The 57,671-nt window shown below is 33.2% G+C and carries 66 protein-coding genes, 1 tRNA gene and 2 other annotated features (1 of these 69 only partly in view); of the genes, 10 read left to right on the top strand and 57 right to left on the bottom strand.

Annotation, left to right across the window (positions count from 1 at the left end; translation table 11 throughout):
* Positions 1–279 precede the first annotated feature (279 nt).
* From CN601_RS27000 to CN601_RS18195, 5 genes are all read right to left on the bottom strand, one after another.
* Positions 280–435: a hypothetical protein gene (locus tag CN601_RS27000; protein WP_179865601.1), complete on the bottom strand. Its 156-nt coding sequence runs from the start codon at positions 433–435 to the stop codon at positions 280–282.
* 156 nt (positions 436–591) lie between these two features.
* Complete coding sequence (locus CN601_RS18210) at positions 592–1,050, bottom strand: hypothetical protein (protein WP_098171861.1); 459 nt, start codon at positions 1,048–1,050, stop codon at positions 592–594.
* Between the two features lie 2 nt (positions 1,051–1,052).
* Positions 1,053–1,553 carry a Panacea domain-containing protein gene (locus CN601_RS18205; protein WP_098171860.1) on the bottom strand — a complete coding sequence of 167 codons (501 nt, stop codon included), beginning with the start codon at positions 1,551–1,553 and terminating at the stop codon, positions 1,053–1,055.
* A gap of 297 nt (positions 1,554–1,850) precedes the next feature.
* Positions 1,851–1,923, bottom strand: a tRNA-Arg gene (locus tag CN601_RS18200).
* Between the two features lie 671 nt (positions 1,924–2,594).
* Complete coding sequence (locus CN601_RS18195; protein ID WP_098171859.1) at positions 2,595–4,034, bottom strand: 6-phospho-beta-glucosidase; 1,440 nt, start codon at positions 4,032–4,034, stop codon at positions 2,595–2,597.
* 372 nt (positions 4,035–4,406) lie between these two features.
* On the opposite strand from CN601_RS18195, the gene clpP reads away from it, so the two are divergent.
* On the top strand, positions 4,407–5,000 hold the full coding sequence (gene clpP, locus CN601_RS18190; RefSeq protein ID WP_025568718.1) for an ATP-dependent Clp endopeptidase proteolytic subunit ClpP: 594 nt from the start codon (positions 4,407–4,409) through the stop codon (positions 4,998–5,000).
* An 84-nt stretch (positions 5,001–5,084) separates the two neighbouring features.
* Here clpP and CN601_RS18185 read toward each other — a convergent pair whose 3' ends face one another.
* The 27 genes from CN601_RS18185 to CN601_RS18055 form a co-directional block, all read right to left on the bottom strand.
* Positions 5,085–5,342, bottom strand: coding sequence for an HPr family phosphocarrier protein (locus tag CN601_RS18185; RefSeq protein WP_025568719.1), 258 nt, complete (start codon positions 5,340–5,342; stop codon positions 5,085–5,087).
* Between the two features lie 20 nt (positions 5,343–5,362).
* Positions 5,363–6,313, bottom strand: a complete 951-nt coding sequence (gene whiA / locus CN601_RS18180) for a DNA-binding protein WhiA (RefSeq protein WP_098118712.1) — start codon at positions 6,311–6,313, stop codon at positions 5,363–5,365.
* Positions 6,314–6,351: 38 nt separating this feature from the next.
* Positions 6,352–7,320, bottom strand: coding sequence for a gluconeogenesis factor YvcK family protein (locus CN601_RS18175; protein WP_098118713.1), 969 nt, complete (start codon positions 7,318–7,320; stop codon positions 6,352–6,354).
* Entirely contained in the window at positions 7,320–8,204 is an 885-nt protein-coding gene (gene rapZ, locus CN601_RS18170; RefSeq protein WP_098118714.1) for an RNase adapter RapZ, read from the bottom strand. The genes CN601_RS18175 and rapZ overlap by 1 nt, the downstream gene beginning before the upstream one ends.
* A 28-nt stretch (positions 8,205–8,232) precedes the next feature.
* The gene (locus CN601_RS18165; protein WP_098118715.1) at positions 8,233–8,691 is read right to left on the bottom strand and encodes an NUDIX hydrolase; all 459 of its coding nucleotides are present in this window, start codon (positions 8,689–8,691) and stop codon (positions 8,233–8,235) included.
* 364 nt (positions 8,692–9,055) lie between these two features.
* Positions 9,056–10,003 (bottom strand): thioredoxin-disulfide reductase, encoded by a 948-nt coding sequence (trxB, locus tag CN601_RS18160; RefSeq protein WP_098118716.1) that lies wholly within the window; start codon positions 10,001–10,003, stop codon positions 9,056–9,058.
* Between the two features lie 183 nt (positions 10,004–10,186).
* Entirely contained in the window at positions 10,187–11,686 is a 1,500-nt protein-coding gene (locus tag CN601_RS18155) for a tetratricopeptide repeat protein (protein ID WP_098118717.1), read from the bottom strand.
* Positions 11,687–11,853: 167 nt separating this feature from the next.
* Entirely contained in the window at positions 11,854–12,351 is a 498-nt protein-coding gene (locus tag CN601_RS18150; RefSeq protein ID WP_098171858.1) for an acyltransferase, read from the bottom strand.
* Positions 12,348–12,995: a pyrophosphatase PpaX gene (ppaX, locus tag CN601_RS18145; RefSeq protein WP_098171857.1), complete on the bottom strand. Its 648-nt coding sequence runs from the start codon at positions 12,993–12,995 to the stop codon at positions 12,348–12,350. Before ppaX ends, CN601_RS18150 begins: the two co-directional genes overlap by 4 nt.
* 13 nt (positions 12,996–13,008) lie before the next feature.
* Complete coding sequence (locus CN601_RS18140) at positions 13,009–13,950, bottom strand: nucleoside recognition domain-containing protein (protein ID WP_098171856.1); 942 nt, start codon at positions 13,948–13,950, stop codon at positions 13,009–13,011.
* Positions 13,951–13,977: 27 nt separating this feature from the next.
* Positions 13,978–14,790, bottom strand: coding sequence for a prolipoprotein diacylglyceryl transferase (gene lgt, locus CN601_RS18135; protein WP_098171855.1), 813 nt, complete (start codon positions 14,788–14,790; stop codon positions 13,978–13,980).
* A gap of 21 nt (positions 14,791–14,811) precedes the next feature.
* Positions 14,812–15,753, bottom strand: a complete 942-nt coding sequence (gene hprK / locus CN601_RS18130; RefSeq protein WP_098118722.1) for an HPr(Ser) kinase/phosphatase — start codon at positions 15,751–15,753, stop codon at positions 14,812–14,814.
* Positions 15,754–16,115: 362 nt separating this feature from the next.
* Positions 16,116–16,490, bottom strand: a complete 375-nt coding sequence (locus CN601_RS18125; RefSeq protein WP_098118723.1) for a phage holin family protein — start codon at positions 16,488–16,490, stop codon at positions 16,116–16,118.
* Positions 16,491–16,685, bottom strand: coding sequence for a PspC domain-containing protein (locus CN601_RS18120; RefSeq protein WP_098118724.1), 195 nt, complete (start codon positions 16,683–16,685; stop codon positions 16,491–16,493).
* Between the two features lie 207 nt (positions 16,686–16,892).
* Entirely contained in the window at positions 16,893–19,751 is a 2,859-nt protein-coding gene (uvrA, locus tag CN601_RS18115) for an excinuclease ABC subunit UvrA (protein ID WP_098171884.1), read from the bottom strand.
* Positions 19,752–19,765: 14 nt separating this feature from the next.
* Positions 19,766–21,751: an excinuclease ABC subunit UvrB gene (gene uvrB / locus CN601_RS18110; protein WP_098171854.1), complete on the bottom strand. Its 1,986-nt coding sequence runs from the start codon at positions 21,749–21,751 to the stop codon at positions 19,766–19,768.
* A gap of 399 nt (positions 21,752–22,150) precedes the next feature.
* A complete protein-coding gene (locus tag CN601_RS18105) occupies positions 22,151–23,413 on the bottom strand; it encodes a hypothetical protein (RefSeq protein WP_098171853.1) in 1,263 nt (420 codons plus the stop codon).
* A gap of 13 nt (positions 23,414–23,426) precedes the next feature.
* The gene (locus tag CN601_RS18100; RefSeq protein ID WP_098118727.1) at positions 23,427–24,269 is read right to left on the bottom strand and encodes a hypothetical protein; all 843 of its coding nucleotides are present in this window, start codon (positions 24,267–24,269) and stop codon (positions 23,427–23,429) included.
* Complete coding sequence (locus CN601_RS18095) at positions 24,266–24,955, bottom strand: ABC transporter ATP-binding protein (RefSeq protein WP_098118728.1); 690 nt, start codon at positions 24,953–24,955, stop codon at positions 24,266–24,268. The genes CN601_RS18100 and CN601_RS18095 overlap by 4 nt, the downstream gene beginning before the upstream one ends.
* The gene (locus CN601_RS18090) at positions 24,956–25,348 is read right to left on the bottom strand and encodes a GntR family transcriptional regulator (protein WP_098171852.1); all 393 of its coding nucleotides are present in this window, start codon (positions 25,346–25,348) and stop codon (positions 24,956–24,958) included. It lies immediately after the preceding gene.
* A 212-nt stretch (positions 25,349–25,560) separates the two neighbouring features.
* Positions 25,561–25,764, bottom strand: a complete 204-nt coding sequence (locus CN601_RS18085) for a transcriptional regulator (protein ID WP_257131738.1) — start codon at positions 25,762–25,764, stop codon at positions 25,561–25,563.
* A 1-nt stretch (position 25,765) separates the two neighbouring features.
* Complete coding sequence (locus CN601_RS18080) at positions 25,766–26,062, bottom strand: DUF5345 family protein (RefSeq protein WP_098118730.1); 297 nt, start codon at positions 26,060–26,062, stop codon at positions 25,766–25,768.
* On the bottom strand, positions 26,055–26,594 hold the full coding sequence (gene sigY / locus CN601_RS18075; protein WP_098118731.1) for an RNA polymerase sigma factor SigY: 540 nt from the start codon (positions 26,592–26,594) through the stop codon (positions 26,055–26,057). The genes CN601_RS18080 and sigY overlap by 8 nt, the downstream gene beginning before the upstream one ends.
* Before the next feature lie 212 nt (positions 26,595–26,806).
* Positions 26,807–27,412: a flavin reductase family protein gene (locus CN601_RS18070; protein ID WP_098119109.1), complete on the bottom strand. Its 606-nt coding sequence runs from the start codon at positions 27,410–27,412 to the stop codon at positions 26,807–26,809.
* A gap of 16 nt (positions 27,413–27,428) precedes the next feature.
* Positions 27,429–28,034 carry an alpha/beta hydrolase gene (locus CN601_RS18065; RefSeq protein ID WP_098171851.1) on the bottom strand — a complete coding sequence of 202 codons (606 nt, stop codon included), beginning with the start codon at positions 28,032–28,034 and terminating at the stop codon, positions 27,429–27,431.
* Between the two features lie 2 nt (positions 28,035–28,036).
* Positions 28,037–28,978, bottom strand: coding sequence for a ring-cleaving dioxygenase (locus tag CN601_RS18060; RefSeq protein ID WP_098118733.1), 942 nt, complete (start codon positions 28,976–28,978; stop codon positions 28,037–28,039).
* Between the two features lie 20 nt (positions 28,979–28,998).
* Positions 28,999–29,439 carry a MarR family winged helix-turn-helix transcriptional regulator gene (locus CN601_RS18055; protein ID WP_098118734.1) on the bottom strand — a complete coding sequence of 147 codons (441 nt, stop codon included), beginning with the start codon at positions 29,437–29,439 and terminating at the stop codon, positions 28,999–29,001.
* Between the two features lie 230 nt (positions 29,440–29,669).
* On the opposite strand from CN601_RS18055, the gene CN601_RS18050 reads away from it, so the two are divergent.
* Complete coding sequence (locus tag CN601_RS18050) at positions 29,670–30,377, top strand: polysaccharide deacetylase family protein (RefSeq protein WP_098171850.1); 708 nt, start codon at positions 29,670–29,672, stop codon at positions 30,375–30,377.
* Positions 30,378–30,399: 22 nt separating this feature from the next.
* Here CN601_RS18050 and CN601_RS18045 read toward each other — a convergent pair whose 3' ends face one another.
* Positions 30,400–30,933, bottom strand: a complete 534-nt coding sequence (locus CN601_RS18045) for a VanZ family protein (protein ID WP_257131741.1) — start codon at positions 30,931–30,933, stop codon at positions 30,400–30,402.
* Between the two features lie 271 nt (positions 30,934–31,204).
* Here CN601_RS18045 and CN601_RS18040 point away from each other — a divergent pair, with 271 nt between their 5' ends.
* Positions 31,205–31,861 carry a glycosyltransferase gene (locus CN601_RS18040; RefSeq protein ID WP_098118737.1) on the top strand — a complete coding sequence of 219 codons (657 nt, stop codon included), beginning with the start codon at positions 31,205–31,207 and terminating at the stop codon, positions 31,859–31,861.
* 70 nt (positions 31,862–31,931) lie between these two features.
* Here CN601_RS18040 and CN601_RS18035 read toward each other — a convergent pair whose 3' ends face one another.
* From CN601_RS18035 to CN601_RS18025, 3 genes are all read right to left on the bottom strand, one after another.
* On the bottom strand, positions 31,932–32,720 hold the full coding sequence (locus CN601_RS18035; RefSeq protein WP_098171849.1) for an EcsC family protein: 789 nt from the start codon (positions 32,718–32,720) through the stop codon (positions 31,932–31,934).
* A gap of 202 nt (positions 32,721–32,922) precedes the next feature.
* Entirely contained in the window at positions 32,923–33,804 is an 882-nt protein-coding gene (gene sigJ / locus CN601_RS18030; RefSeq protein WP_098171848.1) for an RNA polymerase sigma factor SigJ, read from the bottom strand.
* Positions 33,805–33,824: 20 nt separating this feature from the next.
* Positions 33,825–35,126 carry an FAD-dependent oxidoreductase gene (locus CN601_RS18025; RefSeq protein WP_098171847.1) on the bottom strand — a complete coding sequence of 434 codons (1,302 nt, stop codon included), beginning with the start codon at positions 35,124–35,126 and terminating at the stop codon, positions 33,825–33,827.
* 240 nt (positions 35,127–35,366) lie between these two features.
* On the opposite strand from CN601_RS18025, the gene CN601_RS18020 reads away from it, so the two are divergent.
* From CN601_RS18020 to CN601_RS18010, 3 genes are read left to right on the top strand one after another with little or no spacing between them, the layout of a single operon-like run.
* The gene (locus tag CN601_RS18020) at positions 35,367–35,696 is read left to right on the top strand and encodes a PadR family transcriptional regulator (protein WP_098118741.1); all 330 of its coding nucleotides are present in this window, start codon (positions 35,367–35,369) and stop codon (positions 35,694–35,696) included.
* Entirely contained in the window at positions 35,693–36,097 is a 405-nt protein-coding gene (locus tag CN601_RS18015; protein ID WP_098118742.1) for a permease prefix domain 1-containing protein, read from the top strand. Before CN601_RS18020 ends, CN601_RS18015 begins: the two co-directional genes overlap by 4 nt.
* Positions 36,098–36,109: 12 nt before the next feature.
* On the top strand, positions 36,110–36,742 hold the full coding sequence (locus CN601_RS18010; RefSeq protein WP_098171846.1) for a hypothetical protein: 633 nt from the start codon (positions 36,110–36,112) through the stop codon (positions 36,740–36,742).
* Between the two features lie 118 nt (positions 36,743–36,860).
* On the opposite strand, the gene CN601_RS18005 is transcribed toward CN601_RS18010, so the two are convergent.
* The 6 genes from CN601_RS18005 to CN601_RS17980 all read right to left on the bottom strand — a co-directional run bounded on the left by CN601_RS18005 (position 36,861) and on the right by CN601_RS17980 (position 41,171).
* Complete coding sequence (locus CN601_RS18005; RefSeq protein WP_098171845.1) at positions 36,861–37,595, bottom strand: alpha/beta fold hydrolase; 735 nt, start codon at positions 37,593–37,595, stop codon at positions 36,861–36,863.
* A 193-nt stretch (positions 37,596–37,788) separates the two neighbouring features.
* Complete coding sequence (locus CN601_RS18000; protein ID WP_098171844.1) at positions 37,789–38,307, bottom strand: VanZ family protein; 519 nt, start codon at positions 38,305–38,307, stop codon at positions 37,789–37,791.
* Between the two features lie 220 nt (positions 38,308–38,527).
* Positions 38,528–39,166, bottom strand: coding sequence for an NAD(P)-dependent oxidoreductase (locus CN601_RS17995; protein WP_098118746.1), 639 nt, complete (start codon positions 39,164–39,166; stop codon positions 38,528–38,530).
* Positions 39,167–39,326: 160 nt separating this feature from the next.
* Positions 39,327–39,755, bottom strand: coding sequence for an Rrf2 family transcriptional regulator (locus CN601_RS17990; RefSeq protein WP_098171843.1), 429 nt, complete (start codon positions 39,753–39,755; stop codon positions 39,327–39,329).
* A gap of 314 nt (positions 39,756–40,069) precedes the next feature.
* Positions 40,070–40,684, bottom strand: a complete 615-nt coding sequence (locus CN601_RS17985) for a LysE family translocator (protein ID WP_098171842.1) — start codon at positions 40,682–40,684, stop codon at positions 40,070–40,072.
* A 25-nt stretch (positions 40,685–40,709) separates the two neighbouring features.
* Positions 40,710–41,171: an Lrp/AsnC family transcriptional regulator gene (locus tag CN601_RS17980; protein WP_257131737.1), complete on the bottom strand. Its 462-nt coding sequence runs from the start codon at positions 41,169–41,171 to the stop codon at positions 40,710–40,712.
* A 172-nt stretch (positions 41,172–41,343) separates the two neighbouring features.
* Between CN601_RS17980 and CN601_RS17975 the strand changes: the two genes are divergently transcribed.
* Entirely contained in the window at positions 41,344–41,763 is a 420-nt protein-coding gene (locus tag CN601_RS17975; protein WP_098171841.1) for a YmaF family protein, read from the top strand.
* 118 nt (positions 41,764–41,881) lie between these two features.
* Here the strand turns inward: CN601_RS17975 and CN601_RS17970 are convergent, their stop codons facing one another.
* From CN601_RS17970 to CN601_RS17920, 11 genes are all read right to left on the bottom strand, one after another.
* Positions 41,882–42,283 carry a VOC family protein gene (locus CN601_RS17970; RefSeq protein ID WP_098171840.1) on the bottom strand — a complete coding sequence of 134 codons (402 nt, stop codon included), beginning with the start codon at positions 42,281–42,283 and terminating at the stop codon, positions 41,882–41,884.
* Between the two features lie 18 nt (positions 42,284–42,301).
* The gene (locus CN601_RS17965) at positions 42,302–42,850 is read right to left on the bottom strand and encodes an NADPH-dependent FMN reductase (protein ID WP_098171839.1); all 549 of its coding nucleotides are present in this window, start codon (positions 42,848–42,850) and stop codon (positions 42,302–42,304) included.
* Positions 42,851–42,984: 134 nt separating this feature from the next.
* Positions 42,985–43,947 (bottom strand): 2-dehydropantoate 2-reductase, encoded by a 963-nt coding sequence (gene panE / locus CN601_RS17960; protein WP_098171838.1) that lies wholly within the window; start codon positions 43,945–43,947, stop codon positions 42,985–42,987.
* A 51-nt stretch (positions 43,948–43,998) separates the two neighbouring features.
* Positions 43,999–44,646 (bottom strand): response regulator transcription factor, encoded by a 648-nt coding sequence (locus tag CN601_RS17955; protein ID WP_098171837.1) that lies wholly within the window; start codon positions 44,644–44,646, stop codon positions 43,999–44,001.
* A gap of 13 nt (positions 44,647–44,659) precedes the next feature.
* Positions 44,660–45,778 (bottom strand): GAF domain-containing sensor histidine kinase, encoded by a 1,119-nt coding sequence (locus CN601_RS17950; protein WP_098171836.1) that lies wholly within the window; start codon positions 45,776–45,778, stop codon positions 44,660–44,662.
* A gap of 2 nt (positions 45,779–45,780) precedes the next feature.
* A complete protein-coding gene (locus tag CN601_RS17945; protein WP_098118756.1) occupies positions 45,781–46,224 on the bottom strand; it encodes an SRPBCC family protein in 444 nt (147 codons plus the stop codon).
* A gap of 26 nt (positions 46,225–46,250) precedes the next feature.
* The gene (locus CN601_RS17940; protein WP_216853925.1) at positions 46,251–46,796 is read right to left on the bottom strand and encodes a GNAT family N-acetyltransferase; all 546 of its coding nucleotides are present in this window, start codon (positions 46,794–46,796) and stop codon (positions 46,251–46,253) included.
* Between the two features lie 48 nt (positions 46,797–46,844).
* Positions 46,845–47,831 carry a GNAT family N-acetyltransferase gene (locus CN601_RS17935; RefSeq protein WP_098171835.1) on the bottom strand — a complete coding sequence of 329 codons (987 nt, stop codon included), beginning with the start codon at positions 47,829–47,831 and terminating at the stop codon, positions 46,845–46,847.
* A 177-nt stretch (positions 47,832–48,008) separates the two neighbouring features.
* Complete coding sequence (locus CN601_RS17930) at positions 48,009–48,377, bottom strand: VOC family protein (RefSeq protein ID WP_098171834.1); 369 nt, start codon at positions 48,375–48,377, stop codon at positions 48,009–48,011.
* 108 nt (positions 48,378–48,485) lie between these two features.
* Positions 48,486–50,222, bottom strand: a complete 1,737-nt coding sequence (locus CN601_RS17925; protein ID WP_098171833.1) for an aromatic amino acid hydroxylase — start codon at positions 50,220–50,222, stop codon at positions 48,486–48,488.
* A gap of 308 nt (positions 50,223–50,530) precedes the next feature.
* Positions 50,531–50,759: a binding site (T-box leader), on the bottom strand.
* 45 nt (positions 50,760–50,804) lie between these two features.
* Positions 50,805–51,034, bottom strand: a binding site (T-box leader).
* A 367-nt stretch (positions 51,035–51,401) separates the two neighbouring features.
* Positions 51,402–51,920, bottom strand: coding sequence for a GrpB family protein (locus CN601_RS17920; protein WP_098171832.1), 519 nt, complete (start codon positions 51,918–51,920; stop codon positions 51,402–51,404).
* Between the two features lie 149 nt (positions 51,921–52,069).
* Between CN601_RS17920 and CN601_RS17915 the strand changes: the two genes are divergently transcribed.
* A complete protein-coding gene (locus CN601_RS17915; RefSeq protein WP_098171831.1) occupies positions 52,070–52,636 on the top strand; it encodes a biotin transporter BioY in 567 nt (188 codons plus the stop codon).
* Between the two features lie 43 nt (positions 52,637–52,679).
* Here CN601_RS17915 and CN601_RS17910 read toward each other — a convergent pair whose 3' ends face one another.
* The 3 genes from CN601_RS17910 to CN601_RS17900 all read right to left on the bottom strand — a co-directional run bounded on the left by CN601_RS17910 (position 52,680) and on the right by CN601_RS17900 (position 55,069).
* The gene (locus CN601_RS17910; RefSeq protein WP_098171830.1) at positions 52,680–53,183 is read right to left on the bottom strand and encodes a VanZ family protein; all 504 of its coding nucleotides are present in this window, start codon (positions 53,181–53,183) and stop codon (positions 52,680–52,682) included.
* 121 nt (positions 53,184–53,304) lie between these two features.
* The gene (locus tag CN601_RS17905; protein WP_179865598.1) at positions 53,305–53,817 is read right to left on the bottom strand and encodes a GDYXXLXY domain-containing protein; all 513 of its coding nucleotides are present in this window, start codon (positions 53,815–53,817) and stop codon (positions 53,305–53,307) included.
* The gene (locus tag CN601_RS17900; protein WP_098171828.1) at positions 53,807–55,069 is read right to left on the bottom strand and encodes a DUF2157 domain-containing protein; all 1,263 of its coding nucleotides are present in this window, start codon (positions 55,067–55,069) and stop codon (positions 53,807–53,809) included. The genes CN601_RS17905 and CN601_RS17900 overlap by 11 nt, the downstream gene beginning before the upstream one ends.
* A 278-nt stretch (positions 55,070–55,347) precedes the next feature.
* Here CN601_RS17900 and CN601_RS17895 point away from each other — a divergent pair, with 278 nt between their 5' ends.
* Both CN601_RS17895 and CN601_RS17890 read left to right on the top strand, forming a co-directional pair.
* Complete coding sequence (locus CN601_RS17895; RefSeq protein WP_098171827.1) at positions 55,348–56,019, top strand: response regulator transcription factor; 672 nt, start codon at positions 55,348–55,350, stop codon at positions 56,017–56,019.
* A complete protein-coding gene (locus CN601_RS17890) occupies positions 56,016–57,035 on the top strand; it encodes a sensor histidine kinase (protein WP_098171826.1) in 1,020 nt (339 codons plus the stop codon). Before CN601_RS17895 ends, CN601_RS17890 begins: the two co-directional genes overlap by 4 nt.
* 91 nt (positions 57,036–57,126) lie before the next feature.
* Here the strand turns inward: CN601_RS17890 and CN601_RS17885 are convergent, their stop codons facing one another.
* Positions 57,127–57,671: the end of an FtsX-like permease family protein gene (locus CN601_RS17885; RefSeq protein WP_098171825.1), read on the bottom strand. 1,420 nt of this gene lie beyond the right edge of the window; only the last 545 of its 1,965 coding nucleotides appear in the window; the start codon falls outside the window, past its right edge; its stop codon occupies positions 57,127–57,129.

Here is a 57,671-nt window from a genome sequence, read left to right as displayed (position 1 = left end):
CTATTATACACAAAGAAATGAACAAAAAGAAAGACGCCTGCCGCAGCAGACGTCTTGATGCGTTTGAGGCGAGAGACCGGGCGGCCACATCCGCGCGTTTAGCTTGCGCATATCTCTCGTCTTACTCAAATTAGCTCATCGCAATAAGTAATATAACATATATTTTTGAAAAATGGTAGAGGAAAAAAATTCAAGCTATTTAAAACCCCATGCCAAATCTTTTAGAATCACGCGACACTATTATCCTTAGTATTGTTTTGGCTTTAAACATCCTCAATTTTATATACAGAATTTAATGATTTTTAGGTCGATACAGTATTTTTTCTTCTTAGTTGTTGAGTATAGTTTATATGTTTCTGTGAATTTTAGTTCTCTTTCCATTTCTTCTTTATTGAATTTTGCTAGTTCCTCAAAAAACCATGAATTTATATCCATTTTGAAGGCCTCCTTTTTCTTACTTTAAATATATGACAGTAAGGTAAGGGAACCCATTCTTCATTGGATGGAGTTTTGATACATCTTTAGTTGTAGGTTAGAAGGAGTAATCGAATAGGGGATTTTTCCTTAAAAAAAGGATTCTTTAAAAACTAATTAACCTTTATACAGACTGTGATTCATATCGATATACAGAACATAAAAGATTTTATCAACCATTTTACCAATAATTCTAGATGGTAGTGGGTTACAGTTTGGATATAATCTAATTACCATATACTTATGACTCGCCCTTTTTCTAAAACCTGATTGATCGAATGCTTCATTGTATTTGACGGTAGTTTTAATAGGAATAAACTCAAACCCTATACTTTTTGGTCGATTAGCTATTATTGTATATTCTTCATCCGATAAAGCATATATTCTATCCATTAATTGCGCTTTATGTACTAATGTAAACTTCTGATTTTTAAATGAATAGTTATTATTGCTAGTAATAAAAGAGAAATTAAACTTTAGATGAGTTGGTTTGAACTTTTCCAACTCTTCTTTTAATGTTCCATTTTCTTTTTGCTTTTTAAAATTCAATCCACCAATTTTTTGTTGTCTACTCAATTTTATTCACCTTCTAACACTTCATCCTCAAAGTACTTTTTGATGAATTCTTTTTCGATAACTTTATTTTCAGGTGTCAATGTCCAAGTAATTTGTTCATTTGTCATTTTACATAATTGCCATGTAGAATACTTCCCATAATAATTAAACACCGACTCTAACACATTTTTAGTTAATTCACTTTTTTGTACAAATTTAAATACAGAAATATCTTCATTTTTAGGTTTAAAAGGGATTCCAGTTTTATATTTCTGAAAAATTTCATAAACCCTAGGAACTACTGGACCTTCTTCATATGCAAATATTTCATCAGCAAATAATTCTTCACCTGCATATGCTAGGTGTGTTCCTTGCGCATAATAGAGTAACGATTGTAATTTGAATGGAGTCAGAAATTCACTATCATATTCTTTCATAAGTTCATTATTTTTCATTAAAAACCATTTCGCTACGCCTAAGGCAGAAATTGTCATTAGTCTCTCCTCTAATGTTATATATGCCATTTTTTCACTCCTTTTCCTTGATCACATTAACTTTATAGTTTCTCAAATATAGGATTTTAGATTTATCGAATGATTGGAACATTATGATAGACAAAAAGTATTATTTATACTTCTTCTTTATTTGTAAGTTTTTTTAGTTTGATTTTTTCATATTACTTGAAGTGTTTTTTTGATAAACATGATGGAGTTCAACGCGTGGTAAATTAATTTGTAGAGTACTAAATAGCAATCTTTGCATTTGGTTAGAAAGTTTATAGTTTTGAATTTGATTCTCAACTTGTTTTTATATTATTTAAGCGCGCTCGACAGGATTCGAACCTGCGACACACGGTACCGGAAACCGATGCTCTATCCACTGAGCTACGAACGCATATTATATAAAGGGTAAATAAGTATTTTGTATTGTCGCCCCAATCTCAGTAAGCTTATGCAAGGAGCAGCTCGATTGGTGCGCTGATGTTTCTCTTTGGAGCTTATTCGATCGTGCTCTATCCACTGAGCTACGAACGCATATTTATTAAAGGTAAAAGATGTATTTTGTAATTCCCGCCCCAATCTCAGAATGCTTATGCAAGTAGTGGCTCGATTGGTGCGCTGATGTTTCGCTACGAAGCTTATTCGGACGTGCTCTATCCACTGAGCTACGAACGCATATTTTATAAGGGTAGATAAGTATATTGTATTGGTCGCCCCAATCTCAGAAAGCTTAAGCAAGTAGCGGCTCGATTCGTTGTTCAGCAGAAACAAGTTCACTCTGGCCCCACCCTTGCCTCAGAATGTAATTGCAAGTAGTGGCTCGGCAAGTGCGCTTGAAGTAGATTCATGGATGCTTATTCAATCGTGCTTTATCCACTGAGCTACGAGCGTTTTATTTCTTATAAAGCTACATGATGTATTTTGTATTGGTTAGTCCTAGGTCAATTATATCTTTAGAAAGTTCTGACTGCAATGTTTTAGGTCTGTTTTCGGGTATGAAAATATTCTAAGAATATGAAAAGAAGAAGATGTGCTTTTGGTGCATCCTCTTCTTTGGTTACTATTTTATAGGTTTTCACCGTTTGTTTTGATAACTTGTTGGTACCAGTAAAAGCTTTTTTTCTTGAGTCTTTTTAATGTACCTTTTCCTTCGTTATCTTTGTCTACGTATATATATCCGTAGCGTTTTTTCATTTCACCGGTTCCTGCACTTACTAGATCGATTGGTCCCCAGCTTGTGTAGCCAATGATTTCGACGCCGTCTTGGATTGCTTCTGACATTTCTTTAAAGTGTGAGTTTAAATAGTCGATTCGGTAGTCGTCATTAATTGAATCGTTGTCTTCAATTATATCAATTGCTCCTAGGCCATTTTCCACAATAAATAATGGTTTTTGGTAACGATCGTACAATAGATTACATGTTATTCGTAATCCTTTAGGATCGATTTGCCATCCCCACTCTGAGGCTTTTAAATATGGATTTTTTATGGAGGCAAAGATATTTCCTTCAGTTAATTGACTTAATACTTCCGGATCAGTACTAGTGCAACGACTTGCATAATAACTGAAACCAATATAGTCCACCGTGTTATTTTTTAATAGCTCTTCATCATCTTTTTCCATTACTATATGTAAATCATTTTCTCTGAAATATCGTTTAGCATACCCTGGGTATTCCCCTCTTGATTGAACATCAATGAAAAAGTAGGATTCTCGGTCTTTATCGATTGAGTTCCATACATCGTTTGGATGACAAGTATAAGGATAGGTTGCACCTGCTGCTAGCATACAGCCCATTTGGCTATTTGGAATAATTTCATGACATGCTTTTACAGCTAAAGCACTAGCTACAAGTTGATGATGTGCCGCTTGGTAAAGAACTTGGTCTTTATCCTCACCTTCTTTAAGAATAATCCCTGCTCCAATAAAAGGTGCATGTAATAGCATGTTTATTTCATTAAATGTCATCCAATACTTAACTTTGTTTTTATATCTTTCAAAGATTGTTCTTGTATACTTCTCATAAAAGTTGATCATTTCTCTATTTTTCCAACTACCGTATTTCTCTACTAAATGGACTGGTACATCAAAATGGCAAGTCGTGACAACTGGTTCAATATTATATTTTAATAGCTCATCAAAAACATCATCATAGAATTGGAGACCCTCTGCATTTGGTAATTCTTCATCTCCGTTAGGAAAAATCCTTGCCCATGCAATTGATAACCTTAAACATTTAAATCCCATTTCCGCAAACAGTGCAATATCTTCTTTATAACGATGGTAAAAATCAATTGCTTCATGTGAAGGATAGTATACTCCCTCTTTTAATGTTAAAGAGTCTATATTCCCTAACATAAACGAAAATCGTTCTTTACCAGTCGGTAATAAATCTACAGTCGTTAACCCTTTACCACCTTTTAAGTAAGCACCCTCTGCTTGGTTTGCTGCAATTGCACCACCCCAAAGAAAATTTGTTGGAAATGCGGAATGTAACTTATTCAATTTGGCTCTCCTCCTCTAGTAACTTTGTCTACTTTAACTCGATCGTATTTTCTAAGAAGCATTCCTGAAGAAATTGAATTATACTTAAAAAAATCCTTTTAGAATCATTTCTATATCTAGTCCTACCTCTCCTGCTCTTCGTAGTTTATTAGAATTTATACTACTCAAAAGAAAAACTAAATAAAGTTACGTTTAATAATAGGAAAAGTCGTTAATGATGTTGAAGTATTAGATAATCAGTATGTTATAAAAGGTCAATTGTTTTTAGGTAAAAGAATACATAAATAAAGCATCTCTTTTATTTGACCTTTTCTGACCTTAAAGGTATTATTGTATTAATCAATCTTTTGTTTTAAACAAGGAGGAGAAAAAATGAATTTAATCCCTACAGTTATTGAACAAACAAGTCGTGGTGAGCGTGCGTATGATATTTACTCTCGTCTTTTAAAAGACCGCATCATCATGTTAGGTAGTGCAATCGATGATAACGTAGCTAACTCGATCGTGTCACAACTTTTATTTTTAGCAGCAGAAGATCCAGATAAGGATATTTCATTATACATTAATAGCCCAGGAGGAAGTATTACTGCTGGTATGGCTATTTATGATACGATGAATTTCATTAAGCCTCAAGTATCTACAATTTGTATTGGTATGGCAGCTTCAATGGGTGCTTTCTTATTATCTGCTGGTGAAAAAGGTAAGAGATATGCTCTTCCGAATGCAGAAGTTATGATTCACCAACCATTAGGTGGTGCTCAAGGTCAAGCTACTGAAATCGAAATTGCAGCTAAACGTATCCTGTTCTTACGCGATAAATTAAACAAAATTCTTGCTGATCGTACTGGTCAACCATTAGATACGATTGAGCGTGATACTGAGCGTGATAACTTTATGACTGCAGACCGTGCTTTAGAATACGGATTAATCGATAAAGTAATTTCTAATACTGCAGCTATTAAATAATAATTAAAAAACTAGTCGTGATTTTCCGGCTAGTTTTTTTGTATAAAAAAATTGGACATCCACCTAAGCGAATGTCCAATATCATTAAATTTCTTCTCCAATAAAGTCCATTACTGCTTCCATTGCTTCAACTTCATCGTCACCAGTAACAGTAATTACTATTTCTTCTCCATGTGGTACAGCAAGACTCATAACGCCCATAATACTTTTTACGTTCACTTGTTTACCTTTATATGCTAGTAATACTTCTGAACGAAATCTTGTAGCGACTTGAACAAATTGTGCCGCTGGACGAGCCTGTATTCCAGTTTCTAATAGTACTCTCCCTTTTTTCTCAATCATTTTTTTACCTCTTAACTTATTTATTTTATTTTTATTGGTTCCCCAGCTCTTAGCTTATCAGCAATTTCATCAATTTTACGTAAACGATGATTAATTCCGGATTTGCTAATTGCACCGCTAGAAACCATTTCTCCTAATTCTTTTAATGTTACATCCTCATACGCTACTCTAAGCTCAGCAATTTCACGGAGTTTTGGTGGTAATATATCTAAACCGACGGAGCTTTGGATATAACGAATATTTTCGATTTGTCTGAAGGCTGCGCTAATTGTTTTATTTAAGTTCGCAGTTTCACAATTTACTAGACGATTAACACTGTTTCTCATATCTCTTACAATACGGATATCTTCAAACCTTAATAAGGCTGAATGAGCACCAGCAATGTTTAAAAACTCAGTGATTTTTTCTGCTTCCTTTAAATAAGTGATATAGCCTTTTCGCCTCTCTAATGTCTTCGCATTTAACCCGAATTCATTCATTAGACGGCAAATTTCTTCTGTATGCTCTTTATAAAGCGAAAAAATTTCTAAGTGATATGAAGATGTTTCTGGATTATTCACTGAACCACCAGCTAGAAAAGCACCTCTTAAGTAGGAGCGTTTGCAACACTTCTTTTCAATTAGTTCTTTTGCTATTTCATTCGTAAAAGTAAACCCTTCGCCTGTTATATAAAGATCATTTAAAATATGCTTAGCTTCTTCTTTTATTCGAACAATATAGACATTGTTCTTTTTAAGACGCATTTTTTTACGAACGAGTAATTCAACGTCCACATCATAAACACGTTTAATTAATACATATATTCTTCTAGCAATAGCTGCATTTTCAGTAACTACATCTACAATAAATTGGCGATTTGCAAATGATAATGAACCGTTCATACGAATTAAAGAAGACAGTTCCGATTTTGAACAACAATCTTTAATTTCTATTGTTGTTAACTCTTTTTTCGTTTCTGATGCAAAGGACATTTGAATCACCCCCTCCTTCGAACACTAAATATTTTTCATTATTCTTTTATTTTAGTCGGGATAAGGTCACATAAAATTTCTGCTAACTTTACAGTATCATGCCTGATTACATTATCATCATATTTAACGATTGACTTATGAACGACTTCTAGTTTTAAAGCATTTAGCTCATCCAAATCCGGTTTTACTTGTTGAGCATGTTCTTCTTTATAAAGTTCTAAAATGTTCTTTGGCATTGTACCTTCATTTACGATAATTGTATCGATAAAGCTTGAGTCTAAGTGTTCATACAAAGCTTTTACGTGATCACTAGCCGTATAATACAATGTCTCACCAGCTTGAGTCATAACATTACATACATATACTTTTTTAGCTTTTGAGGCTACAACTGCCTTCCCAATTTTAGTAACTAATAGATTTGGTAGAATACTCGTGTATAAGCTACCTGGTCCAATTACAATTAAATCTGCTCGTTCTATTTCATCAATGGCTTCTTTTAAAGGTTCAACATTACTTGGAGCTAAAAATACTCTCTTAATTTTTTTACCTGAATACGGGATTTTAGATTCACCCGAAACAATTGTGCCATCTTCTAGTTCCGCTTTTAATACAACACTTTGGTTAGCAGCAGGAATAACTTTCCCTCTTACATTTAATACTCTTCTCATTTCAATGATTGCACGATAAAAATCGCCTGTAATGGCAGTCATTGCACTTAACATTAAATTCCCAAGTGAGTGTCCAGAAAGGTCTCCAGATGTAGCAAATCGATGTTGGAATAATTCTTCCAACATCGGTTCCACATCAGATAATGCGGCCAATACATTTCTTACATCACCAGGGGGTGGAATTTTTAATTCATCACGTAATCGTCCAGAACTTCCACCGTCATCTGCGACAGTTACAATTGCGGTAATATCAACGGGATGTTTTTTCAACCCACGAACTAAAACAGATAAACCCGTTCCGCCTCCAATTATTACTATTTTCGAACGTTGGCTAACCATTACTTATGGCTCCTTTTTTCAACATCTCGATGGCTAATATTCGTATCATATTGGTCCTTATAGTAGTTAGCTAAATACTCCGCTAGAGTAACAGAGCGATGCTGTCCACCTGTACATCCAATCGCAATTATTAACTGACGTTTACCTTCTCTTTTGTATTGGGGTAACATAAAACTAATTAAGTCAATTAATTTCAGCATGAACTCAGTTGTCTCATTAAATTTAAGTACATAAGAGGAGACCTCTTCATCTAAGCCTGTTAGTGGACGCATTGATTCAATATAAAATGGGTTTGGTAAAAAGCGTACATCAAAAACTAAATCCGCATCAATCGGTATGCCATACTTAAAACCGAATGACTGAATATTTACTGAAAAACCTTCTTGCTCATTTTCTCTAAACTGTTTTATTATTTTTTCTCTTAATGTTTTAGGTTTTAAATCTGAAGTATCATAAATTAATTGTGCACGTCCTTTTACTTCCGCTAAAAGTGTGCGTTCCATCTCAATTCCTTTTAACGGAGAACCAGTTGGAGAAAGTGGATGTGAACGACGCGTTTCTTTATAGCGAGTAACAAGAGCAGCATTCGTTGCATCTAAAAATAATATTTGAGGGATGATCGAAGGAGTAGACATTAATTGATCTAACGAATTCCCTAATTGATCAAAGAATTCTCTTCCTCGTAAATCCATTACAAGAGCAACTTTATCCGTTGTATTATGATCTGGGTCCTTTAATAGCTCTACAAATTTTGGAAGTAAAGCCGGAGGAAGATTGTCAACACAGAAATAACCGATATCTTCTAACGCTTGAACAACAACAGTCTTTCCAGCACCTGACATTCCAGTTATTATAACCATTTTCACATGTGATTTTGCAGGCATTTAATTCAACCCTTTCTATGAATTTAGGTTAACTAGGATTTAATCGATATCTTAATAATTCAAAATCTGGCGTATATACAAAGGTACCATGCAAGATTTCTGTACCCTGAAGTAAATAATCAATAATGTGATAATCACCTTCAGCCATAGGAAGTTTCTTCACTTCATCTATTGCATGCCAGCGAAGAATGCCTTCTTCACATTCATCTTGATTTTGACCATCATACTCGGTAGCCAAAAATGAGAACATCATCCACTCATTCACTACCTTAGCATCTTCTTCTATAATAATTGTAAAAACACCTTTTAATTTTGGGTTTTTTAAGTAAACACCTGTTTCTTCACGATATTCTCGTACAACTGCTTCTCTAATATTTTCACCTGGCTCCATCTTGCCGCCGGGTGCAACCCACCAGTTTCTTCTAGGTTTTTGTAGCAAGAGGATATTATTTTCATTTAACAAAACACAATGTGTAACTCTTTGCATTTTTTATACCTCACTTACAATTTCGACTTGCAGTTGGTTGAAACTGCCCAATCTATATTATACCGTTTAACCTGTCTAACAACAACTTGTTAGGAGCAGGAATTAGGGGCGGAAAAGCTCTAGAATTTGGAAATAATTTCAAGAATTGGATATAGTGTTGGGGAACTAAATTTACACAAAAAAAGGGAACATGGACAAGCGCATATCCATGTTCCTATATATATTAGGGGGCTCTCTGGTTATTAAATATATTACAGTATCTATGTTTCAGTAGAGTTACACCCTAATTACATGTAAGTTTCAGAATATTACAATTGTATACACAATTCAAATAAATTGGCAACAATGGTATTTTAATGGTAGATTACTTCGTTTTAGCTAACTCTTCCATTAATTCTTCAATATAATGTTGTACTGCTTGAGCAGCAATACTTCCGTCTCCTGTAGCTGTTACAACTTGACGTAATGTTTTTTCACGAACATCACCTGCAGCAAAGATTCCTGCTACTTTTGTTTCCATTACATCATTTGTTTCGATATATCCATTTTCATTCGTAATGCCTAAGCTTAAGAATGGTTTTGTTAATGGAAGCATTCCGATATAAATAAATACTCCATCTGTTTTAAATTCAGATTCTTCTCCATTTTGAGTATCAACAAGTGTTACGCTACTAACTTTACCGTCAGTTCCGTTAACCTCCTTGATTGTTGAATTCCAAACGAATGAAATTTTTTCATTTGCAAATGCACGGTCTTGAAGAATTTTTTGAGCACGTAATTGATCACGGCGGTGTACGATTGTAACTTTAGAAGCGTAGCGAGTTAAATATACGCCTTCTTCAACTGCTGAGTCTCCTCCACCAATGACAACTAATTCTTTATCTTTAAAGAATGCTCCATCACAAACAGCACAGTAAGATACACCGCGTCCGCCTAGTTCTTGTTCACCCGGAACGCCAATTTTCTTGTACTCTGCACCAGTAGTAATAATAACTGCACGTGTTTTATATTCTTTTTTACCAGCAACGATCGTTTTGTATTCTTTGCCGTCGATAATTTCTTTTATGTCTCCATAAGCGTATTCAGCACCAAATTTTTTCGCGTGGTCAAACATTTTATTTGATAAATCAGGACCTAAAATACTATCAAACCCTGGATAATTTTCAATTTCTTCAGTATTTGCCATTTGTCCACCAGGAATACCACGTTCCATCATTAATGTAGAAAGATTAGCACGAGATGTATATACAGCTGCAGTCATCCCTGCAGGACCAGCTCCAATGATTATAACATCATAAATTTTTTCTTCCATTTCTTAATCACTCCTTGTACTTTTATGGCTAATTGCCCTAGTTCATTTAACTACCACTATCCTAATACGCGACAACATAAAACAACAAATCATATGCTCATAATATAGAAAACTCGTTGATTGACGAGCCTTTATACTTAATCTCTTGTGAAATAAAGAAAGCTTGCTTAACACCATCTGGTATTAAAACAAGCTTCGAATGGCGCTGATGCCTTTATTTAATAAATAGGTAGAGATATTATAGTTTGCTGCAATTTTCTTTTGTGATACACGTTTTACTTCATTTTCAACAAGATAATGTGTAGCAGCTAATAAAACTTCTTCATTTACAGGTAACTCTTTATATTTTAAAGTAAGTTCACAAATCGAGAAAAACCATAACTGAAGATGATTACGAAGAATGATATATTCTTCTTCCCAAGTTGCTTGAACTTTTTTCGCTCCATTAATCGCAATATTTAAGGATGGATGAGGCTCTAAATAGCACATATTATTCAGAAGAACTTGTTCTAATTGCTCATCGATTCCAATATTTTCTAACGGTTCGATATCTTGAAGGATTGAACTAAACTTTTGTTCGTAATAATACTCCTTCATGAAATAGATTAATCCCCATCTTTCACTATTGGAATTAGAGTGTTTTGCTTGATACTCAGTTTCCGCCATTAACTGCTCGATTTCGTTCGATGAATGCTTTTTATCAGCCCATGGTGCTAATTCTTCATGCTCTTCAAACTCATTTGACATTTCTTGATTCCAAATGCGCTCGGCAATCGCAATTCGTCCTGAACGATAAGCTGCATCACATAACATATAATAAAATTGAATTTCACGATCAGGTCTTTCCATATAAAGTAAGTTAAATAATTTATATGCTTCTTCATACTTTTTGAATTGATAAAAAAGTACTCCAAGCTTATGACGGTGCTCTTCAGAGATCGGAACGATATTTGATAAGCCTTCAAGATAAACATGAGCAGCTTCTTGTTCATTTAAGATCCTTTTTAGCATCGTTAAATGAATTAACGCTGATAAATTGCCTGGATTTTGTTCTAAAACATACTCCAATACTCTTTCAGCTTCATCGTGATGTCCTAAATGAAGCTCTACTAAAGCTAAATTATTGTATGCTGGCCAAAATTCTTGATATTTATCAACAATGCTCAGTAAAGTGGATTTAGCTGATTTCCAATCATGATTTGCTAAATAGCTAGTAACTCTCTCTTGAAGTACTAGTAAATCATCATTAATACTTAAATCATCATCCTCTTCACTATGAATGATGTCTAAATAATCTTCTAGCTCTTCTAATTGTTCTTCATCTGTTCCAATTTCTAAATACTTTTGAGCATAAAGATTTGCTTTTTGAAATAACCCTAACTCAAAAAATGCAAATGCTAATAAATAATATACATCCTCATTAGTTGGATATTTATCTAAAATATATTCTAAAATAGTAATCGTAGTTTGATATTGATGTAATGATAAAAGCTTCCTAGAAATATCAACAAGAACAGTTTGATTTTCTTCATTTTCAGCAGCTTTTTTCAAGTAATAAATCGCTTGCTCAGTATCGTTACTATTATAAGCTTTCATACCCTTTTCGTAGAAATAATCTTTCGGTAACGAGAACGAAACGACATTATGAAATTGATTTGTTTGATTCCCCAAATTTTCTGACATTCGATCCTCCAGTTTTTCCAGCTTATCACAGTATATCACACAAAAAGAGGAAATAGTCGCCGTCCAAATTATAAGAATTTTAAACGAACGTACAATTTCCACATTATCTAAATAAAGTTGTCAAAGTATTATTCTAACCGAAAAAAAAAATAATGGAAACCACTTTTTTAAAGAGTTTCAGATTGTGACAAAGAAATAACAACCATAGGATTACCTCCAACAAAAGCACCAGCTGGAACATCTTTATTCACTAGTGTTGCGGCTGAAATTTTTGCGCCGTCGCCAATTGTGACACCAGGCAAGATCGTCGTATTTGCACCAACTAACACATTATTACCAATAATGACTTCCCCTAATCGGTATTCATTAATTAAATATTCATGCGCTAAGATTGTCGTATTATAGCCTATTATCGAATTTCTACCTACCGAGATTAACTCAGGGAACATTAAATCCGGTGTCACTTTAAATGCAAAGGATGTAAAATCTCCAACCTTCATTCCTATTAGATTCCTATACATCCAGTTTTTCAATCTAAAGAATGGGACGTATCGGGCTAATTCAATTACAAAAACATTTCGAAATGTTTTCCAAAACGAAACGGTCTTGTACAATTGCCAAAGTGAATTCTCACCCTCAATTGGATAGCGTTTCGTTTTTCTCAATGCTCTTCAATTCCCAGAATCGATAAGATATCACTCATCTTCTCAAGCATAAAATCAGGTTTATACGTTGCTAAAAATTCTTTCCCTTTTAATGACCAAGCAACACCCGCTGTTTCCGTTCCAGCATTTTTACCACCTTCAATATCATGGTAATTATCACCTACCATTAAACTCTCTTCAGGGATCGAATTAAGTTTTTTTAGAGCTAATTGAATTGGCTCTGGATGTGGCTTTGCATTTTGGACATCATCGATTGTAACAACTATGTCAAAAAATTGCTTTAACCGACCGAAGCTTAAGCCCATCTCAACTACATTTCTCGCTTTTGTAGTTACAATTCCAATTTTGTAGCCTAATCTGTGTAAAGTCTCAATCGTTTCATAAACTGTTTCATACTCTTCAACAAATTCATCATGCATTTCCATATTAAAACGGCGGTATTCAGAAATTAACTCATCAACTCTGCCTTCATCTACTGTAGAAAAAGACTCAGTTAACGTCGGACCCATAAAAGGAATAACGTGTTCACGTTTATATTGGTCAGGATAAAATTTATTTAAAGTATGCAAAAATGAAGCAATAATTAATTCATTTGTATTGATTAAAGTACCGTCTAAATCAAATAATATCGTATTTATTTTCATAGATATTTCCTTTCTATTTCACATCAACGTTTAAACTTGATTCAGTTTTCCTTCCTACTTTTCCTACTACTCTTGCAACTATACATGTAACAATTAGAGCGACTAAGAAACGAATTAAGAATAAATATAAAACTGGAATACCTAAAGGAATAAAGATAAGCGTATCTTCTACCACAGCATGACAAGCTACTAAAAATAAGAAAACGAGATATAAATCACGTTTCGAAACACCATCTTCTTTTACAGCTTGAATCATAACACCAGCTCCAAAAGCTAATCCAAAAAACAATCCCGCAGCTAAAGTAACTCCAGCTTTTGCTTCAACACCAATAAGTTTAGTAAAAGGCGATAATGCTTTAGTTATATAATTCATCCATCCAAAATCTTTTGCTATTTGAATCACTAGCATTAATGGAATAACTATTTTAACAAGGTTTAACACACCCATTAATGACGAAACGAATGCAGTATAAACTATTTCCCATCCTGATTGATTAGCCGCTTCTGCAACTTCAATGCCTTTATGAACAATTTCTGTTCCACCAGACCAAAGAAAATGGATACAAATAGCAGATAATATTGCAAATCCTATCCTTACTAAAACAACAAATGATGCTCTAACCCCTACAGCAGTTGCTACAGTCGTTTCAACAAATAGATTATGAGAAAAACTTAACATAACAGCAAGGATCAATGCTTCCTTAACAGTTAAATCCATAGGTAGCATAGCCCCAAGTGCAGCATATAAGTTTAAAACATTACCTAACACTAATACTAATGCTGCATCTCCCTTTAAACCAATAAAACTCATTAATGGTTCAAGCAAATTAACAAACCAGTCCATTAGTGCTGTTTCCTTAATAATCGTTAAAATGAAAGAAATAGGGAAAATGATTTTCCCTATTTTCCAAGAAGTTTGTAAACCAACTAGTAAGCCTCTCTTTAAAGTTTCCACCGTGTTCACCACTCCTGCTTTACAAACTTAAGCATCTAAATATCGTTCATTTGATAATCCTTTAGCTCTACGATAAACAAGAATGATAATTGAGAGGATAATTATGACTACTGATATAAACTGAGCCATTCTAATATTATGTGTTAACATTAAGCTGTCTGTTCTTAAACCTTCAATAAAGAAACGTCCAACTGAGTACCAAATTAAATAAGTTAAAAACATTTCTCCACGTCTTAAATTCACTCTTCTTAAAATAAGTAAGAAGATAATTCCTAGTAAGCTCCACAGTGATTCATATAAAAATGTTGGATGATAATATGTTCCATCAATATACATTTGATTAATAATCCATGTAGGTAAATGAAGACTTTCTAAAAACGATCTAGTTACTGGTCCACCATGAGCCTCTTGGTTCATAAAATTTCCCCAGCGTCCTAACATTTGTCCTACTAAAATACTTGGTGCTGCAATATCTGCAAGCTTCCAAAATGAAATTCCTCTTTTCTTTGCAAAGAAATAACTAGCAATAAATGCACCAATTAAACCACCATGAATTGCTAATCCACCATGCCAAATTGCTGGAATTTCACTTACATGCTTAGAATAATAGTCTAACTCAAAGAGTACATAGTATATTCTAGCCCCTATAATTGCTGAAGGTAGAGCTACTAAAATTAAATCTAAGAATGTATCATCTGGTATACCGCGTCGTTTACTTTCACGAATTGCCAACCATAACCCTAAAACAACACCTAGTCCAATCAATACCCCATACCACTTTATTGAAAGTGGACCTAAATGTAAAAAAACTTTATTTAATGGCTGAATATTTGATTCCATTCCAATTTCCCCACTTTATCTTTAAATTAAATCACTTACGTTATTACCACCTTGAATTACCTTTTCCAAACGGTCCGCAAATTGCTGTGCCGCATTTACACCCATATTTTTCAAACGGAAATTCATAGCTGCTACTTCAATAATAACTGCTAAATTTCGTCCAGGACGAACCGGCAATGTAATCTTCGAAATACTTGTATCTAATATTTTTAGTTTTTCATCATCAAGACCAACTCGATCATAGACTTTTTGTGAGTCCCATGTCTCTAAGTCGATGTTTAGCGTAATACGTTTGTAATTTCTTACAGATCCTGCTCCAAAAAGAGTCATTACATTGATAATTCCTAATCCGCGAATTTCCAATAAATGCTCAATTAATTCGGGCGAAGAACCGATAAGCGTATCTTCATCAGTTTGACGAATCTCAACTGAATCATCCGCTACTAAACGATGGCCACGCTTTACTAGTTCAAGAGCAGTCTCACTTTTACCAACTCCACTTTTACCAGTGATTAATACCCCTACCCCATAAATATCAACTAGTACACCATGCAATGCTGTAGTTGGAGCAAGTTTTGCCTCTAAATAGCTCGTTAGTCTACTATACATCTTAGTCGTTTTACTATTTGATAGTAGTATAGGTACACCAGTTTCTTCACCTGCTTCAATTAGTTCCGCTGGTATCTCTAATCCTCGTGTAACAATTATACAAGGCGTATCGTCAGCACAAAGCTTTCTTAATCGATCATGCTTTTCTTCATCAGTTAAACTATGATAAAAAGTTAATTCCGTTTTCCCTAGTATTTGCACTCTATCCGATGGATAGTAAGTAAAAAAACCAGCAACCTCTATTCCAGGGCGAGATAAATCAGTAGTGTTAATCGATTTATTCAAACCCGCACTTCCACTAATAACCTCTAATTTAAAATACTCAACTAAATTCTTTGTACGTAATTTAGCCATACAAGCCTCCTAAGGATTAATAATTATGTACTATCTTTCATATTGTACCATTTTTAAACTTTGTGGGAAAATGTCGATAAGCTAATAACTGCACGCAAAAAATTAAAAATTATTAATTTAAAAATGAAACTGTGATCAGTGGGATTTAACAAATTACAAATCAGTTTTAGCATTATATCAACAAAAACCAGTCATTTATCAACGGAGTTCAAAATTTTTTCAAAATTATTCACATTTTGTTCGTCTTACCGTAATGAGAATTTTAGGATTTCTAACCGTATTTTTGTTCATATTTCTGACACATTTTAATAAATGCAAAAAAGAGACTCTCAAAAGTAATTGAACTTAAGAGACTCCCATTTTTAGCGTTGACTATTCTTATTTTTGTTTTTTGAGCCAAATATAAAGTATTGAATTAACATACTGAATGTACTAATTAAAATTGATGCAATAATAGCTGTTCCAAAACCATTTACCCTAAGTGCATCCCCTAGTAAATAATCAGTAATCTCTAGCGTAAAAGCATTAATTATAAATAGGAATAAGCCCATTGTAAAAATGGTCACTGGTAAAGTTATTAAAATTAAGACCGGACGAATGATTGTATTTAAGATTGATAATACTAACGCTGCAATTATAGCTGTTGCAACATTCTTCACATAAAAATCTGGTTGTAGAAATCCGGCTACTACAATAAAAACTAAGCTATTAATAGCTAGTGAAAATAACCATCTCATTTAAATCACGTCACCTTCTTTTGGAACAACAAATATCCAAATTAAATATACAAATAGAAGTGCTCCAAATCCTATAAAAAATAATATAACAAAAAGTAACCTTATTAATGTACTATCTAGATTAAAATACTTTCCTAATCCGCCACATACTCCTGCAAGCATAGAATCTTTTGAAGATCGATATAGTTTTTTCACGGGAAATCTCCTCTCTATCGATAAGTCCTCATTTTTATATTCACAAATTTTTCTATTTCATTATTTATTCTATGTTAAAACATTAAAGAAATGTGGACTACTTTTCAAGTAAAAGCAACTACTTAAAAAAACCTAACTAAAAACAAATACAAAGAAAAAGGAGTTTCCTCCCATTCTTTGTATCACGTTTTTACTTTAATTTTGTCTTCAGGATTCCATCAAAGCCATTCGTTTTTCCATTCTAGCTTTGTCACGTTCTAATACAACCTTTAAATACTTACCTGTATGAGACGCTTCGACTTTACATAATTGTTCAGGTGTTCCAGTTGCTACAATCGTTCCACCTTTGTCTCCGCCTTCTGGACCTAAATCAATAAGATAGTCTGCCGCTTTAATAACATCTAAATTATGTTCGATTACAAGCACAGTATCTCCATTATCTACTAGTCTTTGTAAAACAACTAATAATCGAGCGATATCATCAACATGAAGCCCAGTTGTAGGTTCATCTAATATATATAAAGTCTTTCCGTTTGTACGTTTATGAAGCTCAGAAGCTAGTTTTACACGCTGAGCTTCCCCACCTGATAAAGTCGTAGCAGGTTGACCTAATGTAATATATCCTAAACCTACATCAAATAACGTTTGAAGTTTACGTTTAATCTTTGGAATATTTTCAAAGAATGAAACTGCATCCTCAACAGTCATATTTAAAACTTCTGAGATTGATTTATCTTTATATTTAACTTCTAATGTTTCTCTATTATATCGTTTACCATGACAAATTTCACATGGTACATATACATCAGGTAAGAAATGCATTTCTATTTTAATTATCCCATCGCCACGACAAGCTTCACATCTACCGCCTTTAACGTTAAAGCTAAAGCGACCTTTTTTATAACCACGTACTTTCGACTCATTCGTAGCTGCGTACACATCACGAATATCATCAAATACGCCAGTATAAGTAGCAGGATTTGAACGTGGAGTACGACCAATTGGTGATTGATCAATATCAATAACCTTTTCTAATTGTTCAATCCCTTTAATCTCTTTATGCTCACCTGGACGCACTTTTGTACCATTTAACTTTTGAGCTAATGATTTATATAAAATTTCATTAATTAATGTACTTTTTCCTGAACCTGATACACCTGTTACAGCAACGAATGTACCTAATGGGAAAGAAGTCGATACATTTTTTAAATTGTTTTCTTTTGCTCCAACAATCTTTATTTGACGTCCGTCACCTTTTCTACGTTCAAGTGGAACTGGAATAAACTTCTCACCGGATAAATACTTTCCAGTTAACGAGTTTTTATCATGCATTACTTCACTTGGAGTACCTTGTGAAATGACCTGCCCACCGTGAATACCAGCTCCTGGTCCGATATCAATTAAGTAATCTGCTGCTAACATTGTATCTTCATCATGTTCAACAACTATTAATGTATTTCCGATATCTCTCATATTTAATAATGTTGAGATTAATCGATCATTATCACGTTGGTGTAGTCCGATTGACGGTTCATCTAAAATATATAATACGCCTGTTAATCTCGAACCAATTTGAGTTGCTAAACGAATTCGTTGAGCTTCTCCACCTGATAAAGTACCCGCCGCTCGGTTCAGTGTTAAATAATCTAAACCTACATTAACTAAAAAGCCGATACGCTCACTAATTTCTCGAAGAATTAGATTTGCTATTTGTTCCTGCTTTGGAGTCAATTCAAGTGTCCTAAAGAAGTCGAATCCTTCCTTAACTGACATTCGAGTTACTTCACCAACATGTAAACCACCGATAAATACTGCAAGAGCTTCTTGTCTTAAACGATGCCCTTTACAAGTTGGACAATTTTGTTGTGCCATGTATTTTTCCATTTGCTCACGAATAAAATCTGAAGATGTTTCCTTATAACGTCTTTCAACATTTGAAATAACACCTTCAAATTGAATCATCGCTTCACGCACATGACCTTGTTCATTATCATATTTAAAATAAATTTGTTCTCCATTACTACCATAAAGAATTTTATCTTGTTGATCTTTTGGGATGTCTTTAAATGGAATATCCATATTAATTCCATAATGGTTACATACACTTTCAAGCAACTGAGGATAATACATTGAGCTAATTGATTCCCAAGGTGCAATCGCATTCTCTCTAAGCGTCAATTCCTCATTTGGGATTACTAAGCTTAAATCAACTTCTAATTTCGTCCCTAATCCATCACATGAATGACAAGCACCAAATGGGCTATTAAACGAGAACATTCGTGGTTCTAACTCACCAATCGAGAACCCACAAATAGGACATGCATGATGCTCGCTAAAAAGAAGCTCTTCTTCACCAATAACATCTATAATTACTCGACCTTCACCTAGCTTTAATGCCGTCTCAAGCGAATCAGCTAAACGCGTAGCTACTCCATCTTTTACAACAATACGGTCAATTACAACTTCAATTGAATGCTTCTTATTTTTCTCTAATTCTATTTCATCAGATACATCGTATAGCTCACCATCAACTCGAACACGAACAAAACCTTGCTTTTTAATATCTTCAAACACTTTTACATGTGTACCTTTACGACCAGATATAACAGGAGCAAGTACTTGGATTTTCGTGCGTTCAGGATATTCCATTACACGGTCTACCATTTGTTCCACTGTTTGAGAAGTAATTTCGATGCCATGATTTGGACAAATTGGCGTACCAATTCGAGCATATAAAAGGCGTAAATAGTCGTAAATCTCTGTTACAGTACCAACTGTCGAACGAGGATTTCGGCTTGTAGTTTTCTGATCAATCGAAATCGCAGGTGATAATCCTTCAATTGAATCAACATCCGGCTTATCCATTTGCCCTAAAAATTGACGAGCATAGGCAGATAGTGATTCCACATATCTGCGTTGACCTTCAGCATAAATCGTATCAAATGCTAGAGAGGACTTACCTGATCCAGATAAACCAGTTACAACAACTAATTGATTACGAGGGATCGTTACATCGATATTTTTTAAGTTATGCGCTCTGGCCCCTTTAATAATAATTTCATTCATACTTTTCAAGTTCTTCACCTCTCAGACTTCAATTCTAATATTAAGTCACGAAGTTCTGTTGCTCGTTCAAAGTCAAGCGCCTTCGCTGCGTCTTTCATTTCCATTTCAATTGATTGGATAAATAGGTGACGCTCTTTTTTGTTCATTTTCTTATATTTAGCACTAATGTCATTTTCGTAAACTTCTTCATCCTCAGCAACAGCAGTAGCTCGAATCACATCACGTACTTGTTTTATAATCGTTTTAGGCGTAATGCCATGTTTTTGGTTATATTCTTCTTGAATCTCACGACGGCGCATTGTTTCATTAATAGCTATATTCATCGAGTTCGTCATTTTATCAGCATACATAATAACGTGACCATTTGAATTCCTTGCTGCTCGACCAATTGTTTGGATTAACGATCGTTCTGAACGTAAGAATCCCTCTTTATCTGCATCTAAAATAACGACTAAAGAAACCTCAGGAATATCAATCCCTTCACGTAAAAGGTTAATTCCAATCAATACATCATATTTCCCTAAACGTAGATCACGAATAATTTCAATTCGTTCAAGCGTTTTAATTTCAGAATGTAGGTAGTTAACTTTAATACCAATTTCTTTTAAATAATCTGTTAAGTCTTCAGACATTTTCTTCGTAAGAGTAGTAATTAGTACTCTCTCATTTTTAGCAATACGATTTCGTATTTCATCAATAAGATCATCGATTTGACCTTCAATCGGTCGTACATCAATCGTTGGATCTAACAGACCCGTTGGACGAATGATTTGCTCTACTTTTTCTGGGCACAATTCTAACTCGTATGGTCCAGGCGTAGCAGTGACATAAATTGTTTGTTGAACTTTTTCTTCAAACTCAGCAAATTTTAAAGGTCGATTATCCAATGCTGAAGGCAAACGGAATCCATGATCTACTAGTACTTGCTTTCTCGCTTGGTCTCCGTTAAACATTCCTCGAATTTGCGGAACTGTAACATGTGACTCATCAATAACCATTAAGAAATCTTCCGGAAAATAATCTAATAATGTATAAGGAGTTGAACCCGCTGGTCTAAGAGTCAGATGACGGGAATAGTTTTCAATACCTGAACAAAATCCCATCTCATTCATCATCTCAAGATCATATCTAGTACGTTGCTCCAGTCTTTGAGCTTCAAGTAATTTACCGTTTTCTCTCATAACCTTTAAACGTTCTTCCAGCTCAAGTTCAATATTTTTAATCGCAACTTTCATTTTTTCTTCACGTGTAACGAAGTGGGATGCAGGGAAAATTGCAACGTGGTCACGATCACCTAAAATCTCACCCGTTAATGCATCAACTTCTCTAATTCTCTCAATTTCATCACCAAAAAACTCCACACGAATACAGTGTTCATCACGTGAAGCTGGAAAAATTTCTACAACGTCTCCACGAACTCGGAATGTACCACGAGAGAAGTCAATATCATTACGTGCATACTGAATATCTACTAGTTTATGTAATAATTCGTCCCTACTAATTTCCATACCAATACGAAGAGAACAAACTAATTCACGATATTCTTCCGGAGAACCTAAACCGTAAATACAAGAAACACTCGCTACGATAATGACATCCTTACGTTCAAAAAGGGAGGAAGTCGCAGAGTGACGCAATTTATCAATCTCATCATTAATACTTGAATCTTTCTCAATATAAGTATCCGTTTGAGGTACATAAGCTTCTGGCTGAAAGTAATCATAGTAACTTACAAAATACTCAACTGCATTATTAGGAAAAAAATCTTTTAATTCACTATATAATTGTCCAGCTAATGTTTTATTGTGAGCAAATACTAATGTAGGTTTTCCTATTTCCTTAATTACATTTGAAATGGTAAACGTTTTTCCCGTACCCGTCGCACCTAATAAAACTTGATGCTCTTTACCATTTTTGACCCCATCTACAAGTTGCTTAATCGCATTTGGCTGGTCACCTTGAGGTGAATAATTAGAAACTACCTCGAAATTCTGCTCCATCTTCCCCGCCTCCATTTCCAAAACATACCTATCCTTCTATTTTACCACAAAATTTCAAAAATCAATCAAAAACAGAACAAACGTACTTTAAAATTTAATAGTTCTTTCATATTATCGATGTGCAAGTCCGAAATCAAGTAATGAAACTAGAACGTATATTCTTTAGAAATCAAATTGAACGATGAAAGTTGCTATCACAAAAATTGAACCTAGTGGTTTATCAACAAAAATCAAAGCTATATCAACAAATCTCAGTACTTTATCAACAAAAATAATGACTATATCAATAAAGTTCACAACTTTATCAACAAAAGACATAATTTGTTCGTATTACTTCATTCATGCTGTAAATAAGAAGAAGCTGTCTCATTACTTATGAGACAGCTCCTTATCCAAACACTATTTCGTTAAAAAATCATAAACTTGTAATTTTTTTAATGCTTTACTAGAATTATCTTTTACATTTTTGACATCAATTTTGCCTTCATAAATAATATGTCCGTTCGATAAATCAGCGATTAATAATTTTTTATTTATCTCTTTTTGATTTTCATCATTAGATGTAAATGCATATAATTTCCCATTAAAGATTTTATAATTAGAAGGGTCATTGCTCAATTTAGAAATTAATAATGCTTCACCTTCGACTTTCTTGTCGTTTAAATTATACTTTAAAATCGATAAACCTTTATCATCCTGATTTACAAAATAAAGGTTGCCATTATCAATTAATTCATTACTCTGCTTTACCTGTTCCTTTTGCTCTTTCGATAAATTTAAAGCTTCATTTTTACCAGTTTCTAAATTAAATAAAACAAGTTCGCTATTAATTTCTTCAGACGTTGTTTCACCATTCTCTTGGGTGATGTCCTTTAAATTTGCTTTTTTGTATATAGCGTATTTAGAAGGAACTGTTGGATCTGATTCTTGTATTATATTTTGAATTTCAGTATGAGTATGATTATTTGGGTCATTTGTGGATTTACTGATTACTGTTTGATTAACAATTTTCTTTTGATTTACATTAATTCTATAAACCACATTTTCATTTTGATCAACGTATGCTCCTGAATTTGTATTCTTATATGTTTTATTTTGAGAAGTAGTAACAACTATATCTTTTCCAATTAATTGCACGTCTTGTACAGAGATATAAGAGAAGTTTTCTTCTCCCGGAATATCAAGTTTAAATGTATAACGATCTTTACTTTGACGATCAAGACCATCTATATACAATTTAAAATGATTATTTTTATCTGTGTAAGCACCATCCAGTCTTCCACCTTTTACATTAGCATACCATGCAAAATCTTTATCAATATAAAATTGAGAAGAAGAAGAATCTTTTCCGCGCATGAAGTTTCTTTCTTCTTTTTGCAAATCACTTAATTTCTTTAAATCATAGTGGTCATTATTCAGATCACTAAGTATAGAATTACTATTATATTCGCTTCCAGCAGTAGTAATACTTAACCCTCTATTTCCGTCCTGGCCATATCCAGCGTTAATCATTAAATCTTTAACGTATTTTGAGTCTCCTTTTTCAGTCTTCAAGTAAAATTTAGGTAACTTACTTTCTGACATAGCTACTTTAGTAAAAAACGTACCAATACTAATTGTCGTTACAACAGCTATTATTGCCAAATTACGATATCGCTTCATTATGAACTCCTCCTTACACCGAAACTTTGTTTTTTAATAAATATTTACTAAATAAGATTGAAATTGTAATGATGATTGCAAAAAGACCTAATTCCATATAAATGACTTCGCTTGGATAAAATGAGAAATCATTTCCAATAATATAGTTTTGAATAATCGCTGGTGAAAATAATAAAACTGCAATCCCCATCGCATATAAAATTCCAAATAATATGCCTTTCCATCGATAACTACGTTCTAATAATATGAATGTGAATAGGGTAAACACTAGTCCCATTCCAACAAGATATCTAAAAATGAAATCTACAAGATTATTCGGTAAAACCATTACAAAAATATTAGGGCTCATAAACAGGTCAACAGTACTCATTTTCCCTAAAAGTTCAGTTGGAACTATACTTTGGAATACTTTTATTTCTATTGGTATAAGTATTAATTGAAATGCGAGTAAACTTAAAACCATAAGTAAGATCGTAGTTGCTTTAGCAAAGTAAATTGTCATTCTTGAAGTTGGTAGCATAAATAAGCGGTAAATAAATGTGTTTTTTCCGAAATAATCTCTATACCAAATAATAAACACATAAAACATCATTAACGCTATGCATATTAAGATTGGGCCAATAAATAATGGATGATTAACAACATGGTTAAAGTTTAGTAACCCACTTGAAGCGATAAACTCTTGGGTTGCTTTTACTGAGCTTGCGTAATTTGCTTCATTAGCTTGCTCCATATAGGCAGACTTTACGGCAAACAAACTTGCAAACTGTGAAATAGCTACTATAATTAATAACCCTATATATAATTTAACCAATCGATTCACTTCAAAATTCACTAGTTTTAAATATCGATTCATGAATGATACACCTCTCTCATTACGTCCATCACTGACTTACCTTCTTCTAATCGTAACTCTTCAGTATAAAACTCTTTAAGAATTTCCCCATTATCTAATAAAACGACCTTATCGATTAAGTGCTCAATATCACTAATTTCATGTGTTGTTATGATCACGCCTCGATCTTCAATTAAGTGACTCGTAAACACTTTTGCAATTTGCTCTCTACTAAACATATCGATTCCAGAAAAAGGCTCATCCATTAGAACATAATCTACATCTAACCCTAAACCGAATAGTAAATTGGCTTTTGCGGCATTACCTTTTGAAAGTTCACCTAGTTTTTCATCTTCTTTTAAACGGAAAAATCCAAGTAATTCTTTAGCACGTTCTTCGTTCCAATTTACATAAAAATCCTTCATAAACTGCATTGCTTCACCAACTGTAAAACTTGGAAGCATTGTAAGTGTATCTGGAATAAACGTGATATTCTCATACATCGAATGATTCATCTTCTTATCATCTATTAAAATTTCACCGCGATCAATTGGCGTGATTCCCATAATTGCTTTCATCGTTGTGGACTTCCCCACACCATTAATACCTATTAAACATGTTATTTCTCCTTTATTTGCAGTGAAGGAAATATCACGTAATACATTTTTTCGACCAAATTTTTTTGAAACATTTTTTACTTGAATCATTTAAGCCCCTCCTTTCTTTTCTTCTTTTATCTTTTGTTCATAGTTTTGCTTAACCATTGTAAGTAATTCTTCTACCGGGACATTAATTACTTTAATTGAATCTACGAATTCATTTACAGCTTCCATAATCAGTTCATTTCTTACACCATTTAACACTTGTATATCTGTCGTAATTTTACTAGGGAAATTTCGTTCAGTCGTAATCAATCCTTGTTCCTCCATTTCCTTGTATGCTTTTTGTACAGTATTTGGATTTATATTAAATTGAACAGCTAATTCTCTTCTTGATGGTATTTCTTGACCGGCTTCTAATAGTCTTTTTGCAATTTGCTGTTTAAAATGCCTAACAACCTGTAGATAAACTGGTTCACGGTTATTCACTATAAATTCCATCAATCCACCTCCTCGTTCTTAATACAATTTAAATAGTATGTGTGTGTACTACATAGTTCATACACATACTACATGACTACGTGTATTACTCAATTAATACACCTTATACGTGTACTATACACGTAATACACTAAAGATGTCAAACACAAAAATAAAAATACTAGACTTCATTGTACCGTTCCAATCAGTCTAGTATTTTTAAATACACTTTTTTAAATTAGTTTTTTTCGATCCTTTCTAACAACTAAAAAGTAAAAAAATATACTTGGCCAAGGAAATTGGATTATTCCTAATAAGCCCCATAACCACGCCGAACGATTTCTCTTTTTAGCTTTTGTAAAAAGCATGATACTTTGAGTTATTAAAACGATAAATACTAAAACTAAAATAATGATATTCCTCATTGTCCATTCCATACTAACTCCACTCACTTTCGATTTTCTTTTTATCTCGTTTAAAAATAATTGGTAGTGCAATAAATCCTAAACCTTGAAAAATAACGATACTTACTGGTACTTTTTGCGCTATGAGAAGTATACTTACAAACAAACTGCATGCCACACAAATGAACAGAACTAGTTCTTTTAAAAAAATGGTTTTCTTTTTTTCCTGATGCATTTGAAGTTTTTCTGTAATCGTACTGATTGATGGCTCATGAATATCCACTAATTCATCAAACTGTTTCAGTGCCGATACTATTTCTTCTTTATCCATTTTGCACTAACTCCTTTCGTAATTCCTTCATCCCATTATGGATTCTTGATTTAACCGTTCCTTCACGAATTCCCATCATATTTCCAATTTCTTCGTTTGTATACCCATAGTAATGTTTTAATAAAATAGCTGTTCGTACATCAGATTTAAGTTTTTCAAAGCCTTCCATAATATCACTCCACTCAAATCCTTTATAAGATAGCTGCCAATTTAAGGAACGTGATAATTCTTCTGCCTCATTTTTCTGCCAAAACCACTCACGCTTCTTCCTTCTTTGTTGATCTAAATAAAGTCTAGTAGCGATCGTCATTAACCATGTTGAAAATTTTGATTGACCGTTGTACTTCTTTATATTGTCATATCCTTTCAGCATCGTATCTTGCACTAAATCTTCTGCTGTTTGCTGATTTAACGTCATCTTTAATACGTATTTATATAAAAAGGAGTAATGGATTTGAAAGAGTTTAGCGAAGGCTTCTTGGTCACCTTGCTGAGCATGTTTTATTATTTCTTGTTCATCTAAATCAACCATTTCTTCCTCCTTTCTACCTTGCTTATACAATTTTTGTTTCATTTCATTTGTTATACGATTAGGTTCTGCAAATCGTTCATTTTTCTTTTATTTTTTTTCAAATTTAAAATAGCTTGTACAAAAAAAGACTGCCCTCATATGACAGTCTAGCTTGCTCCTTTACATAAAAAAAGAGCAAAGCACATTCGGCTTTACTCTTCACTCTTATAAACTTATACCGGACGTTCAATCGTAAACATTTCCCCAACTTTAGCATAATCATTTCCTGCTAAACGGCTGATTGCTTTTAAACCATTCGCATCAATACGTCCGTTTTCATAAATTTCATCTTCTATATGAAAATGAACGACTTTTCCAATAAGTAAATCACACGCTTCATTATCTTTACCTAACGGAATTGCTTGTTCTAAAACACATTCCATTCTAATTTTCGATTCTTTTACTCCTGGCACTGAAACCTTTACACTTGCAACTGGAGTAAGTCCCGCTAATTCGACCTCACTCTCTGTTGGTGGTAGTGCAGCTGCTGTTTTATTAATCGCTTCTACATTTGATTCATCAACTATATGAACGACGAATTCTTTTTTCTCGATCGCATTTCTAGCTGTATCCTTTTGTTTACCGTTTTGTCGTTGAACAGATACAGAAATCATCGGTGGATTAGATGTGACAATGTTGAAATAACTAAATGGTGCTCCGTTTAATACATTTTCATTTGATTCAGTTGTTACAAAAGCAATTGGTCTTGGGATAATCCCACCAATTAAGAATTTATAATTATCACGATCACTTAAATCTGCTGGAGAAAAAGACTTCATCATTTTTGGTTACCCCTTAAAAGTTATTTTTGTACCAATCAGTTGCTGCTTCAATTTCAGATCTTGTTAAGCTATGACCCATGTTTTCCCAATGAGTAACGACTTCTGCACCAGCACTATCTAACAACGATGCTAGTTCTTCTGTTTCTTGTGGCAAACAGATCGGATCGTTTTTACCTGCTCCAATAAAGACTGACACTTCTTTCATTTTAGGTAATTCTAAATCACGAATTGGTACCATTGGATGTAATAGCATAGCGCCTTTAAATACATTTTCATAATGGAACAGTAGACTACCAGCAATGTTAGCACCATTTGAATAACCAATCGCAATAATATTATTTAAATCAAATCCATGTTCTGAAGAAGCTGATTCAATAAAGTCCTTCAATTCTTTTGTACGGAAAACTAAATCTTCCATATCAAATACCCCTTCAGCTAATCTCTTGAAAAAACGAGGCATTCCATTTTCACTCACATTTCCTCTAACAGATAAAACTGAAGCTTCATCATCAATCATACCCGCAATAGGTAATAGATCATGTTCGTTCCCACCAGTACCATGCAGTAATAAAAATGTTGGCTTAGAAGGATTACTTCCTTTAATAAATACGTGTTTCATCATTATTCTCCTTTCACTTCTCTGATAATTATCGGTTGTAGATGATTTTCGATTGTTTCACGATTAGGTTCCTGCCATTTTGGAAGCATTAGCTGTTCTCCTAAATGGTCTTTTTCCTCATCAATCATAAATCCAGGTGGATCAGTTGCGATTTCAAATAGTAATCCACCATTTTCACGAAAATAGATTGCATTAAAGTAATTTCGATCTTTTATTTCAGTTACTCCATATTGATGGTCATGTATCTTATGCTGCCATTTTACATGTTCTTCATCGTTACTAGCTCTCCATGCAATATGATGGACAGTTCCTACTCCCATAGCTCCTCTTCCTACTGCTGCTAATTCGATATCAATAATATTTCCAATAGCTCCAGCAGCCTTAAAGCGTAAATAATTTCCATCTTGGCCTAAACTTTCTAATTCCATAACGTTTTCCAATAGCTCTGCTGTTTTATGAGGTGCACCAGAATATAAAACTGCTCCACCAAACCCTTTAATCGCTACATCCTTAGTAACTCCATTAAACTCCCAAGTATTTTCTGTACCCTCTTCTCTTTCAACTAATTCAAGCTGTAGGCCGTGAAAGTCTTCAAATTGTAGAAATGTTTCTCCAAATCGACTAACTTTATTTGTATTAATATTAAAAGAAGCTAAACGAGTTTCCCAAAAAGCCATCGAGTTAGCTGGGATTAAGAATGTTGTTTTCCCTACTTGACCACTTCCAACTTTTCCTCTGTATGCATTTGCCCAAGGGAAAAACGTTATAATAGTCCCTGGTTCAGCGCCCTCATTTCCAAAATAAAAGTGATACGTACCTGGATCATCAAAATTAATTGTTTTTTTCACAAAACGTAATCCTAAAATCCCCGCATAAAAGTCCATATTTTCCTGTGGGTCACCAACTATGGCTGTAATATGATGTATTCCTTTCATTTTTTCCATTAACTCTCCTCCATTTCACTTTATTTATTTAATTTCCTTAATAAGTTAAGTAATTGTAATTGTTCTTCTTCAGTCAATTTGCTGAATTGAACTTGTTGAAACTCCTCTTGTGTAGGAACAATTTCTTCATACATTTTTTGACCCAAATCTGTTAAAGAGAGGTATTTGTTTTTCCATTCTACTTCTCTTTTTATCCACTGGAGCTCTTCCATTTTCTTTAATAAATGCGTTACATTTCCTTTTGTAACAACTAATTTATCTGCTAATTCTTGCTGAGTAAGACGCTTATTTCTACCCACGTGAACAATGACATCAAATTGAGCAGTCGTCAGTCCCCATTTTTTCAATTGAGTATTTGATTCTCTAACATTTTTAAGATAAAAACGCGCTAATCGAAACCAAAGTAAAACTGCTAAATTTTTTGATTTACTTGTAGAAGATTCATTATGACTATTTAACATTTTTGCACCTCTTTGATCGATCTTGTTATCAGTTTAATACTAAACTGATAAATTAGCAAGTAAATGGTTTTGGCTAATTTTGTTTTCATAAATAAACTTTTAAGCGCTTTATTACACTATTTCTTTCAACATATATAAATTCCCTTTAATTTCCTTCTTTTATTCTTTTTATAATTTTTGATGATATAATTATGTTTAATTTTTACTAACTAGAAAGAAAGGTATAATATATGAAAAAACGACTACTAAAAATAATTGTAAGTATTGTCATTTTGTTTCTTGTCTTATACGGGTTGTATAAACTAATGAACGCAAGATCTTTTCAACTATTTGGGGGATTAACTAACGAGGTACATACAAACCAAAAAGTAGTGGCTCTTACATTTGATGACGGTCCAACTAAAAATGTTGATCAAATTCTACCTCTTCTAGACCAATATAATGCGAAAGCTACCTTTTTTCTAATCGGCAATGAAATTAAAAAGAATCCAGAGGAAGCTAAAAAAATCGTAGATGCAGGACAACAAGTTGGTAACCATACATACTCTCATAACAGAATGGTGCTAAAATCACCTTCCTACATTAAAAGCGAAATTGAAAAAACAGACAAATTAATCCGCAAAGCAGGCTATAAAGGTGAAATCGACTTCCGTCCTCCGAATGGAAAAAAACTATTTGGTTTACCGTATTACTTGCATAAGCATCATCGAGATACAATTACGTGGAATATAGAACCAGATACTTTTTACACGAATACCGAAGACAAATTGAATTATGTAAAGAAAAATATTAAACCAGGTTCAATTATTTTAATTCATCCGATGTATGATAAAACTGGTAAAGAATTGGCGACAATTAAAGGGATTTTAGATTTACTATCTAATGAAGGATATAAGTTTGTCACGGTGAATGAACTTCAGAAACTAAAAGACAAGTAGCATTTTGCAACTTGTCTTTTTTTTAACATTTATCCTCAACTAGGTCTGATTTAATATAAAAATTTGTTCTTACACAATAGATAAAGATTCCTAATGCTGTGCCAAGCGTATTTAAGATTAAATCATCGATATCACAAGATCTATAATTGTAACCTAAGAATAATCCAGCTATCCCTTGAGTTAATTCAATTACTAAGCTTAAAGAAAAACCAATTAAAATCGTTTTACGTTTCATAATCTTCGGAAAGAGAATCGGCCATGCTAATCCAAATGGAATAAATAATAAAATATTTCCACCAATTTGTTTTAGAGCAATTGTAAATGAGCCACTCCTTATAATATCTACTACTCCCTTAAAGGGAACAAAATTGTTTAAATCACCTAATCTGTCTTCAATCATGATTTGTATTAAATATTTTTGATAGGGAAATGGAAACAAAGTTAAATCAATGAGGAATGTAAAGTAGACTCCAAAGATTATCCAATATAAATATTTTTGTAAAGTAATATAACTCCTTAGGAATCTATAGCCAAAGTATAAAATAAAAAAAGACATAACAAAAATACTAGGATACAAATAATTTAACAAATCAACGCCCCTTTCATCTTCAAAGAAATTAATATCGTTGAAAGTTTTTTCCATTTTTAACCATTAGTTCATTTTAATATTATATTAAAATCACTATTTTTTATATATGAAAATAGTATTATTTTTGATGTTCTTCGATTTCCCAAACAAAAAGACATAAAAATTTATGAATATTACTAGAAAAAAAATCCAAAATAATATTGGTACATTTTGAATATTTCTCAAAGGAGACGTCTAGATGAAGAAACAATTACTGAAATTAACAACTGTTTTTTTATGTTTTGCATTATTTTTAGCTCCAATTAAAACAGGTGCTGAGGAGGTTGATACTCGAGTTCACGGAAAATGTGTAAGTAACTCGGCATGTAAATTCCAAGGTGATATGAGAAAGCTTTGGAACGATCACACAATTTGGACTAGCAAATATATTGTAAGTGCAGTTGCGGGCTTACCTGATAAAGATATCGTACTTGCTCGACTTTTAAGGAACCAACAAGATATTGGAAATGCAATTAAACCATATTATGGTGATGCCGCTGGGGATCAACTTGCTAAATTATTAACCGACCATATCGTATTAGCTGGTAAAATTGTTGATGCTGCCAAAGCAAATGATATGACAACATTAAAAACACTAAATGATCAATGGTTCAAAAATGCAGACGATATTGCTGCGTTTTTAAGCAAAGCAAATCCTAATTGGTCAAATCAAGCTTTAAAGAATTTACTATACGTACACTTAAAAATGGTAACAAATGAAGTAGTAACTAGAATAAAAATGGATTGGGCCGGAAATGTAAAAGCATTTGATGATGGTCTACACCACATAAACGTTTTAGCAGATGCATTATCTGCAGGGATAATTAAGCAATTCCCAAATAAGTTTAAAAATTAAACAAACGTTTGATTTATGAATTCAAAAAAAAGATGAATTTAGCTCTAAACTAAATTCATCTTTTTCTTGTTTATTCTACATGATTCAGTCTCTCAAGAATGCGTCTCTTCTTATATAACATTCTACCTGCTTCACCAACATCTTCAATTGCCTGCTTATTTACATATGCACCGAATATTAGGCCAGCAATTGGAATCATTTGGAACAGCTTTTTCCAACCCATATTGTCACGGTATGTATAGAATACTTCTCTCCAACCTTCTATTTGAGAAAATGCTTTTTTTCCTTCAATATTTGTTAACTCTTCTAATATCGCCTTTTTTCCAACTATATCCGCTGACGTAAACTGTAAACATTTTATAATAAAAACTCTCTCCGTTTGTTCATTTGGATCATAACCATAAGAAATTGCTATTTCTTGAAGTGTCTTTAGTGTAAGACCTAACAATATTGGAATATCTATAGCAATCGTAAACATTCCACCAAATCCTGTAGTCGCTCCTTGAACCTTTGCGAATTGTTTACGGCTAGAAATAAAAGCATTTGAAACCTGATCCATTTGTTCAAGACTAAGCTGATTTACCATCTCTACATCAGATATCTCTTGAATAGAAAGTTCCCTGCTCATCTTCGTAAGAGTTGCTGGAACACTAACTAAATATTGACCACCTGCATTAACATATTTTGATAGTTCATCCAAAATTAGACCAATTTTATCATGAACAAATTTCGGCGTTATTTTATCTAAAATCATAAAAGGAATTCTGCCAATTTTCTCCCAAAAAAATGCGCTTTTTTGATCCTTTTCCCATTTTTCAATTTCATTAAGCTGCCTTATTAAGTACTCTTTCGTTTCCATATGCACTCCTAACAATTATTCTTTAAACATATTCAATCATTAAACTATATTGCTTAACGTTAATAATACAAAAATCTAAATGAGAATGTCTAATGAGCTAGTATTTCTGACATACTCATTTACTTACTTATTTCCGCTTAACTTCTCTCTTGAAAAAAAACGAGGGTCCCCATAAACCTATGGGATTCCCTCTAATTGAACTTTAATCTAAAAATCTGATTTTATCCGGATTTCGAATCATATAAATTCTTCGATAACGGTCATCTTCTATTTCAAAACAAATTACAGTTGCTTCTTCTCCCTCAGCTTTTACCATTAAGCCAATTTGATTATTTACCAAAACACATTGAATTTCAGAAGGGGTAGTTATTTTCTTTCTTATTCCGGTCAGAAATGCAACCACATTTTTCTGTAGATTTATTGGACGTAGAGCAGCTTTCGTTTTACCACCAGCATCTGTAATTAGTATAATATCTTCGGTTAGAAGTGATATTAACATATCTAAATTACCAGTTTCCGCTGCTTCTATAAATCGTTTAGCAATGTCTAGTTCATGATTAAGATTTTGTTTTGTAGCTGCATCCTTTATTTGGATTTTACGTTGAAGTCTACTAAATATTTTCCGGCAATTTAATTCAGTTTTATTTAAAATGTTCGCTATTGTACGAAAATCAAAGTCAAAGGCTTCACGTAATACAAATACTGCTCTTTCGGTTGGATTTAACCGTTCTATTAATACTAAAAACGCATAGGTAATCGTTTCATCCAAAATCATCTTCTCGATTGGATCTCTATTTAGATCCTCAGGTAAGTTTTGAATGATTGGTTCTGGTAGCCACGGTCCAATGTAGACTTCCCTTTTATGTTTAGATGATTTTAATACGTCTAGGCAGCGATTGGTCATAATTTTGCATAAATAAGCTTTCATATTATTTGGCTCATCTTTTGCGGCGTGATTCAATTTTTGAACTGCGAGAAATGTATCCTGTACTAAATCCTCCGAATCCTCAATTGAACCAAGCATACTATAACCTATCGAAAATAGAAGTGGCTTATATTGAGAATATAGATCGTCTACCTCCATAAACTTTCTCACCCCTATTATTAAATTAGTTGAAAAGCAAGCTTTTCATTTATTAAATTTGCAGCGCTTTTTGCGCTAGTCAATGATGCATTCAATAGAAGTTCCATTTGACCAACCCAATCTCCTGCGACAAAAATGCCATCTACACCTACTTCTCTATTTAATAAACTGCTATTTAAGCTTTCCAATGGTTTTTTTATATCATTAGAAACAATTAACTTAGGAAGATATCGACGTGAAATGACATAATCTCTCCATCCAGGTTGAAGTAAATCAAGCAAGCCCTCTAGCTCTTCCTCATCTTTTGACGGATCTGTTTCGTTAACCGAGTTTAAATATTTCATTAGATGGACAACAACTTCTCCTTGTTCAGTCGTTAGGTTAGCAACTGTAGAATGATTCGAAAAATACCATGGCTGATCTATACCTAAAGCAAAATTGAGTTTTGGATTTGGTAAACCACGCATGACAAGATCTAAGCATGCAGCTTTTATCGGGATCATTTGACTACATTTCTGTAAAAATGAATCTGAGACTGGCTCATCAATTAGCTTAACTAAATCAACTGGATTAATCGTTGATAATAAACATTTAGTGGAAATACTAGTATCATTTCGTAGTTCGAGATTTATATTTGGATAAGTGCCATTAACTTTACATACTGATGAACTTTTTTGAATTGCAACACCATGTTGTTCTGCAGTTTTAACCAAGTCATTAACAATTGCTTGCCATCCCTCATTTATATACATTACTTTTGCGCTACGAAGTTGACCTATCGCCACTCCAGCACTTAAAAGTTCAGAGTTACAAGTAAAAGTAGATAAACGTATGAACGCTAATATTAAATTTTTCACGCGATTACTCGTTATATTATTATTCAAATACTCTTCTAAACTAATACAATTTAATTCATCTATATCCATTTTACGGATTTGTCGATAAAAGCGAATAAATTCCATTTTCTCTTTCCACTTTAAATGATTCCCCAAAAATAAATTGTATGCCTCAATCACTTTCATTTGCTCAAACTGATCTCCAAAAATAAATGAACCACTCAATTTTGGAATTTTGCCAGACAATTTAACTCCTACTTCATTTAAAATCTCAATACAGTTTGTATATAACGCATGTGCTCCAAGATTTAACTGAGCGTTCCCGACTTGATTAGAAATACCTCTACCACCTACTTTAGATCCTTTTTCCAAAATTAATACCTTTTTTCCAGTTTGAGCTAAATAAATCGCTGCAGTCAAACCAGCGATACCTCCACCTAATACAACAACATCCCATTTTTGACTATTATTTATTTGATTTAACATCCTATTTCAGCTCCCTTTCCATCGTTCATTAATTAAGACGAATGAAAAATAAAAAACGTGACATATAGTAGAGCAGAACAAAGAAAAATAAACTAAAAGCTTATTTTATTCTTCGGACGGGCTTTGTGCGCCATTTTGGAATAGTAATGATGATAAAAACATAAAATTACTTTGACAGATAGAGTAATTATTGTTAACATTACTCTATCAGATAGAATAATATAATTTAGAAGGTGAATTATGGTTAGAAGTGACATCATACGAGGGCATCTTGACTCAATCATATTAAAACTAATTTCTGAGAAGGATCGATATGGTTATGAAATATCTCAAGAAATTGGACTACGTACAGATAATCGGTTTCAAATTAAGGAAGCTACTTTATACGCAGTTTTTCAACGTTTAGAAAAAAAGGAACTAGTGGAAGCTTATTTTGGTGATATTACACACGGTGGAAAAAGAAAATATTACAAGATTACTACATTAGGTAAAGCATATTTAAGTGAACTAGTGAAAGAATGGCAGGAAGTCAAAGAAATTATCGATTTATTTATGGAGGAGATACGATGAGAAAAATTAGAAATCATATTGAAGAACTATTTAAAGATGTTCCAAAAACGGAACAGTCAGAAATAGTGAAACAAGAAATCATTCAAAATCTAGAAGAAAAAGTCATGTATTTAATGGAAAATGGCAAAGAAGAAGAAGATGCTATAAATAAAGCAATCGTTGAATTTGGAGACATTGACGAATTAAAGAAAGAACTTGGTGTAAAGAAACCAGATCGAAAAAAAGGTAACTTTGCAAAGCTAAATTTAGCCTATTCAATATGGGGAAGTGGCTTACTAATCGCTTTCTTCTTATTTATTAATTTTTACTACACACCAAAGACAATTTGGTTTGTCTACCCAACGTTTGGACTATTATGGTGGCCACTTTCTATGTACTTCTACTGGCAACGAAAAAAGTGAGGTGAATAAATAGTGAAAAATTATCTTGGTTTCGCAACAGCTGGATGCATTATGACTATGCTCTTTTTCATGATCGTAAATTTTGTTACATCACCTGGTACAGTTTGGTTCATTTACCCATGTTTTTTCATTTTATTTTGGCCCGTTAGCCTATATTTCATTGGGAAAAGATCGTTAAAACAATTCTCAGTTTTCGGCAGTATTGTACTTCTTGCATTTTTGCTAACAGAAAACTTAATTCATTCACCTGATTATCTTTGGTTTTTTTATTCCGCTTTGCCAATTATAAGTTGGCCTATCTTCTTGCATTTAGGTAAGAAAGCTAGAACATTATCGATCGCACTTATTGGTAGTATCATAACAATTGCTTATTATGGCTTATTAAATTTGATCGCATCTCCTGAATATCCGTGGGTGATTTATCCAGCATTTGCGATTATTTGGTGGCCGCTATCAGTTTATTATGCAAAACTCAAAGCGTTTGTCGCATTTTCTTTTACGGCTAGCATTTTTATTAGTATTTTCTTTATTATTGTAAATATCATTTCTACTCCTAATACAATTTGGGCAGTATATCCAATTTTTGCAGTCATTTGGTGGCCGCTGAGCATGTATTTTTATGGATATAAAAAGAAGCAAATATAGAGAATAATTGTACGTTTAGCTTAGTGGACTTCAAATTAGAAGTCCTTTTTATTTTTCCTTTATTGACCCAGGTACTCTAATGGTACACTTTCAAATAAATAATAAAGGATTAAGATCATCATTTCCTCTGAGCATCTAGCCATTTCGTTGTGACTTCAATTATTTTATCTTGTTGTTGTTTCGCTGTAATTGTAGCTTTTTTATCTCCTTTTTGTTTTCCATACATCCCAAATTGAGCATGGTTACCACCTAGCACCTCATACATAGTAGCATCCTGTGATAATAAATGTTTAGTTTCTTTAATTTTTGACATTGTAGATAAGCCATCATGTTCCGCATATAGCGATAGCATAGGTAAATTCGAATTAGAAAAGTCATTAGAATTCCCTGGATACGATCCTAGAAAGATGATCCCCTCTATCTTTTTCGGATTCTTATAGGCATAAGCAGCTGCAGAAGCTCCGCCAAGGGAGTGCCCACTAATATACCATTTCTTTATAGAAGAATAACTTTTCATTACTTGCTCAGCCTTATCCACATCAAAAATTGCAAAATTAAACTTAACACTTGGAATAATAACCGTATATCCATCATTTGCTAGTCCTTTTGCAAAATAACTGTAAGCTTCGGGCTCAACTTTAGCTCCAGGATATAAAATGATTCCAGTTTCTTTATTCACTTTAGGTTTAAAAACTTCCCAATGGTGTTTATTATCAGTATTCACATTGCCAACTAATGAATACAACTCCTTTGATGGACTATACGTCTGTTGAGACCAAATATAAAATCCTCCAAATGCAAGTAATAGTATCACAACAATACTAATAACGCTGTACTTTATTATTCTTTTCATCAAACTGCACCCACTTTAATTTAAGATTTCGAGATAATCGGTAATATGAAATTAAAATTTATATTCCAGATACCGAACTTTAAAGTAATTTTAGTTTGATTAATAAAATTCAAATTAATACATAGCAATTAAGAATGCCAAAATCATATATTGTGAAATTAAGCCACTCTACCGTACTACGGGCTACTATACACTACATAAAAAGGATCCTGTGCCTTTTAAATATAAAGATAATAAATAATAATGCAAAAGACGTTAACACCAATGCAAGTAAATTAATAAATTTATTTGTTCTATGCTTAAATATCTTAAATAAAAATTCATAGATTCCAATCCCGAATAAACCGCCAAGGGTATTGGCCAGTATATCAGTAATATCACTTATACCGATTGCTAAAACATACTGTATAACCTCAAATGCCAGAGTTAAACCAAAAAACGAAAGTAGTTTCTTCTTAAAAGACCAATTACTTTTCAACATACATATATAAATACCAAACGGCACAAAAATCCTTATATTGTTATACACCTCAGAAAAGACAGACCCATTAAGTGGAATCAAATTAATTACACGCACCCTAGTTATTTGATCAAAGGAAAACTGCAACTTAAATAGGACTAACCAATTAAGTGCTAATAAATAGATTATGAATAACACGAATGTCAATTTTTTATTTCCCAAAATTTCTCCCCCAGTTCTTGCTGTTATCATGTAGTTAGGTCATATTTTTTAAATAACTACTTTATTAATGTAGCAAACCTAACTTAAAGGATAGTGGAAACAAATTAAAGAAAGAGTGGGGTAAATCTTAAATTTTTCTTAAATTCACAGCGATGTCGTATTAGATAAGAGATCAACAATCTAAATTAACAGAGATTTTATATTTAATAATATAAAAAAGCGACTCTTCAAAAGAATCGCTTTTCAAAAATTATTCTGCTTCAGAAACTAACGTAAAACGTTCATTTAAATGCTGAGGATTTTCAATTTCATCCACTAATGCAATTGCATAGTCGGCATAGCTTACGTAACTATCACCTTTTTTATTTACAATAAAATTGTCTTTTCCTTTTTGATAAGTCCCAGTTCTTTTTCCGTTTGGATCGAAAAATGCTGCTGGACTAATAAACGTCCAATTTACATCCGTTGTTTTTTGTAAATCTTGAAGACCTTTTGTCATTTTTGATGCAGTTGCATAATATTCCTTTGGAAACTCAGGAGTGTCAACTAGCTGGATCTTTTGTTCTTCATCAACAAATAAACTTCCTGCACCACCAACAACTACTAATCTAGTTTCAGCATTTTTTAAAGCATTAATTAAAACATTTCCAGCTTCCAGATAAAGATGTTCTTGACCATTAGCTGCTTTAAATGCATTAACGACAACGTCAAATTGCTTTAAGTCTGCTGAATTTAAATCAAATAAATCCTTTTCTAAAACAGATATTGTTTTATTAGTTAGTTTAGAAGCATCTCTTACGATTGCTGTTACCTCGTGACCTCTTTCAACAGCTTCCTTCAAAATAAGACTTCCTGCTTTCCCTGTAGCTCCAATAATACCAATCTTCATCATTTTTTCCTCCTAAAGGTTTAATTATTTATTTGGATTAAAATCCAGATTCATTACTCACTCGTTGTAACATGAATAGTTACAACTATTTCAAAAAAATAAAACTTCTTATAGATGTAACTGTTTTAGTTACATCATTTATAAAAAAAATTGAATATTGTTATCCAATTTTTTTACTTAATACTGTAACCAATTCTTCCATTGTAACATCATCCAGTATTTTTTCCATTGCTTCTTGTGCGCGATTTAATATTAATTCTAGCACTGCCTGGATATTTGCACCGACTGGACAGTTCGGATTCGGTTTCTCATGAAATTGAAAAAGTTCACCTTCTTCAACTACTTCAACTGCTCGATAAACATCTAGAAGAGTTATCTCACTTAAAGACTTTTGAAGTGTAGCTCCACCTGTTCCTCGTCGAACTTGAATTAAGCCAGCATTCTTAAGTTTTCCCATCACTCTCCTTATTACGACTGGATTTGTATTCACACTTTCTGCAATCCATTCAGAAGTACAAAGTGTGCTATTTTCAATCGTAACAAGAGATAAAACATGGACAGCAACGGTAAAACGACTACTGATTTTCATAGGATTCAACCTCCGATGTAACCATTATAGTTACAACCATAAAAAAATGTCAACAATATTTATTTTACACAATCCGATTGGTGTTTATATTTTTATATAAAATAACCTTTATTACTCCTAAAAGATAAGCAATTTATAATACTTATTTTAAATAAATGGTATGTTTTATTTTTTTACTAAAATTAAAACATTAGATCGAAAACTGGGATTAATAAAACTATAAATAAAAGAAGCTATAAGTAGTTTATAGCTTCCTTTCCTATTTTAAGAGTAATTTTATGTTGAAATGGCTGCCAAGTTTGAGCTCATTAATATTACATTAGTCCATATAAAGCTATGCCACCAAAAATAATAATGATAATACCTGATAGACGATTAATTAGTGTTAAAGATTGATTATTAATTCGATTTCTAAATAATCCTACACCACTACTTAAAATGATCCACCATAAACTTGATCCACTAAAAACGCCTAATACTAAAATAATAGAAGTTCCAATATTACTAGCTGAATTCGAAATACCTAAACCCGCAAAAATGGCAATAAATGATAAAATTGTCATTGGGTTTGTTAGCGTTAAAAATAAAACCGATAGAAATGCATTTATCATATTTTTCTTTTGTGTATCAGATTGTGTATAGCTAGCTTTTGAAATAAGTGTTTTTACACCTAAATAACATAGAAAAAAACCACCAATTAATTGAATCCAAACATGCTGACCAATTAAAAAATTCATAATGACCGTTAAACCAAAGCCTGCGATAAGTCCATAAATACCATCTGCAGTTGCTGCCCCAAGTCCAGAAACTAAACCAACCATTCTTCCATGAGCCAGTGTTCTACGTATACATAGCACTCCAATTGGGCCTACAGGTGCAGCAATTGATAAGCCGATTAATAATCCTTTAATGTAAATTTCAAAATTCATATTAACCTCCTACTCAATCGAAAATTTATGCTTTTGCAAGGGTAGTCGAAAAGTTTCTTTCGTTGTATCCATTACAATTGTTGTTTTTGTTCTTACTTCTTACTACGCCTTTTAACCCTTTTATCTCATGACTAATTACTCGATCTAAGTCCTTCGTATTTCTACTTCTTATTTTTAGTAAATAATCATCTTCACCTGCAATATGGTGGCATTCCTGTACTTCCTCTAATTGATTAACAAGCTCTAAAAATGGTGCTCTATTTTCAGGTCGTTCAAGCGAGACAGCTACAAATGCTGTTAATTCGCTACCGACTTTTTCTGAATCGATTAATACACCAAATCCTTTGATTACACCTTGTTCAACTAATCGGTTTACACGCTCAGCAGTAGCTGGTGCTGATAAACCAACCTCACTAGCTAAATCCGCCCACTTCATTCTAGAATTATCCATTAAGTGATTAATTATCTTCAAATCATAAGTATCCATATATTAAAACCTTCTTTTTGTAAGTTTTATTTAATTTTACTTATTTTTTGAAAGTTAATCAATGTTTTTCAATAAATACCTTCTAATTTTCGACCTAAAAAAAACATATTTGTTTACTTGCACTAATAAGATGAAAAAGGTAGACAATCTTGATTGAAGGAGGCTCCATTTTATGAAAAGAGACCCGTTTGAATATCGGAGGAGAATAAGAGAAAGAGAATCTAATGAAGAAGCAGAAAAAGTGTCAAACGAAGAGGAAGAATTAAAACGGTCAGAAGAAAAACCTCAAACACATGTACATGAATTTGTAGCTAGCACTAAATTAGCAGAAGAAAATGACGATCGGCATAACCATCGATTTGCTGGAGTCACAAGTGAAGTCATTCCCAAAGGTCGACACAGCCATGTACACCGCATTGTAGTAAATACAGATTTTCTAGATCATCATCACGAGGTTATTATTGAAACTGGTCCTCCTATACCTGTAGGAAATGGTAAGCATGTTCACTTTGTTAAAGGCATGACAACGATTAATGATGATCATGAACATGATCTTGAATTTGCAACTTTAATAGATCGACCATTGGTTTAGTGCAACTTTAAAATTCAACTTATGTATAGTGCATATACATAACTTTTATTTAGAATAAATTATGGACCTTCTTAGAAGGTCCTTTCAGTATGCTTTCTATTTACAGGTAAATATGGACTCATGTATCCTTCAACCCGTCAGTATTCATTAACACAATCCTCCAACCGTCCGGGTCCTCAAATGTGATACTTTTGCCAAGCCAATAAGAATTCTCAGGTTCAACGTCGAAGTATCCCAAGTTATTTAATCGCGATTTAACTAGGTTAATTTCAGCTTGATCTGGCATATAAAATACTAAAAGATTATCCTTAGTTGGAGCAGGACATGGACTTCCATCAATGTGTTGAGTAAACTCTAGATGGTATTCAACATTCGGTAAACCAAACATGATTCCATCATAACCATCGTGATTTTGGAATCCTCCTACGCATTTTAGGCCAAGCCCTTCACCATAAAACTTGTTTATTTCAGCTAGCTGATCGGTAGGTCTTGCAATTCTAAATTGAACCCAGTTTCTCATTGTCATCACCTTTATCCTTTAATAGTTTGATGCTGCCCATTCTTCGTTTAGTTTTTTAGATAATTGTGTGTAAAGCTTCAATTCTTGAATTAATCCGTCTACTAAATAAGAAATATTTTCTCCCAATCCTGTCCCTTCTGAGACAAAATCCGATGGGTCGATGACAACTTGTTTCGATAATATATTTGCATATAAAGCTCTTAAAACGATTCTCATGTTATTAAGCGCATTAATTCCACCTTTTCCACCACCGGATACAGCCATTATTGAAACTGGTTTATCTTTAAAGTGCTTACTCCCTAAAAAGTCAAAGGCATTTTTTAATGCTCCACTCATTCCACCATGATATTCTGGTGTTGCAACGATTATTGCATCAGCATTTTCTAATTGTGATCTTAATTTTTGGATATTCACAATTTCATTTTGCTCTTCTTGTCCATTGTAAATAGGTAATACTAGTTCACTTAAATCAATTGTTTTTAAATTGTATTTTTTTGAAATAATTGAAGTTAATTTACCTGTACGTCCTTCCTTTCTTGGACTTCCATTTATCATTATAATATTCATATTTTCCACTCCTTAGATTTGTACTTTTAGTATAGTCAATGAATAAAGTGGATACTTCAGTCGTATGATAGAACTTTTCTACACGTTTAGTTGTATATATAAATAAAAAAAATCTACAACTAAAGTTGTAGATTTCAGACCGAGAGATGCTCGCTTATTGTATTGTCTTGTTTGAATCGATCTTGCTGCATTTTTTGATAAACTTTTATATTTTGATAAACTATCTCAAGCAATTTAGCATTTATATCCTTTTTCTTGGCAAGCTCTAATAAATACCCTTGCAAATGATCCCCCTCAACCTGGGAACCCTTTTCCATATCGCGCTGCAAAGAAGATTTCATATCATACCCAAGAGCATCAATTGATCGCATATGCTCATCGACAATATTTTCAGCTATCGGGGCACCGTAAGCAATCATAATATTAGTACATTCTTCAAATAATTCTCGGATAGTGGCTCTATCACCTTCACTTTCCCTTATCGGACCAATTGGGGCACGCATAAGAGATGTAACGCCAGACATTACCGTAATAAATAAATATTTATGCCACATATCACGCTCAATCTGTTTACTTTGGATGAAATCAGCTTTTGAACCATTAAATACTTCGGCAATTCTTCTTATACGGTCAGTTTCCTTTCCAAGAAATTCTCCAAATACAAGTCTAGCGGCTTTACTTGTTTGAACAACTTCACCAGCTTCATTTAGAGTTGTTTCAATAAAACATAAACCGCCAATCACCTGATCTTCACCGAAGGCCAGTTTTAATGGATTTAAATGAGCAATTCCGTTTAGAAGAGGTATGATAGCAGTCTGATTACCTACGAACGGTTTTACATCTTTAATTGCGTTTTCCAAATGATATGACTTAGTTGAAAAAAGAATGATATCAAAAATCTCGGCCGGATCCTCAGTAGTAATTAGATTTGGTTGAAATGAAAAATCGCTGTGTAAACTACGGATGATCAAACCGTTTTCCTCAAGCTGTTTTTTTCGATTAGCTCGTACTAAAAAAGTAACGTCTTCTCCTTTTTCTACTAAGCGTCCTCCGAAATAGCCGCCAACTCCTCCAGCTCCCAATACAAGAATTCGCATCAAAAACACCCTCTCTATCCAAATTTAAAACTCAAATGGTTGAACAATCGTTTATTTTGAAATTCCGTTTCGAATTGCATAAAGAGCTAGTTGCGTACGATCTTGAAGCTGCGTCTTAGCCAATATATTCGAAACGTGGGTTTTCACTGTTTTTTCAGTAATAAATAGTGATGCCGCAATTTCTTTATTACTCTTACCACTTGTAATCTCCTTCAAAACATCCATTTCTCGTTTAGTTAATTTATCTTGAAATGATTGTTCCTGTTTTGCTTCAGACTTACCAGTAAGCACAGAAACTAATTGCGTTGTCACCTTAGAGTGAAATTGTTTTTCCCCATCATAAATTTTTCGAATAGCCGAAACAAGCTCGTCTGGGTCACTATCCTTTAAATAATATCCAGCTGCACCGGCTTCAATAGCAGGTAAAATATGATCTTGATCATAAAAACTAGTTAAAATCATTACCTTTACAGCTAAGCCTTCATTGTGAATACGTGTTGTTGCTTCAATCCCATCTAGAACTGGCATCGCTAAATCCATGATTACAATATCTGGTTTTAACTCTTTTATTAAGTTTAATGCCTCTTCTCCGTTTGACGCTTCACCAATGACCTCAAGACCATCCTGTGTATTTAAAAAGAAAATTAGTCCTCTCCTAACTACATGATGATCATCAGCAATTAATATTTTAATAGACATAAAATTCTCCTTCTTAAAAAGGGATCCTCGTCGTAATTTTTGTTCCCTTGTTCAAATCACTTTCAACTAAGAACGATCCCTTTATCGATTCGACTCTTTCCTTCATGCTCTTCAATCCTAATGTTGGAATTTGTACATCCTTTGGGCAGATAAAACCTACACCTTCATCTCGAATCGTCATTTTTACTTTCTTTGTACTAATTGATAACTGTAAAAATACTGCATTTTGACCTGAATGTTTTCTACAATTATTAAAGGCTTCCTGACCGACACGCCATAATGTTTCTTCTATTTTAGATGGCAATATTGTTGTACCTTTTACATGACTGTTTACAGTCAATCCTAGCATTTCACCATAATTAATTAGCGCGCTAACGATTCCTTTTTCGATTCCTTGTGGCCTAAGTTGCCAAATTAGAGCTTTCATTTCTGCTTGTGCTTCTTGGGCAATTTGTTGGATCTGATTAAATGTATCTTTTAACTTAGTACTCTCCGAAACATTTGCACCAGCTTTTGCAGTTACATTAATAGAAAACAATAATTGGCTAACTGAGTCATGCAAGTCCTTCGCAAGTCGGTTTCTTTCTTGAATCAACTCAAATTCTTTTACCTGTTCAGTTAATTGAATTCGTTTAATTGCTGTTCCAATTTGCAGTGCGACTGCTCCTAGTAAATTCAACTCTTCTCGGTCAAAATTTAATTTATTAGAAGCCGCAACATTTAATAAGCCAAACGATTCTTCGCCTGCTTGTAGTGGTACGGTCGCATGATGTGTGACACCATTCGTTTCTCCCCAATTATGAATTAATGAATCCTCTAATCTTTTACATTCCATTATGTTAGATGCTTTATTAAGTCTGCCTGTATTATATTTATTTACACACCAACAATCGCCATTACACATTGGTTTAGCTTCTTCGTTCATAAGAGCTGGGGGTAACTCATGTGATGCAACTAATTCATAATCTCCATTATTATCTATTAAAAAAATCCACCCTGTATCTAGGCCCGTTACTTGAATTAATTTGGCTAAGGCGCAATTTAGGGTACTGTATAAATCAGTACCCTCATTTAATATTTCTGCTATTTCCTTTAATACTTGTAGCTCTAAAAGAAATGATTCTTTTTTCATGCTTATGCTAATTCCTTCATACGTCGATCAAGTTGTTCAAGCACCATTGGCCATGCTTGCTCATGCTGATCTCTCGATAGTTCATCTGAGAACCCTGCATGCGTTAACTTAACAACTGCTTCTCCACTCTCATTTGTAGAAAATTCCACTGTAACAACAGTTTCTGTTTTTGATCCTGAAGTAAACCATGTAATCTCAACAAGTTGATTGCGTTCAAGCTTTAAAAAACGACCATAATGAGGATGACGCTTATCTTCAAACTGTGTTTCAAAGAAAAATACAGAATTAACCTCTGCCTTCATAATGACCGAATCCGGCGCAGCAAACCAATCACCGAATCGTTCTGTCCACGCTTCATACAATACTTCTATCGAACTATCCATCACTCGCTCTACTGTTAAACTATATGGTTTACTCGATAAATCTGGATAACTAATAATGGTCATATTAATACCTCCAAAATATTTTAAAGTTATTCATTTTCGTTAATAATTGCAAGTACTTGATGGTCTTCCCATTTTCCATTTATTCGGACATTTTTCTTAGCAATACCCTCTTTATGGAAGCCTGACTTTTCCAGCACTCTAATTGAACCAATGTTATGCGGCATTACTCCCGCTTCGATGCGATGTAATTTTAATTCATTAAACGCATATTCAACAACCAACTTTACAGCTTCTGTTGTAAAGCCTTTTCCATTTTGATCCTCATCTAAAGAATAACCAACAAAACAACTTTGTAAATCTCCTCTTAAAACCTCTGCTAGCATCGTAAATCCTATGAAAGCATTCGTTTCATTTAAAAAGATTCCAAATCCATAATACACATCATTGTCACTTTTCTCTTTATAGGATTTAATACGATCGACTTGAGCTTCTAAAGTATAGAAACTTTCATCTTTTATATATGTAAATGGTTTAAAAAACTCTCTATTTCTAACTTCGTACGCCAAAAATTCCTCAGCATCAGAAACTTCTAATTGTCTTATATGTATATTATTACCAACTAACTTCATCATTTCCACTACTCCCCCTGTCATTACTGCTTTTTAGTGATTCCCACTAGTCTATATTCCTGTTGCCCACAATATTCTAGGGTCAATTTTACGAACTAACCGATACGCTATAGGTTTAAAACCATTTTTTGACCAAAATCTTGAGGATTCTAAGTTGGTTATTCTCCAATCAGTTTCGCAAAACTGATAGCCTTCCTTTTTAGCAAAAGTAAGTCCATGATCTAATAAGGCCGTGCTAACACCCTTACCACGGGAAGATTCGACCGTTGCTCCTACTACTAAACTAATACAAGATTCCGGCGTTAATAAATTCTCATCAGATGCTTCTGCCGATTCAAATACTTGAAAACCTACAATTTCATTTTGATAGAGTGCTAACCATAAAGTTGCAGTCTCATCATTAATTAACTCCGCATAACCCTCTTGGTAATCTTCTCTCTCTTCAATGAAACCTGGTGCAAATACTGGCGATTTCGCTTGGTGTTCCATAATGACAGTTGCCAATTCACGAATTCGTTTTTCATCTTCATTATTTGATACTCGAATTTGTACATCTGAAAAAACTCGATCCGTCGATACTGACAAATCACGTATAGCATGGACCTGTTCATAAGCAAACCCTAAATGAAGCCAAGCATCTAGTGCGGACTTATTTCCACTCGGTACCATTACGTAGTGATTAAAAGAGCCATTCTCAACCATTTTCCTAGCAAACTCTGCATATAATTCACGATATAATTCTGTACTTTCACTTTCCGCGATTGCCATACCTGCATACTTGACCCAAGTATGTCGCTCGCGATTTTTATCTGTATGGATTGATCCAATCATATAACCAACTAGCTTGGAATCATTTATTGCGGCGACGCCAAAGCTATTTTTTTCATTAAAAAGCACTTCAATAGCCTTTTTAGCAGTCTCAGTACCTTCGAATTTAGGTGACAATTCCGGGTTCATATTTCGGTCATACATATGACGGTTAGCCAAAAGACTAGCCGCTTCATCTAAATGTCTATTTTCAAACGCGATAAATTTCATCTCAAACCTCCCGAATAGTACATAAACTTTAACTAGTAATAGTGCGACTATTTTACTAATACTTTAATCTACATATAACTAGTTTCAATAAAAAGAGCATTACTTCCTGCTTATAGAAGATAATGCTCGCTTTCATCATGTTATTATTCAGAACAATCCTAATTTGGACTAAGTTTATTAATGAAATTCTAAAAACTCGACTTTATTTCCAAACGGATCATTAACGAAAAATCTAGTTCTACCTTCAATTGGTGGTTCTTCTTTAATTTCAAAGTTAAGTGTAATCAGTTGTTCTCTTAATGTCTCAATATTTGTAACAATTAATCCAGGATGTGCTTTTTTAGGCGGTACAAAGTCTTCTTGAATACTAATATGTATCTCTTGGTTTCCACAAATAAACCAACATCCACCTCTGCCCTTTAAATTTTTTGGCTTTGGCAATTCTTCCATGCCTAAAATGCCGCTATAAAATTTTCGAGCTTCTTCCTCGCCACCCTTTGGACAAACTAACTGAACATGGTCAATTCCTTTTATTTCAAATGCCATAAAAAACACCTCTCCTATTATAAAAGAATCTTTTTTATATCTTTAGATTACCAGAACTACCAAATAAGAAAAGCGTTACTTCTATTGAAGCAACGCTATTTTACTTATTTAAACTAATTTTAAACCATTTGTAATTAAATTCTTTAATGAATCCTCTATTCTTAATGCTTCTAATTCAGCTTTAAGTGGCTCCACAAGTTGAGCTAGTTTAGGATTAACTGTAGCAATTTCAAGTAATTCTAAACGTAATAACCAATCACTTTGGTGGTCGCGGTTAAGCTCACCATGAACAGCAATTAATTTAGAAATGCAGTCATCGCAGAAAGTATTCTTTTCTCTAATCACTCTAACTTCTTTATATAATTTTTCTAATTCAGTTAATGGTGCAGGTGTTTCCATTACGAATTCAATCTCTTTAATTGAATCACTGAAGTAAGATGTTGGGTCAGCCGCACCTGGGTATGCTGATACAACGCTTGAACCAACTCCCATATCAAATGTTCCCCACTCTTTTTTGAATAATTCTTTTCCTTCGTAAGTAACAGTGCAGTCTTCAAATGAAATTAATGCAATCTTTTCTTCATTCTTAATGATATTCACAACCCTACCGGAAGCGCTTACACCGCTTAAGAATTCTAAATCAACAAAGTTTCCTACAACAATACCTAAATTTTTAAGTGCTGCATCATCACATTCTTCTAACTTAATATCTCCTTTTAGAAGTCCGATTGGAGTACCAAATCCTTTAGCGTGGTAGTCTGTTCCGTGACCATCTAATTGTTTATTGTTAATTGATAGTGCTGTTGGACCAGTTGTATTAACGTAAATTGCTTCACCTTTTTCATCTTTTATGATCGCATGAACAATACCTGTTACACTTAATCCAGAATTAAATTCAAATGTAGCAACGCTTTTTGATTTATGAGCCTTATCTAAGCTTTCAGTACCACCAACGCGGAACGCCATAGTACTTGCTAATTCTTCTGCACCTTGCATTAGCTCATCAAAATCTTTACATACAAATAGTTGTGCTTGCATTTCAGTTATATTTTTCGGTTGTTCTGTAGCACCTTCAACAGAAAAAGGAAGTTTTTCTACTGCATCTGTAAAGCAATGTGTACTTTCACCTACTGATGATAATAAACCAGCACCATAAATTTTTGGATTATTTACTTCACCAATTAGACCATATTCAACTGTTCTCCAGAATACGCGTGAAATTTTTTCAGCTTCTGAAATTCCAACAATCGCTTTTTGTCTTTCTTCAACTAATTTTTGCGCAGCAGCTTTTTCTTCTGGAGTCGACTTTGGATCTTCCATTACAATCGTTAAACTTCGAACTGCTTCAAATAATTCTTGTTTTTCTTTCGTAGCAAATGCCTTTGCACCAATTGAGCCTATTTTTTGAACGTATTCTCTAAATACAGGATCAAATAAGATTGGCGCGTGTCCTGCAGCCTCATGAATAATATCTGGAGCAGGTGTATATTCTATATTCGTTATTTGTCTAATTTCAGTTGCGATTGGTAAAATACCATTAGCTAAAAGTTCAAAAAATGCTGCACCAGGAATTAATCCATTAACGATCCCTGCGCCCCAACCAATTTTTGATAAGCTCTCGTTCATTTCAGCTACATTTGGAATTTTTTCCGTTTCAATTCCAGACATCTTTAAGCCGTCTACAAATGCAGCATGTGCTTTATCTTTTAATGCATGATGATTTTGTCTCATAACATAACGCCATACCGCATGGTCAATCGGCGTGTATAGATCATAATTTTGCTCCGATAAGTATTGCTTCAAATGAGGTGGTATAATTTTTGTTTCAAAAGCTGCTTCTTTCATGTCATCAATTCCCCTTTTTTATAATTGTTTCACTTAAAAATCTATTACACTACTTTCTTAAAAATACCCGTTCTATCTATTCTTGCTAAAAGCTTTTTTGAGCATTTCTAAGCAAGTTTCCATCATTTATCCATTTCTACTTTTTCCAAGTTACTCCTTCTTTCTACAAAATCTTTTTTTATTCGGTAATTATAGTCATAATCAACCAAATACATCACCCCTTCCAATGGCTAGTGAGAAAGACGCGCTGCACTCACTCAGGCAATTAAAATATTTAAAAACATAAAAAAAATCCCTACTGTTTGCACAGTAGGGACGAACGGTTAATTCGCGGTACCACCCTAGTTATTAGCTGTATTAAATACATACTAATATCTTCATTTCATAACGGCTCTTCACCGTCTTCCCCTCACTATTCGTTTCGAAGAAGATGCTCGTGGATTGTAATTCGTGTCGTTTTTTGTACTGATTTGCACCAACCATCAGCTCTCTGTTACAGGGAAAACTTCACTACTAAATTCCATTCATTGCTTTTCGTTATTAAATTGTTCTTAAAAATAAAAAAGTCCCTACTGTTTGCACAGTAGGGACGAAATATTGTATTCGCGGTACCACCCTAAATTTATTAGTATTCAAAACGATACTAATATCTTCATTTCATAACGGCTCTTCACCGTCTTCCCCTCACTATTCGTTTCGAAGAAGATGCTCTAGGACTGTAATTCATGTGTTTTATGTACTGGTTTGCAGCTACCACCAGCTCTCTGTTACAGGGAAAACTCCACTACTAAATTTCCTATCATTGCTTTTCGTCATTCAATTAATACATACTTTATTCCTATTTCTCATAAATGTCAACACTTTTTACACTTATTTTTTCGAGCGATTTATTATTCAGATATAATTTTAATCTTAACCTCTAGAAAAATATAATCGTAATCATCTATTTTCCCTTCCAAACTTAACGAAAAAATTGAACTTCAATTATAATAAAAGCTTAATTCATCCAAATGATTTTTTACATAGAATTGCTAGATGGATCCTATAGATTCTAAAGCAAAATAATTTTAATAGAGACAAAGCTGTTTTCATCTTTATTGTTTATATTTCTTACAATCGAAACTCACACTTATTTTAATTAGTTACATCTTTTAAAGAAGTATTGAAAGCGATGTTATATTAGTAAAACTTACTCTTAGCACACGTAATAACTTCCCTAATGAACGGTTCTTTTTTCTTTGTATACGTTTGACGGTCAAATTGAAATTCCTTCGCGAGATTCTTTTTAAGATTCATATATTCTTCTGCAATTTTAGGATTTTCTCTTAAGTAATCTCTAAACAATAATTTTTCAATCCATTCATTACTTTTGAATTCACAAATATGTAAATGAACTGTCCCTTGTCCCCATTCTCCTTTTCTAAGGAATCTTCTATCTGTTAATTCAGGCTTGGGGACATATTCATAATCAACTGTGCTTAATGGTTTTATTAGTGCATCAACTTCATCTAATTGATCGATTCCAATCATAATATCTATGATTGGTTTTGCTCCTAAACCTTTTACTGACGTACTTCCAATATGTTCGATTTGAATTTGTTGACCTGATAATACAGATAAAACTTTCCTCTTTTCTTCTTCAAATTGCAATTCCCAATTAGGATCATAATTTTTTAATATCACATTTGGACTTGTCACTTCATCTCATCTTCCTCATTAAATTTTTATCAATTCTCTATCTTTCATTTTATTCATATTGACAATCTTTTTATATAAAATATAATTAATTTATAATATGTTAACCATGAAAATAAATAAGTTAACATAAAGAGAGGGAGATTTTAGTAATGCAACAAGAAAGATTAAAAATGCTTATTAATTCAGCTTTATTTGCAGCAATTATTGGTATTCTATCTCAAGTATCTATTCCTTTGCCTTTTTCTCCTGTTCCAATCACGGGACAAACATTAGCAATCGGCTTAGCGGCTACGATTTTAGGTAAAAAATACGGAACAATCTCGTTACTTCTTTATTTAGCGCTTGGCGCAATCGGAATTCCGGTTTTCGCAGGAGGTGCTGCGGGATTTGGGGTACTAGTCGGTTCAACTGGTGGTTATTTAATTGGATTTATTCCAACTATTTTTATCATCGCTTACTTTATTGAAAAAACAAAGTTCACAGTATTAAATGCAATGATTGCAAACACGATCGGAATGTTTGTTACATTAATTTTTGGTACTGTCTGGTTAAAAATAGCAGCTTCTCTAAGCTGGCACGACGCAATGGTTTTTGGTTTTTATCCATTCATTATTCTAGGATTAGTTAAAGCCTATGTTGCATCTGCACTAGGTGTTATGATCGGTAAACGTTTAGTAAAAGCAAATTTACTAAAACGTGATGAAATTTCAGCATAATATAGAAAAAGCTCATTCGTTGAAATGAGCTTTTTTTATATTCTTAATTCATTCCCATTGTATTATTACTACGTTTACCGATCAAATCGTAGATGAACTTTATCAATTTTAAAACGAAATAACCTAATATTCCACCGAGTGTATTTAAGATTAAATCATCAACATCAAAGCTACCTAGGGCAAATAACAATTGAAGTATTTCATAAGTTAAACTTAAAATGAACGTCGTTTTTAGAATTGACTTAAAGTTAAAATACTTCTTAAGGATTAAAGGAAGAATAAAACCAAAGGGCATAAAGCCGATAATGTTACCAGCCAAATTATTAATTCTAATATCTAAGTTGATATCTGCTAAAAACAAGTAAAAAATGATTGTTTTAAATGGAATAAGGTTATTAAAACTCCACCAATTCTCTCTAATTAAGCTAAAATCCAATTGACTTATTACTTGTGTAACCGGTGTATACTTGAAAAGAATATTTTGCGTCAAAATCATCAAATAGAAACAGAATAATAGAATTAAGATTGTCTTTATCAATTTATACATATGTTTAAATCTCCACACCATTTTTTTATTAAACATACCATAATTATCCAATTTTGAGTTGTTTTATTTTCGAACCTTTTTTGCCGTGTACTAAAAAACCACTCAATTAAATGAGTGGCTACTAATGTGGAAGATCAACAGATTTAACGATTGATCGATCTCCTTTTTGTTGGACTGTAACAATGAAATCACTTTCATTATTGAATTTATCCATTTGTCTCTCTGGAATATAAAAACGACTTAAATTATGGTTAAGGACTATTTTTTTGCCGTCCTCTCCATCATCATATGAATATTGAATGGTTGCTTTAATATATTTTGCATGTGTTGGGCGATGATCCGATGCATAGTTAAATACGTATATACTATTTTGATGATCCTCTTTAAAAACGATATAAGCTGCCTTCCCATCTTTCGGTTCTGATTTTCCCTGCCAATCTTTCATATTAATCGTATCGAAGCTGTATGTCAGGGATGCATAGTGACCTAATAATGGTTCTATCGGATCTAAACTTTTTGATTCGATTTTAAAAGTTTCAGCCGACTGTTTAAAGTACATAATATTTCCAATCAAAGTTAGTAATAGAACAAACTGGATAAGTGAAAGAAGAAGTAACTTTTTCTTATTTTGCATGTTCATCACCTCTTGCTTTTTTCGATTGAAGAAATACCAGATATAAAGCAATTGCAAGGATGATAAATACAATTGATTTGCTTATAAATGAAACAGCTAATCCCGTGTAAATGCCAATTACAAGAGCTGCAAATGTTATAAATCCTATAATGATACTGCCTCTTTCGTGACCTGAAACGCCATTAAATAAACGGATACATGAATAAGCAAATAAGATCAAAACTCCTACAATCATATTGGCTAATTTATCTTGAACACCTAAAATTGGTAATAAAAATATAAATAAGAAAATCCATAGCTGATTTTTCATAGCCACATTATTCTTCCACTTTTTGTATGCAGTGTAGATTGCTAGTATAAGGATTAACAGAATAATAGCATCAAATAATGGCACTGCTACCGGCTTCAAAAACCCATATGAAAATTCCTTTTGTAACTCATGAGCTACATCATACAATCCCCCAAATGTTGTAGTGAAATAGGTGAAGAACCATACAAAAATCGTAAATACTGGCAGGAGTACATAGTCAATTACTCCGCGTTCATTCAAATACCAAAGAATAAAAACGACTAGAATAATAGGTATAAAATATTGGCGATTTGAAATTGTCTGGAAAAACATAATGATGATATAACCTAGAAACGAATAATTAAAGCTTACACTCCAACGATTCTTCATGATTTTCAAGAAATATATTGAGCAAAGCAACAATGGAATTTGAAGTAGATAAACATGTACAGTATCTATTCCTGCACTATAGCTCAAGCTAAAAAATCCAATTCCTAAAAACAGATAATAAAACATATCGTGCTTTAGGACATAGTAATAAAGAAACGCAAGCATAGTCCACGTAATAAGAAATACTGGACTATCACTAGAAAATTGATACATTTGTACAATTAAAACAAATGCACATGCATACCCAATCGCATTAATAAAATTTAAACAATGTCCAAACAACTCTTTGCCTTTTTGATAACTTATAAATGCTACTGCATGGAAAACAAAAAGCGTTACAAAAATAATAACTAATCTCATAGTTTGACTATATTCATTCCAATTACTACCCACAAGTGCTAGAATCGCGAATGCTACAAGTAAAGCAATTAAAAATGGCACTATATTCCCTAAAAATGATTGCTTCTCAACCTTGCCTTGATGCCTTTCGTAGTCAAGTATTCGATTTAATGAATCATCATCTAGTAAATTGAGCTTGTGCCACTCCTTTAACTTTTGTTCTAATTTACTCATTAACTCCCCCCTTTAGTAGTAGCTCTTAAAGCCACTTCTTTTATTATTATAATTTATCAAGAAAGCATTAATTACCTTTATATTTTAAAAATTTGTCTCTTAATCTACACAATATTTTAATTAAACGTTTGTTTAATTCATTATTTCTTTTACTATGGCTTAAGAAATTGACTTTAATAATTAGCATCGTATTGTCCCCTCTTGGCTATTATGATAGTCTGTTGATAAATTCGATCAGTTTAATCACTTACCAAATAATTCAAAAAGGAGGTTTTTTATTGTTTAAAATCATGATTGTAGAAGATGATGAAAAAATTCGCAAAATCGTCTCCGAAACGTTGAAGAAGTGGCAATACGAGGTGATTGAAGTAACAAACTTTGAACAAGTCCTTTTAGAGTTTGAGAATACTCAACCTCACCTTGTTTTATTGGATATTAACCTCCCTACTTTAGACGGATTTTATTGGTGCCAACGGATTAGAACAGCCTCTAAGGTTCCAATTATATTCCTTTCATCTAGAACTCAAAATATGGACGTTATAATGGCAATTAATATGGGCGGCGACGACTTTGTTCAAAAGCCATTTGATTTAGGTGTTTTAGTTGCGAAGGTTAGTGCGCTATTAAGAAGAAATTATACATATCAAGATGAGAGCAATACGAATCTCACTCATCGTAATCTACAATTCAATTTAAATAATTCAACAGTTGCTTATATGAAAAATTCAACTGAGCTATCAAGAAACGAATTTATTATTCTCCAAATTATGATGCGTAATATTGGTAAAATCGTGTCCAGAGATGATTTAATGCAGGCGCTTTGGAATGATGACCAATTCATAGATGATAATACATTGACTGTCAACGTTAATCGATTACGACGAAAAATCTCCTCACTTGGGCTTGATGATTTTATTCATACTCGCAAAGGTCAAGGATATATCATATGAAGAAGTTTTTACTGTTCCTTAAGTTTGAAAAATCATATTTGTTTCTATACTTTATAAGCAACATCATCTTTGTCGCTTTACTTACAACCGACCCTTCCATTTCATTTCGGTGGGATACATTCATTTATGCCTTTGCACTGAATATACTCATTTTTATAGCCTTTCTTCTATATCGCTTTCAGAAAAATAGTCAGGCGATACGTCATATAGATGAAGAGGATTATGAAAACCTGTCATTTGAAGGGGTCTTCTATGAACAATATATTGAAGAACTAAAGCGCAATCACATTAGAACAATCAATGATGTTCAAGCTAAGCAAAAAGAATATCATGATTATATTGTCTCTTGGTTTCACGAGATAAAAACACCTATCTCTGTATTACGATTGATGCAACAAACTGACTTCGAGCCTAAAAGTTTAATAGAAGAAATTACTAAGATTGAGCAATATGTTGACCAAGCACTTTACTATGCTAAGCTCGATAACTTTAATCAAGACTATGAAATTAAAAATTGCAACTTAGATCGGCTCGTTAAAGATACTTTGAAAACCCACTCTAAAGCCTTTTTTGCTAAAAAAATTCGTTTAAACTTGTCCATAGAACCTACAATTATCCAAAGCGATTCAAAATGGTTACAATTCATCTTAAACCAACTAATTACGAATAGTTTGAAGTATACGAACGAAAACGGAGAAATAGCAATCTCCACAAATGAAACACAGCAGGAAAAGCTTTTAATCATCGAAGATAATGGTGTCGGAATTAAACAAGAGGACTTACCGCGTATATTCAATCGTGGCTTTACTGGAACAAATGGACGCATTTTCACTAAATCCACTGGTATGGGTTTATATTTAGCCCAAGAGCTATCAAATAAATTGGGGCATTTTATTACTTGTACTTCAGAAGAAAATATCTATACTCAATTTGTCATCCACTTTCCAAAAAATATTGACCCATTTTGGGCTACAAAGAAAAACTCTTTAGCACATAATAAAGGAGCTCCCCTTTAAGTCGGACAAATCGACGAACGGGAGCTCCTTTTATTAGCCTATTCTGTTAGTTTGTTGATTAGTGGAAGAATCTCGAAATTTAATTGGGAAGCTACCTCTTCTGATTAACGATCTTATAATAAATACTCGTCGAAGATAAATAAAACAATATATAGATCAATGTATATGAAATTAATACACCTATTATAATGCTAGTGAGCCCAGGAAAGCCCTTCACTGAATCTAACATATAATATTTTAATATTAGCCAGCTATGCATTACTCCTAGTAGTAATGGAGGCATGAAAACAAATAATAATTGCTTTCTTATTACACTCTTTATAATATTATTTGTCGTACCGATTTTACGTAATATTGCATATAATCTTTGCTCTTCTGTAGCTTCACGTAATTGCTTAAAATAAATAACGCTCGCCAAAGCAAATAATGCAATAATGGCTAAGAAACAAGCCGAAAACAGAACTAAAGATGAGCTTTCAATTTGTTTTGAATACACATCAGCAAATGAGGAGTAATACGCATTGGGCGTTTTTGTTACAATTGCATGTATCTTTTTGGAAAGCTCTTCAGCATTTTTCACGTCTTTAATTTGATAAATTTCAAATCCCTGCTTAACCGATTGTTTTTTTATATTAC

Source organism: Bacillus sp. AFS017336 (assembly GCF_002555445.1).
In the GTDB taxonomy this organism is placed as follows: domain Bacteria; phylum Bacillota; class Bacilli; order Bacillales; family Bacillaceae_G; genus Gottfriedia.
This window is presented reverse-complemented; position numbering and strand designations above follow the sequence as displayed.

Coding starts and splice junctions, on each gene's coding strand:
- CN601_RS17905 (WP_179865598.1), bottom strand. CDS start 53,817: ATGCAAAATAAGAAAAAGTTACTTCTTCTTTCACTTATCCAGTTTGTT.
- CN601_RS18000 (WP_098171844.1), bottom strand. CDS start 38,307: ATGATAACAGCAAGAACTGGGGGAGAAATTTTGGGAAATAAAAAATTG.
- CN601_RS18045 (WP_257131741.1), bottom strand. CDS start 30,933: ATGTCTTTTTTTATTTTATACTTTGGCTATAGATTCCTAAGGAGTTAT.
- CN601_RS18050 (WP_098171850.1), top strand. CDS start 29,670: ATGAAAAAACGACTACTAAAAATAATTGTAAGTATTGTCATTTTGTTT.
- CN601_RS17970 (WP_098171840.1), bottom strand. CDS start 42,283: ATGAGAAACTGGGTTCAATTTAGAATTGCAAGACCTACCGATCAGCTA.
- CN601_RS18040 (WP_098118737.1), top strand. CDS start 31,205: ATGAAGAAACAATTACTGAAATTAACAACTGTTTTTTTATGTTTTGCA.
- hprK (WP_098118722.1), bottom strand. CDS start 15,753: ATGGCTAAATTACGTACAAAGAATTTAGTTGAGTATTTTAAATTAGAG.
- CN601_RS17945 (WP_098118756.1), bottom strand. CDS start 46,224: ATGACCATTATTAGTTATCCAGATTTATCGAGTAAACCATATAGTTTA.
- CN601_RS17940 (WP_216853925.1), bottom strand. CDS start 46,796: ATGATGAAGTTAGTTGGTAATAATATACATATAAGACAATTAGAAGTT.
- CN601_RS18015 (WP_098118742.1), top strand. CDS start 35,693: ATGAGAAAAATTAGAAATCATATTGAAGAACTATTTAAAGATGTTCCA.
- CN601_RS17955 (WP_098171837.1), bottom strand. CDS start 44,646: ATGTCTATTAAAATATTAATTGCTGATGATCATCATGTAGTTAGGAGA.
- CN601_RS17900 (WP_098171828.1), bottom strand. CDS start 55,069: ATGAGTAAATTAGAACAAAAGTTAAAGGAGTGGCACAAGCTCAATTTA.
- CN601_RS17930 (WP_098171834.1), bottom strand. CDS start 48,377: ATGGCATTTGAAATAAAAGGAATTGACCATGTTCAGTTAGTTTGTCCA.
- CN601_RS17990 (WP_098171843.1), bottom strand. CDS start 39,755: ATGAAAATCAGTAGTCGTTTTACCGTTGCTGTCCATGTTTTATCTCTT.
- CN601_RS18025 (WP_098171847.1), bottom strand. CDS start 35,126: ATGTTAAATCAAATAAATAATAGTCAAAAATGGGATGTTGTTGTATTA.
- rapZ (WP_098118714.1), bottom strand. CDS start 8,204: ATGCCTGCAAAATCACATGTGAAAATGGTTATAATAACTGGAATGTCA.
- CN601_RS17925 (WP_098171833.1), bottom strand. CDS start 50,222: ATGAAAGAAGCAGCTTTTGAAACAAAAATTATACCACCTCATTTGAAG.
- CN601_RS27000 (WP_179865601.1), bottom strand. CDS start 435: ATGGATATAAATTCATGGTTTTTTGAGGAACTAGCAAAATTCAATAAA.
- CN601_RS18070 (WP_098119109.1), bottom strand. CDS start 27,412: ATGAAGTCTTTTTCTCCAGCAGATTTAAGTGATCGTGATAATTATAAA.
- panE (WP_098171838.1), bottom strand. CDS start 43,947: ATGCGAATTCTTGTATTGGGAGCTGGAGGAGTTGGCGGCTATTTCGGA.
- CN601_RS17975 (WP_098171841.1), top strand. CDS start 41,344: ATGAAAAGAGACCCGTTTGAATATCGGAGGAGAATAAGAGAAAGAGAA.
- CN601_RS18205 (WP_098171860.1), bottom strand. CDS start 1,553: ATGGCATATATAACATTAGAGGAGAGACTAATGACAATTTCTGCCTTA.
- CN601_RS17935 (WP_098171835.1), bottom strand. CDS start 47,831: ATGAAATTTATCGCGTTTGAAAATAGACATTTAGATGAAGCGGCTAGT.
- CN601_RS18155 (WP_098118717.1), bottom strand. CDS start 11,686: ATGTCAGAAAATTTGGGGAATCAAACAAATCAATTTCATAATGTCGTT.
- CN601_RS18065 (WP_098171851.1), bottom strand. CDS start 28,034: ATGAAACACGTATTTATTAAAGGAAGTAATCCTTCTAAGCCAACATTT.
- CN601_RS18125 (WP_098118723.1), bottom strand. CDS start 16,490: ATGAGATGGTTATTTTCACTAGCTATTAATAGCTTAGTTTTTATTGTA.
- CN601_RS17980 (WP_257131737.1), bottom strand. CDS start 41,171: ATGGATACTTATGATTTGAAGATAATTAATCACTTAATGGATAATTCT.
- CN601_RS18090 (WP_098171852.1), bottom strand. CDS start 25,348: ATGGAATTTATAGTGAATAACCGTGAACCAGTTTATCTACAGGTTGTT.
- CN601_RS18165 (WP_098118715.1), bottom strand. CDS start 8,691: ATGCAAAGAGTTACACATTGTGTTTTGTTAAATGAAAATAATATCCTC.
- CN601_RS17965 (WP_098171839.1), bottom strand. CDS start 42,850: ATGAATATTATAATGATAAATGGAAGTCCAAGAAAGGAAGGACGTACA.
- CN601_RS17985 (WP_098171842.1), bottom strand. CDS start 40,684: ATGAATTTTGAAATTTACATTAAAGGATTATTAATCGGCTTATCAATT.
- CN601_RS18095 (WP_098118728.1), bottom strand. CDS start 24,955: ATGATTCAAGTAAAAAATGTTTCAAAAAAATTTGGTCGAAAAAATGTA.
- CN601_RS18100 (WP_098118727.1), bottom strand. CDS start 24,269: ATGAATCGATATTTAAAACTAGTGAATTTTGAAGTGAATCGATTGGTT.
- lgt (WP_098171855.1), bottom strand. CDS start 14,790: ATGGAATCAAATATTCAGCCATTAAATAAAGTTTTTTTACATTTAGGT.
- sigJ (WP_098171848.1), bottom strand. CDS start 33,804: ATGGAGGTAGACGATCTATATTCTCAATATAAGCCACTTCTATTTTCG.
- whiA (WP_098118712.1), bottom strand. CDS start 6,313: ATGTCCTTTGCATCAGAAACGAAAAAAGAGTTAACAACAATAGAAATT.
- CN601_RS18105 (WP_098171853.1), bottom strand. CDS start 23,413: ATGAAGCGATATCGTAATTTGGCAATAATAGCTGTTGTAACGACAATT.
- CN601_RS18185 (WP_025568719.1), bottom strand. CDS start 5,342: ATGATTGAGAAAAAAGGGAGAGTACTATTAGAAACTGGAATACAGGCT.
- CN601_RS18085 (WP_257131738.1), bottom strand. CDS start 25,764: ATGGAATGGACAATGAGGAATATCATTATTTTAGTTTTAGTATTTATC.
- CN601_RS18175 (WP_098118713.1), bottom strand. CDS start 7,320: ATGGTTAGCCAACGTTCGAAAATAGTAATAATTGGAGGCGGAACGGGT.
- CN601_RS17910 (WP_098171830.1), bottom strand. CDS start 53,183: ATGTATAAATTGATAAAGACAATCTTAATTCTATTATTCTGTTTCTAT.
- CN601_RS17995 (WP_098118746.1), bottom strand. CDS start 39,166: ATGAAGATTGGTATTATTGGAGCTACAGGGAAAGCAGGAAGTCTTATT.
- CN601_RS18055 (WP_098118734.1), bottom strand. CDS start 29,439: ATGTTAAATAGTCATAATGAATCTTCTACAAGTAAATCAAAAAATTTA.
- CN601_RS17915 (WP_098171831.1), top strand. CDS start 52,070: ATGCAACAAGAAAGATTAAAAATGCTTATTAATTCAGCTTTATTTGCA.
- uvrA (WP_098171884.1), bottom strand. CDS start 19,751: ATGAATGAAATTATTATTAAAGGGGCCAGAGCGCATAACTTAAAAAAT.
- uvrB (WP_098171854.1), bottom strand. CDS start 21,751: ATGGAGCAGAATTTCGAGGTAGTTTCTAATTATTCACCTCAAGGTGAC.
- CN601_RS18035 (WP_098171849.1), bottom strand. CDS start 32,720: ATGGAAACGAAAGAGTACTTAATAAGGCAGCTTAATGAAATTGAAAAA.
- ppaX (WP_098171857.1), bottom strand. CDS start 12,995: ATGAAAATAAATACGATATTATTTGATTTAGACGGTACTTTAATCAAT.
- CN601_RS18080 (WP_098118730.1), bottom strand. CDS start 26,062: ATGGATAAAGAAGAAATAGTATCGGCACTGAAACAGTTTGATGAATTA.
- sigY (WP_098118731.1), bottom strand. CDS start 26,594: ATGGTTGATTTAGATGAACAAGAAATAATAAAACATGCTCAGCAAGGT.
- CN601_RS17950 (WP_098171836.1), bottom strand. CDS start 45,778: ATGAAAAAAGAATCATTTCTTTTAGAGCTACAAGTATTAAAGGAAATA.
- CN601_RS17890 (WP_098171826.1), top strand. CDS start 56,016: ATGAAGAAGTTTTTACTGTTCCTTAAGTTTGAAAAATCATATTTGTTT.
- trxB (WP_098118716.1), bottom strand. CDS start 10,003: ATGGAAGAAAAAATTTATGATGTTATAATCATTGGAGCTGGTCCTGCA.
- clpP (WP_025568718.1), top strand. CDS start 4,407: ATGAATTTAATCCCTACAGTTATTGAACAAACAAGTCGTGGTGAGCGT.
- CN601_RS18020 (WP_098118741.1), top strand. CDS start 35,367: ATGGTTAGAAGTGACATCATACGAGGGCATCTTGACTCAATCATATTA.
- CN601_RS18060 (WP_098118733.1), bottom strand. CDS start 28,978: ATGGAAAAAATGAAAGGAATACATCATATTACAGCCATAGTTGGTGAC.
- CN601_RS18005 (WP_098171845.1), bottom strand. CDS start 37,595: ATGAAAAGAATAATAAAGTACAGCGTTATTAGTATTGTTGTGATACTA.